The organism is Huijunlia imazamoxiresistens (genome assembly GCF_037132455.1).
Taxonomy (GTDB): domain Bacteria; phylum Bacteroidota; class Bacteroidia; order Chitinophagales; family Chitinophagaceae; genus Flavisolibacter; species Flavisolibacter imazamoxiresistens.
This window is the reverse complement of sequence record NZ_JBBBEI010000033.1, coordinates 1-53586: the sequence shown is the minus strand read 5'-3', so window position 1 is coordinate 53586 and position 53586 is coordinate 1. Positions and strand designations below refer to the sequence as shown.

Annotated in this window: 45 protein-coding genes and 1 tRNA gene; 22 read left to right on the top strand and 24 right to left on the bottom strand. The window is 50.7% G+C overall.

Annotation, left to right across the window (positions count from 1 at the left end):
• Positions 1–513: 513 nt before the first annotated feature.
• A complete protein-coding gene (locus tag V9K67_RS24095; protein WP_336727136.1) occupies positions 514–4521 on the bottom strand; it encodes a SpoIID/LytB domain-containing protein in 4008 nt (1335 codons plus the stop codon).
• Between the two features lie 754 nt (positions 4522–5275).
• Between V9K67_RS24095 and rpsT the strand changes: the two genes are divergently transcribed.
• The 4 genes from rpsT to V9K67_RS24075 all read left to right on the top strand — a co-directional run bounded on the left by rpsT (position 5276) and on the right by V9K67_RS24075 (position 11072).
• Positions 5276–5530, top strand: a complete 255-nt coding sequence (rpsT, locus tag V9K67_RS24090; protein ID WP_336727134.1) for a 30S ribosomal protein S20 — start codon at positions 5276–5278, stop codon at positions 5528–5530.
• Positions 5531–5744: 214 nt separating this feature from the next.
• Entirely contained in the window at positions 5745–8492 is a 2748-nt protein-coding gene (locus V9K67_RS24085) for a 2-oxoglutarate dehydrogenase E1 component (RefSeq protein WP_336727133.1), read from the top strand.
• 115 nt (positions 8493–8607) lie between these two features.
• Positions 8608–9840 (top strand): 2-oxoglutarate dehydrogenase complex dihydrolipoyllysine-residue succinyltransferase, encoded by a 1233-nt coding sequence (gene odhB / locus V9K67_RS24080; RefSeq protein WP_336727132.1) that lies wholly within the window; start codon positions 8608–8610, stop codon positions 9838–9840.
• Positions 9841–9905: 65 nt separating this feature from the next.
• Positions 9906–11072 carry an RsmB/NOP family class I SAM-dependent RNA methyltransferase gene (locus tag V9K67_RS24075; protein WP_336727138.1) on the top strand — a complete coding sequence of 389 codons (1167 nt, stop codon included), beginning with the start codon at positions 9906–9908 and terminating at the stop codon, positions 11070–11072.
• Here V9K67_RS24075 and V9K67_RS24070 read toward each other — a convergent pair.
• The 3 genes from V9K67_RS24070 to mnmA all read right to left on the bottom strand — a co-directional run bounded on the left by V9K67_RS24070 (position 11067) and on the right by mnmA (position 15095).
• Positions 11067–13043 carry a S8 family serine peptidase gene (locus V9K67_RS24070; RefSeq protein ID WP_336727130.1) on the bottom strand — a complete coding sequence of 659 codons (1977 nt, stop codon included), beginning with the start codon at positions 13041–13043 and terminating at the stop codon, positions 11067–11069. The genes V9K67_RS24075 and V9K67_RS24070 overlap by 6 nt on opposite strands.
• Before the next feature lie 11 nt (positions 13044–13054).
• Positions 13055–13831: a hypothetical protein gene (locus V9K67_RS24065; RefSeq protein ID WP_336727127.1), complete on the bottom strand. Its 777-nt coding sequence runs from the start codon at positions 13829–13831 to the stop codon at positions 13055–13057.
• 163 nt (positions 13832–13994) lie between these two features.
• Positions 13995–15095, bottom strand: a complete 1101-nt coding sequence (mnmA, locus tag V9K67_RS24060; protein ID WP_336727125.1) for a tRNA 2-thiouridine(34) synthase MnmA — start codon at positions 15093–15095, stop codon at positions 13995–13997.
• 110 nt (positions 15096–15205) lie between these two features.
• Here mnmA and V9K67_RS24055 point away from each other — a divergent pair, with 110 nt between their 5' ends.
• The 4 genes from V9K67_RS24055 to V9K67_RS24040 all read left to right on the top strand — a co-directional run bounded on the left by V9K67_RS24055 (position 15206) and on the right by V9K67_RS24040 (position 18671).
• Positions 15206–15436, top strand: a complete 231-nt coding sequence (locus tag V9K67_RS24055) for a hypothetical protein (RefSeq protein ID WP_336727123.1) — start codon at positions 15206–15208, stop codon at positions 15434–15436.
• Positions 15437–15721: 285 nt separating this feature from the next.
• Positions 15722–16114, top strand: coding sequence for a single-stranded DNA-binding protein (locus V9K67_RS24050; protein ID WP_414696806.1), 393 nt, complete (start codon positions 15722–15724; stop codon positions 16112–16114).
• Positions 16115–16190: 76 nt separating this feature from the next.
• Complete coding sequence (locus V9K67_RS24045; RefSeq protein ID WP_336727120.1) at positions 16191–17276, top strand: Ldh family oxidoreductase; 1086 nt, start codon at positions 16191–16193, stop codon at positions 17274–17276.
• Between the two features lie 75 nt (positions 17277–17351).
• Positions 17352–18671: an aspartate kinase gene (locus tag V9K67_RS24040; protein ID WP_336727118.1), complete on the top strand. Its 1320-nt coding sequence runs from the start codon at positions 17352–17354 to the stop codon at positions 18669–18671.
• A gap of 72 nt (positions 18672–18743) precedes the next feature.
• On the opposite strand, the gene V9K67_RS24035 is transcribed toward V9K67_RS24040, so the two are convergent.
• Both V9K67_RS24035 and mutS read right to left on the bottom strand, forming a co-directional pair.
• A complete protein-coding gene (locus V9K67_RS24035) occupies positions 18744–21113 on the bottom strand; it encodes a hypothetical protein (protein ID WP_336727115.1) in 2370 nt (789 codons plus the stop codon).
• Positions 21114–21259: 146 nt separating this feature from the next.
• Positions 21260–23830, bottom strand: a complete 2571-nt coding sequence (gene mutS, locus V9K67_RS24030; protein ID WP_336727112.1) for a DNA mismatch repair protein MutS — start codon at positions 23828–23830, stop codon at positions 21260–21262.
• Between the two features lie 169 nt (positions 23831–23999).
• On the opposite strand from mutS, the gene V9K67_RS24025 reads away from it, so the two are divergent.
• Positions 24000–25148, top strand: a complete 1149-nt coding sequence (locus V9K67_RS24025) for an MFS transporter (RefSeq protein WP_336727109.1) — start codon at positions 24000–24002, stop codon at positions 25146–25148.
• A gap of 152 nt (positions 25149–25300) precedes the next feature.
• Here the strand turns inward: V9K67_RS24025 and V9K67_RS24020 are convergent, their stop codons facing one another.
• A complete protein-coding gene (locus tag V9K67_RS24020; RefSeq protein WP_336727108.1) occupies positions 25301–25906 on the bottom strand; it encodes a Crp/Fnr family transcriptional regulator in 606 nt (201 codons plus the stop codon).
• Positions 25907–26019: 113 nt separating this feature from the next.
• Here V9K67_RS24020 and V9K67_RS24015 point away from each other — a divergent pair, with 113 nt between their 5' ends.
• The 9 genes from V9K67_RS24015 to V9K67_RS23980 all read left to right on the top strand — a co-directional run bounded on the left by V9K67_RS24015 (position 26020) and on the right by V9K67_RS23980 (position 35703).
• The gene (locus V9K67_RS24015; RefSeq protein WP_336727105.1) at positions 26020–27255 is read left to right on the top strand and encodes an isocitrate dehydrogenase (NADP(+)); all 1236 of its coding nucleotides are present in this window, start codon (positions 26020–26022) and stop codon (positions 27253–27255) included.
• Between the two features lie 250 nt (positions 27256–27505).
• Positions 27506–27578: transfer RNA gene (locus V9K67_RS24010), tRNA-Lys, on the top strand.
• Positions 27579–28016: 438 nt separating this feature from the next.
• Entirely contained in the window at positions 28017–28217 is a 201-nt protein-coding gene (locus tag V9K67_RS27225; RefSeq protein WP_414696805.1) for a DUF1016 N-terminal domain-containing protein, read from the top strand.
• Positions 28218–28469: 252 nt separating this feature from the next.
• Positions 28470–30776, top strand: a complete 2307-nt coding sequence (gene hsdR / locus V9K67_RS24005) for an EcoAI/FtnUII family type I restriction enzme subunit R (protein ID WP_336727103.1) — start codon at positions 28470–28472, stop codon at positions 30774–30776.
• Between the two features lie 4 nt (positions 30777–30780).
• The gene (locus tag V9K67_RS24000) at positions 30781–31263 is read left to right on the top strand and encodes a group I intron-associated PD-(D/E)XK endonuclease (protein WP_336727100.1); all 483 of its coding nucleotides are present in this window, start codon (positions 30781–30783) and stop codon (positions 31261–31263) included.
• Entirely contained in the window at positions 31247–31708 is a 462-nt protein-coding gene (locus V9K67_RS23995) for a hypothetical protein (RefSeq protein WP_336727097.1), read from the top strand. The genes V9K67_RS24000 and V9K67_RS23995 overlap by 17 nt, the downstream gene beginning before the upstream one ends.
• Before the next feature lie 4 nt (positions 31709–31712).
• Complete coding sequence (locus V9K67_RS23990; protein ID WP_336727094.1) at positions 31713–33203, top strand: class I SAM-dependent DNA methyltransferase; 1491 nt, start codon at positions 31713–31715, stop codon at positions 33201–33203.
• On the top strand, positions 33200–34453 hold the full coding sequence (locus V9K67_RS23985) for a restriction endonuclease subunit S (protein WP_336727092.1): 1254 nt from the start codon (positions 33200–33202) through the stop codon (positions 34451–34453). Before V9K67_RS23990 ends, V9K67_RS23985 begins: the two co-directional genes overlap by 4 nt.
• 281 nt (positions 34454–34734) lie before the next feature.
• The gene (locus V9K67_RS23980) at positions 34735–35703 is read left to right on the top strand and encodes a 5'-nucleotidase (protein ID WP_336727090.1); all 969 of its coding nucleotides are present in this window, start codon (positions 34735–34737) and stop codon (positions 35701–35703) included.
• A 223-nt stretch (positions 35704–35926) separates the two neighbouring features.
• On the opposite strand, the gene V9K67_RS23975 is transcribed toward V9K67_RS23980, so the two are convergent.
• The 3 genes from V9K67_RS23975 to V9K67_RS23965 form a co-directional block, all read right to left on the bottom strand.
• Entirely contained in the window at positions 35927–38842 is a 2916-nt protein-coding gene (locus V9K67_RS23975) for a COR domain-containing protein (protein ID WP_336727088.1), read from the bottom strand.
• A 155-nt stretch (positions 38843–38997) separates the two neighbouring features.
• Positions 38998–39420, bottom strand: coding sequence for a S1/P1 nuclease (locus V9K67_RS23970; protein ID WP_336727086.1), 423 nt, complete (start codon positions 39418–39420; stop codon positions 38998–39000).
• A 306-nt stretch (positions 39421–39726) separates the two neighbouring features.
• Positions 39727–40056, bottom strand: a complete 330-nt coding sequence (locus V9K67_RS23965) for a hypothetical protein (protein ID WP_336727083.1) — start codon at positions 40054–40056, stop codon at positions 39727–39729.
• Positions 40057–40341: 285 nt separating this feature from the next.
• On the opposite strand from V9K67_RS23965, the gene V9K67_RS23960 reads away from it, so the two are divergent.
• From V9K67_RS23960 to V9K67_RS23950, 3 genes are all read left to right on the top strand, one after another.
• Positions 40342–41334 carry a DUF4365 domain-containing protein gene (locus V9K67_RS23960; RefSeq protein WP_336727081.1) on the top strand — a complete coding sequence of 331 codons (993 nt, stop codon included), beginning with the start codon at positions 40342–40344 and terminating at the stop codon, positions 41332–41334.
• Positions 41335–41527: 193 nt separating this feature from the next.
• Positions 41528–41779 carry a hypothetical protein gene (locus V9K67_RS23955; protein WP_336727079.1) on the top strand — a complete coding sequence of 84 codons (252 nt, stop codon included), beginning with the start codon at positions 41528–41530 and terminating at the stop codon, positions 41777–41779.
• Between the two features lie 75 nt (positions 41780–41854).
• Entirely contained in the window at positions 41855–42847 is a 993-nt protein-coding gene (locus tag V9K67_RS23950; RefSeq protein WP_336727078.1) for a hypothetical protein, read from the top strand.
• Between the two features lie 41 nt (positions 42848–42888).
• On the opposite strand, the gene V9K67_RS23945 is transcribed toward V9K67_RS23950, so the two are convergent.
• The 5 genes from V9K67_RS23945 to V9K67_RS23925 all read right to left on the bottom strand — a co-directional run bounded on the left by V9K67_RS23945 (position 42889) and on the right by V9K67_RS23925 (position 45852).
• Positions 42889–43236 carry a nuclear transport factor 2 family protein gene (locus tag V9K67_RS23945; protein WP_336727077.1) on the bottom strand — a complete coding sequence of 116 codons (348 nt, stop codon included), beginning with the start codon at positions 43234–43236 and terminating at the stop codon, positions 42889–42891.
• 62 nt (positions 43237–43298) lie between these two features.
• Positions 43299–43718 (bottom strand): hypothetical protein, encoded by a 420-nt coding sequence (locus V9K67_RS23940; RefSeq protein ID WP_336727076.1) that lies wholly within the window; start codon positions 43716–43718, stop codon positions 43299–43301.
• A gap of 27 nt (positions 43719–43745) precedes the next feature.
• The gene (locus V9K67_RS23935; protein ID WP_336727073.1) at positions 43746–44216 is read right to left on the bottom strand and encodes a PH domain-containing protein; all 471 of its coding nucleotides are present in this window, start codon (positions 44214–44216) and stop codon (positions 43746–43748) included.
• Positions 44185–45096 (bottom strand): hypothetical protein, encoded by a 912-nt coding sequence (locus V9K67_RS23930; RefSeq protein WP_336727071.1) that lies wholly within the window; start codon positions 45094–45096, stop codon positions 44185–44187. Before V9K67_RS23930 ends, V9K67_RS23935 begins: the two co-directional genes overlap by 32 nt.
• Before the next feature lie 45 nt (positions 45097–45141).
• Entirely contained in the window at positions 45142–45852 is a 711-nt protein-coding gene (locus V9K67_RS23925; RefSeq protein ID WP_336727070.1) for a DUF4099 domain-containing protein, read from the bottom strand.
• Positions 45853–45896: 44 nt separating this feature from the next.
• On the opposite strand from V9K67_RS23925, the gene V9K67_RS27220 reads away from it, so the two are divergent.
• Entirely contained in the window at positions 45897–46565 is a 669-nt protein-coding gene (locus V9K67_RS27220; RefSeq protein WP_414696804.1) for a M23 family metallopeptidase, read from the top strand.
• On the opposite strand, the gene V9K67_RS23920 is transcribed toward V9K67_RS27220, so the two are convergent.
• The 9 genes from V9K67_RS23920 to V9K67_RS23880 are packed head-to-tail and all read right to left on the bottom strand — an operon-like array spanning position 46552 to position 53482.
• Positions 46552–46926 (bottom strand): helix-turn-helix domain-containing protein, encoded by a 375-nt coding sequence (locus V9K67_RS23920; RefSeq protein WP_336727068.1) that lies wholly within the window; start codon positions 46924–46926, stop codon positions 46552–46554. The genes V9K67_RS27220 and V9K67_RS23920 overlap by 14 nt on opposite strands.
• 2 nt (positions 46927–46928) lie before the next feature.
• Positions 46929–48914, bottom strand: coding sequence for a type IV secretory system conjugative DNA transfer family protein (locus V9K67_RS23915; RefSeq protein ID WP_336727066.1), 1986 nt, complete (start codon positions 48912–48914; stop codon positions 46929–46931).
• An 11-nt stretch (positions 48915–48925) separates the two neighbouring features.
• Complete coding sequence (locus tag V9K67_RS23910; protein ID WP_336727063.1) at positions 48926–49174, bottom strand: hypothetical protein; 249 nt, start codon at positions 49172–49174, stop codon at positions 48926–48928.
• Between the two features lie 33 nt (positions 49175–49207).
• Positions 49208–49720, bottom strand: coding sequence for a hypothetical protein (locus V9K67_RS23905; RefSeq protein WP_336727062.1), 513 nt, complete (start codon positions 49718–49720; stop codon positions 49208–49210).
• A complete protein-coding gene (traN, locus tag V9K67_RS23900) occupies positions 49717–50661 on the bottom strand; it encodes a conjugative transposon protein TraN (protein ID WP_336727060.1) in 945 nt (314 codons plus the stop codon). The genes V9K67_RS23905 and traN overlap by 4 nt, the downstream gene beginning before the upstream one ends.
• Positions 50658–51881 (bottom strand): conjugative transposon protein TraM, encoded by a 1224-nt coding sequence (gene traM / locus V9K67_RS23895; RefSeq protein ID WP_336727058.1) that lies wholly within the window; start codon positions 51879–51881, stop codon positions 50658–50660. The genes traN and traM overlap by 4 nt, the downstream gene beginning before the upstream one ends.
• Positions 51862–52299 carry a hypothetical protein gene (locus V9K67_RS23890; protein WP_336727056.1) on the bottom strand — a complete coding sequence of 146 codons (438 nt, stop codon included), beginning with the start codon at positions 52297–52299 and terminating at the stop codon, positions 51862–51864. Before V9K67_RS23890 ends, traM begins: the two co-directional genes overlap by 20 nt.
• Positions 52277–52888: a conjugative transposon protein TraK gene (gene traK / locus V9K67_RS23885; protein ID WP_336727055.1), complete on the bottom strand. Its 612-nt coding sequence runs from the start codon at positions 52886–52888 to the stop codon at positions 52277–52279. The genes V9K67_RS23890 and traK overlap by 23 nt, the downstream gene beginning before the upstream one ends.
• A gap of 18 nt (positions 52889–52906) precedes the next feature.
• Entirely contained in the window at positions 52907–53482 is a 576-nt protein-coding gene (locus V9K67_RS23880; protein ID WP_489753314.1) for a TraJ family protein, read from the bottom strand.
• Between the last annotated feature and the right edge of the window lie 104 nt (positions 53483–53586).

The window sequence follows — 53586 nt, the reverse complement described above, 5'->3', positions numbered from 1 at the left end:
ACAGAGAAGTTAAGCCCCTTCTGGCCGATGGTACTGCATTTAGTTGCGGGAGAGTAGGTAGCTGCCATATTTATTCACACAAAAGCCTTTTCTTCGGAAGAGGCTTTTGTCGTTTATAGCCCTTCTTGTATAGCCTTCGGCTTTGCCTTACTTGGGCAGCGCCCATGCCTGTGCATGTAGGAGAGCTACTGATGGGAAGACCATTCACGGATGGTTTCAAACCTTAGGGGAGAGGGGAAGCTTTATCGGTTCGAACGGTCCTGACTGCACTGGGTTGGGCTATGCCCAACTTTTTCACTGTCTGGCCATGTGCTACCAATATCGCCTTTAGCGAGAGGCGGTGCCCATTGTTTCCTATAGAACCGATGCGGTTCTTTTTTGCTTGAACACCCATTATTTGGTAGTGCTTAAGCCTATTGGTAGAGCTGCCATATTATTGTTACAAAAGCCTCTCATAGAGAGGCTTTTGCTGTTTTGAGAATAATACATTCCTTCTCAAAATCGAGGTCTGCCTTATCTCTTCACAACTTTCAAAACTTCTTTCCTGCTATTTTGTACTGCCACAATAAAATAGAAGCCGGGTTGTAAAAGATGCCCCATCCGAATTGACTGTCCCGGTACAAAACCTTCCTGTCTTTCTACCATTCTTCCTGTCGCATCCAGCACTTGAACCTGTGCCTTTGTTCCCATATCTTCACTGACCAGGGTAACCAGGAAATAGTGGGTACCCGTAATTTGAAACGCAGTCAGCTTTAAGTCGGATGGTATTTTTGTATTTCCGGTATTGTCGACAACTGAAACAGCTTCAGCAGTGGAAGTTCCTGATTTAAGGCCATTGCCTGTCTTTACCTTTTGAGGATCCGGAGAAGGAGTAGAACCATTCGAATCGGTTTTCCTGGTTGAATCGCATTGTACCCAAATGCTGAAAGTGCAGGTGTCTTTTTGCCGGGTCGCAAGACTTATCCGCTCATACCGGACAACATATGTTCCGGGCTTTTGAAGACTGCCGTTAGGCGGTCCCGAAATCTGTTTAAACCTGAGCAATGGGTGCTCAAATTCGGACAGGAAAGGCAGGCTATCGTTTCGACGGTCATTCCATTTTCCGTTACTGTCCAACATCTGTACAAAAGGCTCCTGCACTCTTCCCTTGCTTGCACCCTTGTTGTCTGGCTGTCCGTCAGCCCAGTTTTTATAGTTTACCTTCTTCCCTGATATCCAGCGGAACTTACCCGGCTTTCCGGTATTATACAATCCAAGCCAGGGCGAAATTCCCTTTCCTTTAATTCTTTGGAAAACAAAATTGTTTTCTTCCCTGCTGGTTAACGTAGCCAAGTGGCCCTGCGCCTTTTTTCCGCCAAGCTTGCCGGAAATATTCCGGGCCATGGGCCAGGAATAATCTTTATCGGATAAATAGTAGCCGTCTCCTTTCAGGGATCCGAGGTAAGTAAGTGTTCCTTTACTGCTGTCCAGGAAATCCGGTAAACGGATGGTGCCGGGATAAAAATTAATGGGCTCTCTCCATTTAATTTTGGTGCGGGTGCTGCAAGAAGTGGCTGCCACCACCAGGTTGCTGGGACACCGGCTCACAAAAACAGTGACTGTATCGCTGAAGGTACAACCGCCCCTTGCGGCGACAACGGAATAAGAAGTGGTAATTTCAGGGCATACCCAGATAACAGGCGTGGTATCGCCTGTATTCCACCCGAAGGTATATCCAGCTGTATTTGTGCTGTCTTGTATACTCGCGGAAAGGTAGGTACAGGCAGAATCGGCGTAAAACAGGTTGACCCCTTTATCCGGGCCCAGATCTGCGAGCAGGAAGGAACAAGTGTCGGTAGCCGCGGTAACGAGGAATGGTCCCGGCACGTTTTCGACTGCCTGTTCGGCGCCCGTCGTTACGGTAACATTCCGGAAGCCCGGAAGGGCCGAGGAAGCAATACGGATATCGGCCTGCAGTTCCTCCCGGCTTAACGCTGTTGCATGCAATACAGTAATGCCGGATCCCAGGTTTAATACGGACGTGCTGTCAAAGTGGGTATGAATACCTGTGACATTTATGGTAAGATCCTGGCCTGCAGTTGCCGAAGCCGGAGCCACACTTAAGATTGATGGCCCGGAGGGTGCGTTGATTACCTGGAACAGCCCTTTGGCCCTTGCCGTGTCCGTAACCAATTCCGTTAGGGTGGAATCGGAAGTCCCCGAAGTATCAATAACCAATTTAGGAACTGATGTAATCGTTTGTGCGTCCTTAAAACCTGGCAGCACCGAAGGGCCGATGCTGATGATTGCCTGCAGTTTATCGTTCGACAGAACGGTTAGTTCCTTTACGGTAATTCCTGTATCTGAAAACGATAGCCGGGTCGTAGCATTGAAGTTTGTCTGCATACCTTTAACCGTAAGGCCCAAGATCCCTCCTATAGGTCCTTTTGAAGGCTCAATATTGGTAAGGCTGGGTTTTACAGAACTGAAAATTAGGTTGAAGGCCATGTTTTCGTAACGCGCTATATCATTGGGATTCCTGCTGTTTATCTCGGGAATAAACGCAAACACACCTCCAGTTTCTAAGGCCATGAAAGAAAAGGCCTCGATTGCTCCAGGTAAAGGGGAGAGGCTGGCAGTAGTCTGGGGAGCGCCATCCCGGTTATCCGCATAAGGAATAGAGTCTGGCAACCAGGAAGCTATGGCTTGACCGGAAGCACGGGGCAAACTTTTCCCTGAATAGCTGGGCAGGTCATTGCAATCGCCGGAGAGTTGAACCGAAAGCTTTATGCCTAGGAAGTCCAGCTCCTCGGTTAATACCTCAATGTCCTGCCCGGAGTGAGGCGAAGCATCCGTAAACAACATGATTGCCCCGTTGTTCCAGCCGCGCACCTTGTCTTTTACTGCTTTTATGGCTTCTACCGACCCTTCAGGACAGTCATCTCCCCCTTCCGCAACCAGTACCTCCACCTGGCTTTTAATTACATTGAGGTCCTGGGTGGGCGCCAGCGCATTTACGTTGTCTTTGAAAGTCACCAGTTGAAATACAGTTCCATTTCCAGCTTTAACGAATTGGGGATCATTCAATACTTTGATAATGGAGTTTTTAACGCCTTGGATTTCTTCTCCCATGCTGCCCGTATTGTCTACCAAAAATACAAGGTCCACCTGACGGGTATCATTACACCTTTTAATGGAACCGGGATTATAATAATGATCCAGGATCTGGGTATAGCTTTTTCCCTTATTGCCCCACCGGTGCGATCCGTTCTGGCACATTCCTCTTCCATGCCCCGAAGAAGTGGTGCCTTTGCAAACAACATCCTTTATACAGGGCCATGCGCCGGCGGTGCCGGACTTGCCGTCTCCACAACCTGTATTATTGGTTTCTGCGCTGTATTCCGCCTTTAATAAAAGGTTCGATTTGTTCACCAGCAGTTCGCCGGTGGTAGCCGTAGCAGCAGCCTTGGTTTTTGCAGAGGCATCGGCCCCTTCCCAATTCTGGTCGCAGGGATAAGCGCTAATGTCATAATTGGCGGATCGCGGATGCTGCACCCGCCAGGCGGCATAGGTGCGGTAGGCGACTGCCCCGGCTTTTAAGGATTCCTGGCTCCAACTGGCCAGCCATTCGTCATCCAAGCCCGTCTCTACATAAGTTTCCAGGGAGAGTTGGGTGATAGAGGTGCAGTTGTTACAGCCCTTGCATTCCTTTTGGTCGTCGCCGTGGTAAACGCGTATGGTGGCCGGGGCCGTGCAGGCAGAATCCGATGTGGCTGCCGGATAAGGAATGGGGGAAACCGCTGCCACTTCGGCTCTTTCAGTTATGCCCGAAGAATAGGGCGGCCGTTCGGGGTCCAATACAGGATGTTGATATTCCCAAACCGTAATGCCTGTTCCCTTTCTGAGGTTGATCTTGCATTTGAAAAGGTCCTCAAATAATGGAATTTCCTTGTAGGAAAGGGTTTTATATCCGCTTTTTTCAATGACAAGGCTGGTTCTAATCACGTGCTTATCCGTGCCATTGCTTGGGGTATAGGTAGGGGATTCCAATTTGAAGAAGCCGTCTGCGTCCGTTTTGCTTTCCTTGCCATTGATAGCCATTTTTACCAAGGCACCCGCCACAGGTTCCGAAGTCTTTTCATCCAATACATATCCGCAAACCACAGCCTTGTTGGTAATGGGACCCGAGGCTTCCTGAGGGGCGAGGCCGCGTTTTGCAACCGGGTCGAGCAGGACCGAGATGCTCAGTTTCTTCAACGCTTCCGGCGTATAACTCGTGGTTTGCGGCTTGTATTGCGGCGCGGAAATGGAGACAAGATGCTTCTTAGACGGTACTTTCCAATTGATGGTGCCGCCTTTATCGGTAAGGGCCTTCCGTGCGAAAGAGGAAGCGAAAACCTGTACAGTTGCCTGAACCGGTCTTCCGGTTTGCGCATCCCGGATGGAGAAGGAAAGGGTCGCAGAATCGTTTGGGGACTGCTGGCTAAAGGCAGAAAAACACAGAAGGAAAGCGCAGCAGGCAAGTAAGATAACATTTCTCATAATTCAAGCTGGTTTTGGGTTTAAAAATGGAGTCAGTTTCACGGGAGACACAGGGGGGAAGGCTTTTCGCTGTTGCATCGGGTATGGATTGATAGGCAACCGGAAAGTCGTTCCTTGGGACTGAATCCGGAAACGATTAGGCTTGATCCGGACACTCCCGGGTAAAAGGCAACAGCCTTTAAGGCTGCAATAAGGTGAAAGCCCCGGGGTGGTGGCATCAGAGAAAAAAAAGGTCCGGTAAACTAGTGAAGGGAAGCAGGTTCTTTAACTGTAATGATGTTTTTTTAAGCAGTTAATAAATGAAAGGCTACAAAGCTGCCGTATTTCAACAAAGGGCAATTACTCCATGTATCCGGGTGTTCCTTTGACGGAGAGAGCTGCAACCTTTTTTTGGTGGTGGTTTTCCGTTTTCACGAAGCGGCAGGGCCGCTGTCATAGGATGATTTTAGAAAATTTTATAGGGCGAGGGGTTATTAAAGAGGGGAAGGAGCGTCCGATATTTAACAAAGTTTATTAAAAAGTTTTAATATTTCAAATTCTGGTCCATTAAATTTTATCCCTCATCGCTATCAAACAGCGCAACCGGCTATAGATTCGGGCTGCAGAGGAGAAGGGAGGGGGCTTTCCTGCACCCTGTGCTCAACTGGATAAAGAGTTGTTTATCAGTGCATCAGGGGAACAAAGGAGATTTTATTTATTTTGTTTCTTTTTTTTATCGGATTCTCTTACCTTTGCCGTCCAAATTCAAGTATACATGGCTAATCATAAGGCAACAAAGAAGGACGTGCGTCAATCCGCAACACGCCGCGAAAGAAATCGTTATTATGGTAAAACTACCCGTAACGCTATTCGTGATTTTAAAGCGGTGACCGAAAAAACAGCCGCCGGTGAGCAACTGCCTGACGTTATCTCTATGATCGATAAACTGGCAAAACGTGGTGTAATTCATAAAAATAAAGCCAACAACCTGAAAAGCAAACTGGCTAAAAAACAGAATACCTTAGCTTAATTCCGCCTTCGTAAATTTTTTTAAAGCACCCCCAAAGGGTGCTTTTTATTTTTCTGTACCTTCCCCTGCACCCCCAGAGTTATCTATATATTAATATTGATACTCATGTCCTAATTAAAAAAAAGCTATATGAATCATTTTCCCTGAAATAATCTTGTTTGTCAGATTTTACACGATATTTGCAATCCTCAATTAACCTTGTAAACCTCCTTTCATGAAGGACTTTTCGTATATTACTCATTCTCATCCGGCGTTTATTGAAAATCTGTACAGGGACTTCGTTCAAAATCCTGAAAGTGTTGACCCCGACTACCGCAAATTTTTCGAAGGTTTTGATTTTGCTGTCAGCAACGAACTGAATGGCAACGCCCCTGCAGCACCCGCCGCAGGCGCCTCCGTCGATGCTGGCCAGCTGGCTAAAGAATTTTCCGTTTTCAACCTGATCCAGGCCTACCGCAAAAAAGGCCACCTGATCGCGAAAACAAACCCCATCCGCGAACGCAAAAACCGCGGCGCCAACCTCGAATTAAAATACTTCGGTTTAAGTGAGAGCGACCTGCAGCAGTCCTTCGCTGCCGGCCAGTTCATCGGCCTGGGCACCACCACCCTGCAGAACATCATCGACCGCCTGCAGGTCATCTACGCCAGCAACGTGGGAGTGGAGTACCAATATGTAATGAAGCAAAACCGCGTGGAATGGTTGGAAAAGGAAGTTGAGTCCACCCTGCAGCAACCCCTGCCCCTCGAGAAAAGAAGAATCATCCTCGAGAAGCTGAACCAGGGCGTTATTTTCGAACGTTTCCTGCATACCAAATATATCGGCCAAAAGCGATTCTCCCTGGAAGGTGGTGAAACCACGATTGCGGCCCTCGATACCATCATCAACACCGGCGCCGAAGGCGGCGTACAGGAAGTGGTGATCGGCATGGCCCACCGCGGCCGCCTGAACGTGCTGGCCAATACCCTGGGTAAAACCTACGAACAGATTTTTAGCGAATTCGAAGGCACCGCCATCCCCGACCAAACCATGGGCAGCGGTGACGTGAAATACCACCTCGGCTTCAGCAGCGATATCCAAACCGCCAGCGGCAAGACCGTGAACGTGAAGCTGACCCCCAACCCCTCGCACCTCGAGGCCGTGGACCCCGTAGTCCTGGGCTTCTGCCGTGCAAAAGCCGACGTGATGTACGGCTCCGAATTTGACTCCGTACTGCCCATCCTGATCCACGGCGACGCCGCCGTTGCCGGCCAGGGCCTGGTGTACGAGATCCTCCAAATGAGCAACCTGAAAGGTTATTATACCGGCGGTACCATCCACTTCGTGATCAACAACCAGATCGGCTTTACCACCGATTTCGACGATGCGCGCAGCTCCGATTACAGCACCTCCGTTGCCGCCACCGTACAGGCCCCCGTCCTGCACGTGAACGGCGACGATGCCGAAGCCGTGGTGAAATGCGTAGAGATCGCCACCCGCTACCGCCAGGAGTTCAACTCCGATATTTTCGTGGATATGGTGTGCTACCGCCGCCACGGCCACAACGAAGGCGATGATCCGAAGTTCACCCAGCCCCAGCTGTACTCCCTCATCGAGAAGCACGCCAACCCCCGCGAAACCTACGTGCAGTACCTGCTGAAAAATGGCGATCCCGGGGCCCAGGAACTGGCCAAGGAAATGGAACAAAAGTTCTGGAACGACCTGCAGGAACGCCTGGATGAGATCAAACAAAACCCCCTGCCGTATAAATACCAGCAACCCGAACAGTGGTGGCGCAGCCTCCGCCGTTCTACGGAAGAGGATTTCGACCAGTCGCCCGCTACCGCTATTTCTGCCGACCAGCTGAAGCAACTGTTCGATTCGCTGATGAAGTGGCCCGAGGAGTTCAAGCCCCTGCGTAAGGTGGAAAAGCTGCTGCAGGACAAGGTGAAGCTGTACGATGCCGAGCAAAAGATCGACTGGGCAACCGCCGAACTGCTGGCCTACTCCAGCCTCCTGACCGAAGGTAAGGATGTGCGCATGAGCGGCCAGGACGTCAAGCGCGGCACCTTCTCGCACCGCCATGCCGTTATGTTTGACGAAACCAACAACAAGGAATACAACCGCCTGAGCAGGCTGTCGGATAACCAGGGAACCTTCCGTATCTACAACTCCCTGCTGAGCGAATACGCCGTGCTCGGCTTTGAATACGGCTATGCCCTGGCCAACCCGAACGCCCTGGTGCTTTGGGAAGCCCAGTTCGGCGACTTTGCCAACAGCGCACAAATCATTATCGACCAGTTCCTTTCCTCCGCCGAAACCAAGTGGCAGCGCATGAACGGCCTGGTGATGCTGCTGCCCCACGGCTACGAAGGACAGGGACCCGAGCACTCCAGCGCCCGCCTGGAACGCTTCCTGCAGCTCTGCGCCGAAAACAACATCATTATTACCAATATCACCACCGCCGCCAACTTCTTCCATGCCCTGCGCCGCCAGCTGGCATGGCCGTTCCGCAAGCCGCTGGTGAATTTCTCTCCCAAAGCCAACCTGCGTCTGACCAGTGCCTACTCGCACATCGACCAGTTCACCAAGGGCGGATTCAGCGAAGTGATCGACGATACCTTCGTGAAAGATGCCTCCGAAGTGAAGAAGGTGCTGTTCTGCAGCGGCAAGGTGTATTACGACCTGGCCGACCGCCAGCAGAAGGAGGCCCGCCGCGACGTGGCCATCATCCGCCTGGAGCAGCTCTATCCCCTGCCCGCGAAGCAACTGGAAGCCCTGTACCAGAAGTACAGCAACGCTACCTGGTTCTGGGTACAGGAAGAGCCCCTGAACATGGGCGCCGCTTCCTTCCTGCAAATGCACCTGAAGTCGATCAATTACGGCATCATCAGCCGTCAGCCGAGCGCAGCTACCGCTTCCGGCTACTCGAAAGTGCACGCACAGGAGCAGGCCGAGATCGTAGAAACCGCTTTCACCGTATAAGGGGCAAAAGCAGTTTCGAACCGCTTCCGGAAACAAACAATTGTGAAATAACATTCGCCGTTTTTGTCCGCCCCGGACGAAAAGGAGAGCAGTCAAAAAACAGAAACAAGTAATTATGATTGATATTAAAGTTCCTACAGTTGGAGAATCTATTAACGAAGTAACCCTGGTTAAATGGTTGAAGAAGGATGGTGATTATGTGCAGCGTGATGAAGTAATTGCCGAACTCGAAAGCGAAAAAGCCACTTTCGAAGTGAATGCCGAGCAGGCAGGCATTTTAAAGACTGTAGGAAAAGAAGGCGATACCCTCAACATCGGCGATGTGGTGGCCCAGATCGACGAAACCGCCCAGAAACCGGAAGGCGCTGCCGCCGCCCCGGCCAAAGAGGAAGCAAAGGCCGCCGCTCCCCAGGCGGAAGCCAAACCGCAGGCTGCCGCCGCACCGGTTGCTGTTCCTGCCGCCGAGATCAAGGCTACCCCGGTAGCTTCGGCCATTATCGCTGATAAGAAAATCAATCCCTCCACCATCGCTCCCTCGGGCTTTGGCGGAAAGATTTTAAAGGACGATGTCCTGGGCGCCCTGGCACAACCCGCCGGCAAAGCCGGTCCGGCCGCTTTCTCCCGCGAAGACCGCCGCGAGAAAATGAGCCCCCTGCGCCGCACGGTTTCCCGCCGCCTGGTAGAGGCCAAGAACACTACCGCCATGCTCACCACGTTCAACGAGGTGGACATGAGCCGCATCATGGCCATCCGCGCCGCCAACAAGGACAAGTTCAAGGAAAAGCACGGCGTGAACCTGGGCTTCATGAGCTTTTTCACCAAGGCCGTAACCATCGCCCTGCGTGAGTGGCCCGCCGTAAACGCCTACATCGACGGCGACGCGCTGGTATACCACGAGTACTGCGATATTTCCATCGCCGTATCGGCTCCGAAAGGCCTGGTGGTTCCCGTGATCCGCAACGCCGAAAGCCTGAGCATGGCCCAGATCGAGCAGAAAGTGGTGGAGCTGGCGACCAAAGCCCGCGACAACAAGCTTTCCATGGACGAAATGCAGGGCGGTACCTTCACCATCACCAACGGTGGTGTGTTCGGTTCGCTGCTGTCCACCCCCATCATCAACATCCCCCAATCCGCTATCCTGGGCATGCACAAGATCCAGGAACGCCCGATGGTGGTGAAAGGTGAAGTGGTGGTGCGCCCCATGATGTACCTGGCCCTGAGCTACGACCACCGCATCATCGACGGCCGTGAGTCGGTAAGCTTCCTGGTACGCGTGAAAGAACTGCTGGAAAACCCCGAGCTGCTGCTGGTAGGCCGGGATCCCCTGCAGGCCCTGCTGCAACTCTGATAGCACCTTTTTACTTCGATACAAAAAAGCGATTGTAGTTTTACAATCGCTTTTTTTATTTGAACATGTTTATCCAGGCTTACCTCCAGACCGCACAAACCATTCTTCAGGCGTATGCCGGCGAAGAACCCTTTCCTTCTTTTTTAAAAAAATTCTTTTCGCTGCACAAAAAGTTCGGCTCCCGCGACCGCCGGCAGATCACCCACCTGTGCTATTGCTATTTCCGGCTGGGCCACGCCTTGCGCAAAATGCCGGTGGCGGAACGCCTGCTCCTTGCCCTGTTCCTGTGCAGCCGGGAAGAGCAGCCCGTATTGAAAGCCCTGCGTCCCGAATGGAACGAGGCGGTAACGGCCCCCCTGGCCGAAAAAATCCACCTGGCAGCGCCGCATGACTTCCGTGCGGAGGCGATCTTTCCCTGGAAGGCGGAGGTGTCGGAGCAGCTGGCCTTCGACGCGTTTTCCCATTCGTTCCTGGTGCAGCCGGATACCTTTCTGCGCCTGCGGCCGGGAAAGGAACAGGTAGTGAAGAAAAAGCTGGAGCAGGCAGGCATTCCTTTTCGCCCGGTGAATGACCATTGCCTGGCCGTGGCGCCGGCTACCAAGATCGATGAGGTGCTGCAGCTGAACGCCGAGGCGGTGGTGCAGGATGCGAGCTCGCAACAGGTGCTCGACGGGTTGTGGACGCTGCCCGAGAAGGAAAGGAAGATCCGGTCGGCCTGGGATTGCTGCGCCGCTAGCGGCGGCAAATCCATCCTGCTGAAGGACCGCCTGCCCGGCTTGCGGCTAACGGTATCGGACGTCCGCGAATCGATCCTTATCAACCTGAAAAAGCGGTTCGCAGAAGCCGGCATCCGCGATTTCCAGGCCTTTGTGGCCGATGTGGCGGCGCCCGGCTTTTCCCAGCCCCGCCACTTCGACCTGGTGCTGTGCGACGTGCCCTGCACCGGCTCCGGCACCTGGGGCCGCACCCCCGAGCAATTGTATTTTTTTGAAAAAGAGAAAATAGGGCAGTATGCCGCCCTGCAGCGGCGGATCGTGCAACATGCGGTCCGCAGCCTTCCTGCCGGCGGTATCCTGGTGTATTGCACCTGTTCGGTCTTCCGGCAGGAGAACGAGGAAGCGGTGGCCTTTTTCCAAAACGAGCTGTCGCTGCAGCTGCTGCACCAGCAGTACTGGACCGGGTACCGGCAGCGGGCTGATACCCTGTTTTCCGCGGTTTTGCTTAAATCATAGCTTGATCAGCTCCCGGGTCGCCAGCAACTGTTTGTCCTTGTACACGCTGACAAAATACTTCCCTGCGGGCAGGGTCGGGATATTCAGCGGGATATTCACCAGCCCTGCGGGCTTGCTCGTTTTGTGGTGCAGCATCGTTTGCCCCAGGGCGTTGACGATGCGAATGGTGAAATTGTCGATGGCCTCGTCCATGGTGGCCTGCACGTAAAAGCTGCCGGTGGTGGGGTTGGAGAGCAGCGAAACGGTTTCCGGGCCCTTCTGCGTGCAGGAGGAGGGCAGCGTAGCGGCCACCGTATCGATATAATCGGCCAGGAAACTGCCTGCTGCGGTATCCACCACCTGCCGGATGCGGTACGAAACCTCCCCGGTCGCAGGGCCGGCCAGCGGATCTTCGAACCGGTAGGTGCGGGAGCCGAACTCGGTACCCGTGCCGGCTACCTGCCCGATCTTGCTGAAAGCGGTTTCCCCGGGGTATTTCCGTTCGATCTCGTAGCGCATGGCGCTCACATCCTTGCTGGTCCAGCTCAGGGTGGCTTTGCAGTTGACCTCGGTAGCGGTGGCCGCAGCGGTTTCTTTCAGTAACTGCAACAGGGCCTTGCGTATATCGGGGATGCCGTAACCCGTCTGGTTATTGGGGTTGGCCGTAGCGCTGCCCGCCTGGCGCAGCACCTGGATGATCTTCATGTTGTTGACCTCCGGGAAGCCCTGCCACAGGCAGGTGGCCAGGCCCGCCATGATGGGGGTGGAGTAGGAAGTGCCGTTCCCGGTAATGGTGGCATTGGCCGTTCCCCACAGAACTGCCGGGGCGCCCAACGCCACCACGTCCGGTTTGATCTGCCCGTCGGAGGTGGGACCCTGGCTGGTAAAATTTGCCGCTGCACCGCTGGGGGTTACCGCACCCACTACCAGGATGCTGTCGGCATCGGCAGGCGTCAGGATGGTATTGGCGCCACCGGCGCCGTCATTGCCGGCAGACTGCACCACCAGCAGGCCCTTTTTGGCGGCCAGGTCGGCCCCGATCGCCGCTATGGTGGTATTGCCGTTGAGGTCGGAATACGGGTGGGTCAGGGTCGCATCGGAAAAGTAGCGGTAGCCCAGGGAGGAAGAAAGCACCTGGCCCCCGGAACTGTCGAGCCGTTCGGCCCCGCACACCCAGTTGTGCTCTTCGATGGGATATTCGGAGGCGTTATCCTCCGTACGGAACAGGTAATACCGGGCTTTGGGAGCGGTACCCACCATCGTGCCGGGTACATGGGCGGCTATGGTGGAAAACACGTACAGGCCGTGGGTGCCGTCTTCGGAAACGCTGGCTTCCCGGGCCACGAAGTCCCAGGTGCCCAGCAGCTGCCCGTTGGTGCGGGCGCTGTCAAACGCCTTCAGGACATCAAAATTTCTAAAGCCGACGTCCAGGACGCCCAGGGTCATGTTCTGGCCCCGCAGGCCGATGTTGTGCAGGAATTCGCCGTTATGCAGGCGGATCTGGTTGAGGGCGTTGCCGTAATCGAAGTGGTTGGCGGTGACGGCCTGCTGGCGCTGGGCCGCGGAAGGAGCGGGGGAGGAACTGCCCGGTACCTCCTGAGCGGAGGTTTCCCCCGACTGCAGGCGGCTGGCAATGCGGGAGGCGGCCAGCACAAAAGGAAAGCTGTTGATCTTTGCCAGGGCTGCAGTGGCATTGGCGGCGGGTACCTGGATGGAGACCTGGTTGAGCCAGCGCGAAACGTTGAGCACCGTCACCCCGGTAACGGTCCTTAAACTGTCGAGGTAACGGGCCGTCACCGGCAGGTCGGTACTGTCCACCGCAATGCCGTGCCGCTGGCGCCGCTCGAGCGCTGCCGGCGACAGGTAGGCGGAGGGGTTCTCGATGGTAAACGTAGAAAATCCTTTGTTTTTAAAGCGAACGAGATAGCGCTGTGCTTGCAGTTGCTCTGCCAGGCAGAGCAGCGGCCAAAACAAGAGTAGTATTTTCTTCATATGTAAAGGGGTCAGTTGTGATCGATCATCGTCTTTTTGACGCCGAAGCCCACCCGGAAGGCCGTACTGTTGGGGTTGGGGTTGGGCTGGTACTCCCACATTTCAAACTCCTGGTACACCAGTCCGATATTTTTCGCATAACGTTCCAGCAGGTAGGTGCGGGACGCAAACGAGTTGGGATCGGTTACCGGCACGTTGACGGCGATATCCGGTCCTTCCACGGTCAGCACGTCCGCCAGGGTTTTGCCATTGACCTCCATCGTTTCCCCCGTGCCTGTATACTGTACATCCCAGAGCGTAGACAGCTTGATGTGGTTGTCGTCGTTAAACTCGTAGGCATACGCGAAAGGGTTATCGGCCACCTGGCTGTAGGCTTTCCAGCTGTTGCCGGTGCGGAAGGGGAGCACCAGCTTCGTAACCCGGCGGTTGTTTTCCACTTCCTCCGCCTGGTTGCGCTGAAGGATCAGGTAGTAGGTGCCTGCGGTGGTCCAGGGGGTGGTGCCGTCCACATCCCGCAGGTAGCGGAAGATGCGGTAACCGCTGCGGCCGGCATTGTCGGTGAAGGGCGAATCCACCACGTGCTTTTCCTGGTAGGAGTGGACTTCCTGGGTGCGGCCCAGCTGCGGGTAAAAGACCGTGGAATCCAGCCGGTAGGTGATGTATTTACCCGGTTGCGACAACAGGTAGTCGGACAGGGCATCCGTTTTGAACTCTTCCTCTTTCGTACAACCTGCAACGGCCGCCAGCAGCAGGAATAAAGCGAGTATGTAAGCGGGTTGAATCCTCATAAGATGCATAATAAAATTCGTAGGGTAAAACGAGGGTCCGGAGGTTATATTATGAACTAAGCTAACAATAAAAGCCGAAAGCGGTAAATTTCATCCCTGTTGGATGAAATTTACCGCTTTCGGCTTATTGCCTATTGCTTATTGTCTATTGTGCTTATCGCCGCTACAGGCGGGCTCTCTGGATAATGCCGCCGCCGATCACGTCGTTGCCTTCGTAGAAAACGGCGCTTTGCCCGGGGGCAATGCCCTTGGCTTTTTCATAGAACCGCACCACGGCATTCGTGCCGTCGACCCGCAGGGTGGACAGGCTGCCCTTGTCCTTGTAGCGGATCTTGGTAATGGCTTCCAGCTCGCCTTCGAGGCCATCGTATTTGATCCAGTTGATGCGGGCCACCTGCATGTCTTCCTTTTCCAGGTCTTCTTCATCGCCCAGCACGACCGTATTGGTTTCGGGATCGATATGGGTGACATAGGCCGGTTTGCCCAAAGCGATGTCGAGGCCCTTGCGCTGCCCGATGGTGTAAAAGGGATAGCCTTTATGGATGCCCAGCACCTTACCGGACTTGTCCACAAAGTTGCCGCCGGCCACTTTGTCTTCCAGGCCTTCCACCTTGCGCTTCAGGAAGCCGCGGTAGTCGTTGTCGGGCACAAAGCAGATCTCGTAGCTCTCGCTTTTCTTGGCCAGCTCGGGGTAGCCGAAGTCGTGGGCCATCTGGCGGATCTCCGTTTTGCGGTAGCCGCCCAGGGGCAGCAGGGTGCGGCTCAGGAGGTCCTGTTCCAGGCCCCACAGCACATAGCTCTGGTCCTTGGTTTCGTCCACGCCTTTGGTGATCACGAAGCGGCCGTTCTGGTGCTGGTACACCGAGGCGTAGTGCCCGGTGGCGATAAAATCGCAACCGAGGGCGTCGGCCCGTTTCAGCAGGGCGCGCCACTTGATGTGCGTATTGCAGAGCACGCAGGGGTTGGGCGTACGGCCCGAGAGGTATTCGTCTACGAAGTTTTCCACCACAAAGGAGCCGAACTCGTCGCGGATATCGAGAATATAATGGGGAAAGCCATGTTCCACCGCGGCCTGGCGGGCGTCGTTAAAACTGTCCAGGTTGCAACACCCGGTTTCTTTCTTGCTGCCGCCGCTCGCAGTGTAATCCCATGTTTTCATGGTGATGCCGACCACTTCATAGCCTTGCTCATGAAGCATCAGGGCCGTGACGGTACTGTCGATACCGCCGCTCATGGCTACCAGAACTTTTCCTTTTTTGCTCATAACGAAGCCGCAAAGATAGGATACTAATCCGGCCCGCTGTTGCCCTGATTGTTAAAAGCCTGCCCGGTGCTCTGGACCGCTTTTTGTACCCCCTACCGAAAACAGTTCATATGAAAGAGAATAAAAACGAAGGAAGGGACCGGAGCAATGCCGGACTGAATTACCAGGACGGCGGGCACCATGAAGGACAAATGAACAATACCGTCCCGGCATCGGGGCAGCCCAGCCCGCACAACACAAGCAGCGGCATCAGCGAAATGGGCGGCAAGGGCGACCACCGGCAATCCGGAAAAGATCAGAGAGGGCAGGAGGAAAGCTGGGAACAGCAGGATAAGCCCTGACAGCGTTCCTGAGTTCCTAAGTTGTTTTCCTGAGCGTAGAGTTTTCTTGTTCTTCCGGATGGATATTAACTCAGGAACTGCTCAGGCTTGTTGCTAAAATGTGCATAATTCCGCAAAGGCGCTCCAGGTGGCGCCTTTGCCCGTTTTAAGGTCAGCCATATGCTAGAAAAAACTAAAATTTTTAGGAAAAAGGGGGCGATTGATTGGGGAAAAATGTAACTTGGATGCCTAATATTGAGCACTATGATTAAAATGCAAGTAATTGGAAACTTAGGAAAAGACTGTGTGGTCAACACAGTTAATGGTAAAAGCGTAATCAACTTTACGGTAGCCCATACCGAGAAGTACAAGGACAGCCAGGGAATGAGCCAGGAAAAAACCACCTGGGTGGATTGTGCTTACTGGACCGACCGTACAGCCATTGCCCCCTATCTTACCAAAGGGAAGCAAATATTTGTGGAGGGTGCTCCCGAGGTAAGAAGTTTTACCCGTGGCGACGGTACTTCCGGCGCTTCCCTGTCGCTGCGCGTACGCGAAGTGCAGCTGCTGGGTGGCCGCGAAAATGCGCTGGGCGGAGAGCCCCAGCAGTACCAACAGCCCATGGCCGCCCCGAGCCGCCAACAGGCTGCAGCCCCTGCCACTACCGGACCCGACGTAGCGGACGATCTGCCGTTCTAAGCGATCGTTCTCATCGATATTTCAACCGACCAATGCCCCCTCCGCGGGGCATTTTTCGTTTCCGTACTTTTGGCCCATGCAGGAACATATCATTTCTTATCCCGAACTCGTCCGGTTTACCCGATCCATCTTCCAACAAATCGGCTGCAGCGAAGCCGATGCCGAACTGGCCACCCAGGTGCTCGTCTCCGCCGACCTGCGGGGGATCGACTCCCATGGCGTGGCCCGCCTCAGCGGCTACGTGCGGCTCTACGAAGCCGGCCGGGTGAATCCTACCCCCGCCATCAAAACCGTTCATGAAACCCCCTCTACCGCCACCGTCGACGGCGACAAAGGCCTGGGCCTGGTAGTAGCGCCGCATGCCATGAAGCTGGCCATTGAAAAAGCCAAAAATGTCGGCAGCGGCTGGGTAAGCGTGAAAAACAGCAACCATTACGGCATTGCCGCCGCCCATGCCATGCTGGCCCTGGAGCACGGCATGATCGGCATCTCCATGACCAATGCCTCCGCCCTGGTGGCTCCTACCTTTTCCACCGAGCGGATGCTGGGCACCAACCCCATTTGCGTGGCCATCCCCGCCGGCAAGCAGCCGCCCTTCGTGGCCGACCTGGCCACCACCACGGCCGCCAACGGCAAGCTGGAGATCCTGCAGCGCAAAAACCTGGAAGCCCCGACCGGCTGGATCCAGGACAAGGAAGGCGGCAGCAGTACCGACGCCCACGCCCTCAAAACCGGCGGTGCCCTGCTGCCTCTGGGCAGCGACCGTGAACGCGGCAGCCATAAAGGCTATGCCCTCGGCGCCGTGGTGGACATCTTTTCGGCCGTGCTCAGCGGCGCCAACTACGGCCCCTGGGTGCCGCCCTTCCCGGCCTACGTGCCCATGCCGCAGAACATGCCCGGCGAAGGCGTCGGCCACTTCTTCGGCGCCATGCGCATCGACGGCTTCCGCCCGGCAGACGACTTCCTGCAGCATATGGACCAGTGGATCGAACGCTTCCGCGAAGCCAAACCCATCGACGAACGGCAGAAAGTGCTCATCCCCGGCGATCCCGAGCGGGAAATGGAGGTGGAGCGCCGCCAGGGCGGTATTCCCCTGCATGCCGCCGTGGTCACCGATCTGCACCAGCTGGCCGGGAAGTACAATATTCCTTCGCCGTTTTGATTGGTGATGCAGTTCTACACTTAATTTTGCGGCTCATAAAAAAAACGTCCTGCAGGTGCAGGACAGGGGGTACTTATGAAAGTAATGAAATTCGGCGGCACCAGCGTAGGCTTGCCGCAACGCATGCATGAAGTAGCAAGACTGGTCACTGCAGATAACGACAAGAAAATTGTTGTGCTGAGTGCGGTTTCGGGCACCACCAATGCGCTGGTGGAAATTTCCTCTTTAATGGCCAAAGGCGACCGCGACGCCGCCGGGGAGAAGATCGCTGCCCTGGAAGCTCATTACAAGCAATTCGTGACCGGGCTGGTACAGAGCGAAGCCGCGCTGGCCCAGGCCAACGAAATCATCAAAGAGCATTTCGAGTTTCTGAACATTACCCGTAAAATATCGTTCAGCGAAGCCCTGAACAAGGACATCCTGGCCCAGGGCGAGCTGCTGTCGACCAAGCTGTTCTCGGTTTACCTGACCGAAGCCGGCATCAACCATGCCCTGCTTCCGGCCCTGAACTTCATGAGCATCGACGAGAACGACGAGCCCCAGGTGCCCGCGATCAAGGAAAAGCTGGCCCACCTGGTGGACGCCCAGGGCGACAAAACCCTGTTCGTAACCCAGGGATACATCTGCCGCAATGCCCGTGGCGAGGTGGACAACCTCAAGCGTGGTGGCAGCGACTACAGCGCTTCGCTGATCGCCGCCGCTGCCGGCGCCTCCGTTTGCGAGATCTGGACCGACATCAGCGGGATGCACAACAACGATCCCCGTGTCGTGAACCGGACCGTTCCCATCGAGCAACTGAGCTTCGACGAAGCCGCCGAGCTGGCTTACTTCGGCGCCAAGATCCTGCACCCGGCTTCCATCTGGCCGGCCCAGCAGTACAACGTGCCCGTAAAACTGCTCAACACCATGGAGCCCGAAGCCAAAGGAACGACCATCTCTTCCGAAGCCGGTTCCAACGGTGTCAAGGCCGTAGCCGCCAAGGACGGCATCACCGCCATCAAGATCAAGAGCAGCCGCATGCTGCTGGCCTACGGCTTCCTGCGCAAGGTGTTCGAGATCTTTGAAAAGTACAAGACCTCCATCGACATGATCACCACTTCGGAAGTAGCGGTTTCCGTAACCGTGGATTCCGACACTTACCTGTCGTCCATCAAACGCGAACTGGAAGCGCTGGGCTCCGTAGAAGTGGATAAGGACCAGACCATCATTTCCATCGTCGGCAACGAGATCGCTTCCGATCCCGACCTGCTGGAGAAAGTATTTACCAGCCTGAAGAATATGGGTATCCGCATGGTGTCCTACGGCGGCAGCGCCCACAACATCTCGCTGTTGGTGCCTTCCGGCGAAAAGAAACAAGTGCTGCAACAACTCAATTCCGGCGTGTTCGGTCTGTAATTCGTTGCTGGTACACCACAAAAGCAAAAAACCTCCGGAAGGAGGTTTTTTGCTTTTAGGGGCTGCCGGTGCTTAAAGCGTGATTTCCTTGTTCAGGTAAACCGGCCTGCCGTCGCCGGTAAACCCGAGGATGATCATACGCACCCGGTTGGAAATGTCGTTGTTGTAAAATTTGATGGTCTCGGTGCCGTTCTCGGGTTTCACCCTGGTATTCCAATACAGCACGCTGCGGGTATCCACGCGGCTTTTATCATAAAGTTCTGAGGGGTTAAGCTCCTGGAACTTGTCCACCTTCGGGTAGCCGGCCAGGGTATTGCTTGGCAGGGAGGCCACCGTAGTTCGGGGCGTAATGCCGGCCCGCAGGGTATAAATGGCAATGGAGGGGCCGCCGGTGGAAAAGCCGTTCTTCAGCACTTTCACCATGGCGATCTCGCTGGTGGGAATGGTGCCCACCTCGGAGGGGGCGATCTCAAACTCATCGCGGAAGATGCGGGCCCGGGCGTTGCGGATGTAGGGAACCAGGTCGCCCTCCATGCTCTGGAAGGTCAGGCCCGCCACCCGTCCCTGCAGCCAGTCGAAGATGCTGCCGTAACCGATGGCGTCGTTTTCGTTGTTCACGAAGTCGAACAGCGTTTCGTCGATGCTCTGGAACATGCCGGTGCTCAGTTGCCGGTTCAGCCGTTCCGTGGCATCCCTGCGGGTGCCCTTGACCGATACCGCTTCCAGCATCTTGTAGCGCTCGTCCGCCGTTTCCTTGTTTTTCTGGTTGTTGTGGTATTCTTTCACCCAGGCAGGAATGCTGTCGCCTGCGCTGCGCTTCACCGAAGCGAAGCGTGCCGGCGGCAGGGAGCCCGCTAACGGAACGATGGTTTCCAGGCGGCGGAAGTCGATATCGATATTGGTGGCGTTGGCTTTCTGCGTATTGGCCTGGAAATATACTTTGGCCGTATCGCGGAAGATCAGGTTGCGCAGGCGGAAGCGGCCGATGCTGTCGGTTTTGACGTTGATGAGGATTTTGGAGGAATCCTTCAGCTGGAACAGCATGTTCACTTCCTTGTTGACCAGGGGCTTTTTGTTGCGTTTGGCCACGCCTTCGTAGCTCAGGAAATAGTCCGGCAGGTAGGTGGGTTTGGGGGTGGGGTCTTTCAGCAATTCGTCCCAGCGGAAGCGGGCCCATTTTTCAGTGATCAGCAGGTCGTCCAGGGCCTTGAAGGCATAGGGATCGCTGCTGTGGAAGTACCAGTCGCCTTTGTAGGGGACGGTGGCCAGGTCGCCCAGCCAGAGGGTGGTGAACAGGCTGCGTCCTTCCTCCGCCACCGGCGTGGAGGCGTTGAGCACCTCCAGGGAGTAGGAGTCCAGGTTGGCGGTATCGAGCGCCACCTTCCATTCGTTCAGCCCGCGTTTAGCCCCGCTGGTCTGTTGCAGCTGCAGGGAGGGGACGGCGTTGGGCAGGGCCTCGATAAAGCACAGCCGCTCGCAGGCGGCCTTGCCGGACGCATCGAACAGGGTCAGGTGCACCAGTCCGCGGGTGGCGGAGTCCAGGGGGATTATCCCGTTCACTTCTTCCTTGGGGCTTTTGATCAGGGCGCTGTACAGCACCTGGCCTTCCTGCTGCGCTACCAGTTTGCAGTTGCTCAAATTGCCGCCGATGCCTTTTGCCGCCAGGCGAAAGGCGATGCCTTCGCGCAGCTTACCGGCCTGGAGGGCAAAGCCCTGGGCCGCCACGGGGGGCAGGGCCACCACCCGGGTGGTATGGTTTTCGTCGGTCAGCCGCACGCTGTACTGTTTGCCAGGGAGAGGCTGGAACCGGAAGGAGGCGATCTCCTCGTTCAGCGAGGTAAATTCGGACAGCCTGGTTGCCGAATCAGCGCCCTCGAACAGGTAGCCGCTCCACTTCTGGGGCAGCAGGCCGGTGGCATGCAGGCGCACCGCCACTTCGCATTCGGTGTTGGCCAGCAGCGTGCCGCCTTCGGGATGCGCGCTGGCTTCCCAGGCCACAGGGCTTTGTACCAGCCGGGTGAGGGAGGCAGGGTTATAAATATTCAGGGGCTGTACAAAATGAAAGGTTTCCGAAAAATTGAGCATCCAGGAGGTGTAGGCGCGGACGTAGTACACATCCTCGGGAAATGTTTTGGGAAAAGCCAGCGATCCTTCGGCGATGCCGGAAGCTACCGGCAGCAGGTTGTTGTACAGCAGGCGCTTGTTGCGGTCCAGGCATTCGATGTACAGGTTCGTGGAAATACGGGAGAGGGTTCCCCCGGAAAAGATGTAGGCCTTGAAGCGGGCCGTTTCGCCCGCCAGGTAGTTGCCCTTGTCAAAATGCAAATAGATCTTTTCCTGCGGGTATTTGGAAAATTTCTCCAACGCCTCCTCGGGCGTAGGTCCCTGCGCCAGTACACATACGGGCAGGAGGAGGAGCAGGCCGGCAATCAGTTTTCTCATGTTCTTTTATAAGCAGTTTACGAGTGTACAAGTTTACGGGTTTACGAGTTCCCTTGTACAATTAGGCCGTTAATTATGGTTGTTATTTCAAAAACCACTCAACCCGTACACAACCCGTAAACCCGTAAACGTGTTAACGTGTAAACTTACTTCAGCAGCCCCTTGATCTCATTCAATTTTAAAAGCGCTTCCACCGGCGTGAGGCGGTTGATGTCGATAGTGTTCAGCAGCGTGCGGATCTCGTCGAAGGTTTCGCTGTGGGCGTCGAAAATGCTCAATTGCACGCGGGGGGCGGACAGCTGCTTGACCGTTTCCGCCATGTTGTCCGACACGTGCTGCTTTTCCAGTTGCTTCAGCACCTCCTGCGCCCGCTGAATGAGCTCGGGCGGCATGCCGGCCATCTTGGCCACGTGGATACCGAAGCTGTGGGTGCTGCCGCCCGGCGCCAGCTTGCGCAGGAAGATCACCTTGTTGCCGATCTCCTTGTTGGTGATATGGTAGTTCTTCACCCGGGGCAGCTTGTTTTCCAGCTCGTTCAGCTCGTGGTAGTGCGTGGCGAAAAAGGTCTTGGGCGCATGCGGCGAGTTGTGCAGGTGTTCGGCTATGCTCCAGGCAATGGAGATCCCGTCGTAGGTAGAGGTGCCGCGGCCGATCTCGTCGAGCAGGATCAGGCAGCGGGGCGAGATGTTGTTGATGATGGAGGCCGTTTCGTTCATCTCCACCATGAAGGTGGATTCGCCGGCACTGAGGTTGTCCGAGGCGCCCACGCGGGTAAAGATCTTGTCGGTCAGCGGCACCAGCGCTTCGGCGGCGGGCACGAAGGAGCCCATGTGTGCCATCAGGGTGATGAGGGCCGTCTGCCGCAGCAGGGCCGACTTACCGCTCATGTTCGGTCCCGTCAGGATGATGATCTGCTGGTCGTTTTTGTCCAGCAGCAGGTCGTTGGCCACGTAGGTTTCCGAAGGCGGCAGGTTGCGTTCGATCACCGGGTGGCGGCCGTCGCGTACCGACAGCTCGTCGCCCTCGTGCAGGCGCGGCTTTTTGTAGTTGTACTGGAGGGCGTTCTGCGCAAAGGCCGCCAGGCAGTCGAGGGTGGCCACGATCTGGGCGTTGCTCTGGATGCAGGAGAGGAAGTCGTGCAGCTCGTTCAGCAGGCTGTCGAACAGCTGCGCCTCGATGGCCAGGATTTTTTCTTCTGCCCCCGTGATCTTTTCTTCGTAGTCCTTCAGTTCGGGGGTGATGTAGCGTTCCGCGTTGGCGAGGGTTTGCTTGCGGATCCATTCCGGCGGCACCTTGCTTTTGTGGGAGTTGGTCACTTCCAGGTAGTAGCCAAACACGTTGTTGAAGCCCACTTTCAGCGACGAGATGCCGGTACGGTCAGCCTCGTCCTGCTGGATCTTTTGCAGGTATTCCTTGCCATGGTGGGCGATGCCGCGCAGCTCGTCGAGCTGTTCGTGCATGCCGCTGTTGATGAAGCCTCCTTTAGCCGCCACTGCCGGCGGGTTGTCGATGATGGTGGCCACCACCTTATCGGTAATATAATGACAGGGGTTGAGGGCGTCGGACAGGCGCTGCAGGTAGGGGCTTTCGCTCTCGTGGCAAAGGCCTTTGAGCACGTCGATCTGGCGCAGGGCGCGGGCCAGCTGCAGCAGCTCGCGGGGGTTAATTTTTTTCAGCGGCACCTTGCTCACCAGCCGCTCCATGTCGCCGCACTGCCGCATGGAATGTACGAGCTTCTGGCGCAGCTCCGACTGCAGGATCAGGTGTTCCACCACGTCGAGGCGCTCGTTGATCTTGGCCAGGTCTTTCAGCGGGAATACCACCCAGCGTTTCAGCTGGCGGGCGCCCATGGGCGTACAGGTGGAGTCGAGCACTTTGAGCAGGGAGTTGCCGCTTTCCACGGCGCTGCCGAGCAGCTCGAGGTTGCGGATGGTAAAGCGGTCCATCCACAAATAATCCTTTTGGTCGATGCGCTGCAGCGAGGTGATGTGCTGCAGGTTGGGGTGCTCGGTATCTTTCAAATAATGCAGTACTGCCGCGGCGGCGATGAGGGCGTCGGTCATGCCTTCCACGCCAAAGCCTTTGAGCGAGTGGGTATCGAAATGTTTCAGCAGGGTATCTTCGGCATAGTGCTGCTGGAAGATCCATTCGTCGAGCGTATAGGAGTAGTATTTGGAGCCGAACTCTTCCTTGAATTTTTTCTGGTGCTGGCGCTGGAAGATCACTTCGGCCGGCTTGAAGCCGCTGAGCAGCTTGTCGGCGTATTCGCGGTCGCCTTCGGCCACGAAGAACTCACCGGTGGAGATGTCCAAAAATGCCAGGCCGTAGCGCTCCTTGGGCGTGATGTGGAGGGCCGCCAGAAAGTTGTTGGTGCCGTGCTCCAGCAGCTTGTCGTTGGTGGCCGTGCCGGGGGTGACCATTTCGGTGACGCCTCTTTTGACGATGCCCTTGGCGGCCTTGGGGTCTTCGAGCTGGTCGCAGATGGCCACGCGGTAGCCGGCCTTTACCAGCTTGTGCAGGTAGGTGTCGAGGGCATGGTGGGGAAAGCCGGCCAGCTCGGAGGAGGAGGCCGAGCCATTGTTGCGCTTGGTGAGGGTGATGCCCAGCACCTGGGCGGCAATGACGGCGTCGGAGCCAAAGGTTTCGTAAAAGTCGCCCACGCGGAACAGCAGCACGGCATCGGGGTACCTGGCCTTGATGGCATTATGCTGCTGCATTAACGGGGTTTCAGTCGTTTTTCCTTTGCTGGTATTTGTACTCATGGTGAAGCGGCAAAGATAAAGTTTACGGGTTTACGAGTTTACAAGTTTACGAGTTGCTGGCGCCCGTAGGGAACTCGTAAACCCGTAAACTTGTAAACTCGTAAACTCTCTTACTTTTGCCCGCATGTTCAACCTAGAGGCTCGGCGCAAGGCGAGATGGATTACGGCGGTTTTTTATTTTGTTTCCGGGGTCGTTACCGCTTCGTGGGCGTCGCGGATCCCCGAGATCCAGCAGGGGCTGGGACTGGATGATGCGCGCTGGGGCGGGGTGCTTTTTGCCATTCCCGTGGGGCAGGTGTGCGGCTTGCCGCTGTCGAGCTGGATGGTGTCCAGGTATGGAACGCGGGGGATCATCGGGTGGAGCATGGTGTTGTTTGCCCTGAACCTGTGGCTGCTGGCGCTGGCCCCTTCGGTCTGGGTGCTGGTGCCCCTGCTGGTGCTTTTCGGCTTGTGCCGCAACCTGGTCAATATTTCCATCAATACCAATTCGCTGGAGGTGCAGAAGCTGTACGACCGGCCCATTGTCACCACCTTCCATGGGCTGTGGAGCCTGGCCTGCCTGGTGGCGGCGGCTGCCGGCACGCTGATGATCGCCCGGGGCGTGGCGCCTGCGGGGCATTTTGCCCTTTCTGCCGCTTTGGTGACCGGGGCCTCGTTCCTGTTCAAGGGAAAAATTCACGGCACGGGGCCGGGCGCCGTGGAGCGCCGTCCTTTTTTCATTGCCCCCGATCGCTATCTTTTTTTGCTGGGACTCATTGCTTTTTGCGCCATGATCTGCGAGGGCACCATGTTCGACTGGAGCGTCAACTATTTCCGCCAGGTGATCAAGGTGGACAAAGAGCAGGTGACCTTTGGCTATACATCTTTTATCATGGCCATGACCGCCGGCCGCCTGGTAGGGGATAAGATGATCGCCCGTTTCGGTCCCGTGGCCGTGCTGGTTGCCAACGGCATCCTGATGGCGATAGGCTATTCCCTGGCGATTTTCTTTCCTTATTTATGGAGCGCCTGCGCCGGCTTTCTGGTGGTGGGGCTGGGCGATTCCATCGTGATCCCTCTGGTGTATATGCTGGCCACCAAAACCAAAAAGATGCCGCCCGCCTACGCCATTGCCTCCGTAACGATTATCGGTTATGCCGGCTTCCTCAGCGGCCCGCTGCTGGTCGGCTCCATTTCCAAAGCTTTCGGCATGCAATGGTCCTTCGCCCTGGTAGCCGTGCTGGCTTTATCTATTTCGGTGCTGGTATTGCGGGTCCGGAAAGTACAGGTTTAGGGATTGGTTAATTCGTTAATTGGTTAATTGGGGTCAGGAGGAACAGAAAAACCGGTATTCACCGGTTTCTATCCAAAAAGTTTTACAGCTCCGTTGCCGCCATCAGGTCCTAATATCCAATTAACTAATGAACTAATTAACCAATTAACGAATTAACCAATATCCTGTTCCGTGCTTTTCGCCCGTAATAGATGTTTAAAGCGGCTGAACGTTTCCGGTTGAATGTTGAGGAAAGAGGCGAGGTGCTTTTGGGGGACCCGCTGGATGAGGTCGGGGTGACGGCTCACGAAGCGGATAAAGCGTTCGCGGGGGTCGAGCCGGCTGATGAGCAGTTGGCGGCGTTCTTTGAGCGTGAGGGAACTGGTGATGATGCGGCGGCCGAGGCGTTCCATTTTCTGGCTTTGTACAAAAACTTTTTCCAGGTCGTCGAAGGTGATGGAAATGAGGGTGGAGGGTTCGAGGGCTTCGAGGAAGGATTCCGAGGGTGTGCGGCTGTAGAAGGATTCCAAAACATTGACCAGTTGGCCCTCGCTGGAGATCTGGGTATTCACCTGCATGCCCTTGCAAATGTAGTATTCGCGCACCAGGCCAATGGCAATGAAATTCAGGAAATTTTCCACTTCGCCCGCCCGGGTGATGACGTCCTTTTTCCGGAACCGGCGGATGGAAATGTGCGGAAGTATATGATTTTCAAACTCTTCATCTGTCAGGGACACAAACTGGTTAAGGTATTGGTGGAATGACAAGGCGAGCTTCATAACGAGAAGTTAGTGCAATTTTCCGGCTTTGTCAAACGGAATAATTTTTATATGTGTAGGGGGCTTTGGATAATACCTTAGATTTGCGCACCTATTTCAAAAAGCGAGAAAAAATGAGCCAAAAAATCAAGGTTGCCAATCCGGTGGTAGAACTGGATGGTGATGAAATGACCCGCATTATTTGGAAGTTCATCAAAGACAAACTGATCCTTCCTTATATCGAAGTTGACATCAAGTATTATGATCTCGGTATCGAGTACCGCGACCAGACCAACGACCAGGTAACGATCGACGCCGCCAATGCCATCAAGCAGTACGGTGTAGGGATCAAGTGCGCGACCATCACTCCCGATGAAGCCCGCGTAGAGGAGTTTGGCCTGAAGCAGATGTGGAAGAGCCCTAATGGCACGATCCGTAACATCCTGGACGGCACTGTGTTCCGCGAGCCGATCGTGATCAACAACATCCCCCGCCTGGTAAGTACCTGGGACCGCCCGATCATTGTAGGCCGTCACGCCTTCGGCGACCAGTACCGCGCAACCGATTTTGTGGTAAAAGGAAAAGGCAAGCTGAAGATCACCTTCGAAGGTGAGAACGGCGAAAAGCAGGAGTACGAAGTGTACAACTATTCCGGTGAAGGTGGCGTGGCCCTGGCCATGTACAACACCGACGAGAGCATCCGCGGTTTTGCCCGTTCCTGCATGAACATGGCCCTGCAAAAAGGCTGGCCCCTGTACATGAGCACCAAGAACACCATTCTGAAAAAATACGACGGCCGCTTCAAGGACCTGTTCCAGGAAGTATTCGAAGCTGAATTCAAGCAGAAATACGCTGATGCCGGCATCACTTATGAGCACCGCCTGATCGACGACATGGTAGCATCTGCCATGAAGTGGAACGGTGGTTTCGTATGGGCTTGTAAGAACTATGATGGCGACGTGCAGAGCGACTCTGTTGCCCAGGGCTTTGGCTCGCTGGGTCTGATGACCTCTGTGCTGGTGACTCCTGACGGAAAGACCATGGAAGCTGAAGCTGCCCACGGTACCGTTACCCGTCACTTCCGCGAGCACCAGAAAGGCAACCCGACTTCTACCAACCCCATCGCGTCCATCTTTGCATGGACCCGTGGCCTGGCCTTCCGCGGCAAGCTGGACGGCAACCAAGAGCTGATCGACTTCTGTCAGGCCCTGGAGCAGGTATGTATCGAGACCGTAGAGAGCGGCAAGATGACCAAGGACCTGGCGCTGACCATCAAGCCGGGTAAAGTACAGCACGGCACCGACTTCCTGTACACCGAGGAGTTCCTGGACGCTATCGACCAGAACCTGAAGAAGAAGATGTCCGCCTAAGTTCTTGAGATCGTTTAAGGTTCACCGTTGAGTGGAGATAGAATGGGAGAGGAGCCTGTAGCGGTCCGGGCCAGGACTCAATAGTATACGGGACCCGTGATCTGGATTTGAAATGTTTCGTCAGGCAGGCTGTAGTTTTAGAAAGGTTTAGCTGCTGTTTCAAATTTCAGATCCCGGGTCCTATTTTTTTATGAGAGTATTTTGGAAATGAGCCAAAAATCTTTAATTTGTACTCCTCGTAAAGAAAAATGACTCTGTAGCTCAGTTGGTAGAGCAGCTGACTCTTAATCAGCGGGTCTAGGGTTCGAGTCCCTACAGGGTCACTTGATAATCAAGTACTTATGGGCTTCAGTCCTGTAGGTGCTTTTTTATTTGCAAACAATTTGCAAACAAAATCGGGCTAAAATTGAGTAAACCTGTGAAAAGGAATGGATGAGGTGTTTGCCTTGCCTGAAGGGTATGTAATGTCAGCTAACTTTTGATATTAATTTGGAAATGGAACGACATAAAATGGGCCGGGCTGCAGTTTAATGGAAGTTGACTTTCTACTTCCCTGCCTCTTAATTTCGGTTGACAAATTTTTGGGAACAAATGCCTAACCCATAATGAATTCCATAGGGTACAGGTAATCTTCTCTTCCTACGTTTTCTCTATCAAAACCTGCATCATGAATCGAGACCAATCCTTGGACTTTACCACATTGCTTACGCACCTGAAGCAGGAGATGCAGACTGCTTGGATGAAAGCGGCGTTAAGTACGAATGCTTATACTGTTGGCCTTGTATAGGAAGGTCGGCAGGGCCATTTTCGAGCAGCAGCAAGCTAAAAGGTGGGGCACCAAAGTCATTGACCGGCTGGCAGCGGATCTGCAAAAAGCTTATCCCAAGATGAAAGGCATTTCGGCCCGGAACCTGAAACACATGAGGACGTTTGGGGTTGCCTACATGCAATTCGTACAGTAGGTACCCGTGGAAGTGGGTAACGCTTCCGCAGAAGGCAAAGCCCTGAAAATGGTGCCGTTGGGTGAAAATGAATTTGTGCAAACGCCCCTTGCACAAATTCCGTAGTATCATCATATTACTTTCCAGGATAAGGTAAAGAAGGAGTTGAGCGGGCTGGGAGAAGCGACCTGAAAATTTTAACTTTCTCCGTATATCGTCCAAATTTTCAGTTAGCAATTTTTCATATTTTGTGCTAGAAATCAAAACTATCTGATGCCTTATTCAGAAGCCGATACCCGTGCCAATTATATTGATCCCGCTCTGAAAGCTAAAAATTGGCAACCCCACAACATCCGTCGGGAATATTACTTTACGGATGGCCGTAAACTATTTGGTGGCAAAAGAGGCGGAAGGTGCTTTGTGGATTACCTCCTCATTTATAATAATACCTTTATCGGGCTTATAGAAGCAAAAAGCGAAGACAAGGAGTGCACTGAGGGCCTCCAGCAGGCTAACAGCTATGCCCAAAAATTAAAAGTCCGCTTTTTGTATGCCACCAATGGCAAACGTATATATGAATTTGACGTCCAAGAAGGGAGGGGCGCATTCATTGACCATTACCCCACACCGGAAGAATTATTTGAGAAAGCTATACCCCGACAAACCCCTTTAACGGAAAAGCTGCTCCAGGAGCCTTTGTACCTTTCTGGCGACAAGCCTCCCCGCTATTACCAGGAAATAGCGGTTCAGAAGGTGATGGAGGGGATCGCTGCCGGTAAAAGGAGGCTACTGCTGACGTTGGCTACCGGCACGGGCAAAACAGTAATTGCATTTCAGATCGTACATAAGCTGCTCCAGTCCAAATGGAACCTCGATGGCGCTGACAGAAGACCCCGAATCCTGTTCCTAGCTGACCGCAACGTGCTGGTTGACCAAGCCATGAATACCTTCAATCCTTATGAAAAGGATATTATTAAAATCAATGGTGAGGAAATCCGGAAGCGTAATGGCATAGTACCTACTAATGCCTATATCTTCTTTGCCATTTACCAGGCCATAGCCGAAAAAGAAGATATTGGTGGGTATTATAAGAATTATCCAAAAGATTTTTTTGATGCGGTAATCATTGACGAGTGCCACCGAGGAAGCGCTCATGAAGAGGGAAGTTGGAGGGATATCCTGAACCATTTCAACGGGGCGGTACACATCGGGCTAACGGCCACACCGAAGCGGGAAGCCAACGTGGATACTTATGATTATTTTGGCCAACCCCTGTATGAATATTCTCTTAAGGAAGGCATCAGCGACGGCTTTCTTACGCCTTACAAGGTAAAGCGCATCCAAACCAACATTGATCAATACATTTATACCCAAGATGACCAGGTGGTAAAGGGAGAGGTGTCGAAAAGCCTTTACGGTCTGGGTGATTTTGACCGATGCATCATTATTCCAGACCGAACGGCCCTGATTGCCAGGACCATTCTGGAGAATATCAGGCCATTGGATAAGACCATCGTGTTTTGCGTGGACCAAGATCATGCCCTAAACATGCGGGATACCCTAAACCAATACAAAACGGTGAAGGACCCGGATTACTGCGTACGGGTAACGAGTGATGAGGGTATTTTTGGCCGGCGGTTGCTGGAGCGCTTCCAGGATAACGACAGGTACATTCCCATCATCCTCACTTCTTCGCAAATGCTGACCACCGGTGTCGATGCCCGAAACGTGCGGAATATTGTACTTTGTCGTACCATTAATTCCATCGTGGAGTTTAAGCAGATCATCGGTCGGGGAACAAGAGTGTTCGAGGGGAAAGACTTTTTCACCATTATTGATTTTACTGGAGCTTCGGAGTTATTTTACGATCCTGAATGGGATGGTCCTGCCGAGCCGATAGGTTCAGGAAGCGGGGGGCCTAAAGGTCCTAAAACACCGCCCAAAAGCGGTGATGAGGGCGGTAATGAGGAAGACCCGCCTCCCCAGCCGTACGAAAGGCTGGAAGTAAGACTGTCCAATGGCCGCAGGCTGAAAGTGACCAATATTGAAACTCGTTTTATTGGCGCAGATGGCCGTCCGCTAACAGCCAGGCAATTCCTAGAAGAACTGGTAAAGGTGCTGCCGGGCCTGTTTGAACGAGAAGAAGACCTTAGAGCAATGTGGGCCAACCCCGACCTTCGCGAAAAGCTTTTAAAAGATCTTAGCGCGAAAGGCTTCGACAGCGAGCACATGGAATCGCTGACCCAGATGCTCCATGCCGAGGAAAGCGATTATTTTGATCTACTGGCCTACTTGGCGTTTAATAGGGGGATTATTACCCGCCGGCAGAGGGCTTCGAAGGTCAAGGAGGATAAAGCCTATTTTGACGGCTATGATCAGGCGAGGGCCAAGCAGTTCCTGCAGTTTGTCTTGGACCGGTATGAAAAGGATGGGGTTAAAGAATTAAGCCGGGAAAAACTACCACAGTTGATCCGGTTAAACCAAATGGGCACGCCAAAAGAAGCGGCGAATTATTTTGGCGGCATTCAGAATATGATATCCGCTTATTACGAATTGCAGAGTCGTTTATACCAATTTTAAGCTAATGGCTGAATTAAAACTTGAAAAAACGCAAACCGGAATTGCCAGCGAGCTTTATGCTGCCGGTGAATTGTGCCGGCGAGGTTATAATGTTACCTTAACCTTTGGAAATACCAAGGCAATCGATTTATTGGTGCAAAAGGATCAATTGGTTCTGAAAGTGCAGGTAAAGGGCATTCAGCGTAAAAAGTCAATTTGCTGGACCTTGGATAAAACAAAAGTAACCGATGATATTTATTTTGTGCTGGTAAACCTGCATGTGGACCAACCGACGGCGAAACCTGAATTCTTTGTTTTTAATGGAAAAGAGGTCAAAGAATTATTCTTAAACACGATAAAAGGGGGTGAGAAGCGGGCTTATCTGGATTATAACAGGGTGAAGGCGTTGGGGAAATACCAAGACCGCTGGGGAATATTCGGCCAGCCGGAATCGATAGAACTTTTTGAAGAACCTTTAAAAGAGGAAGATTATGTGCCAGCCAACTGATATCAAATGGGTAAAAAACATTAAGCGGGAGGGAGGAACCGCATGGGCTTATATGGAGGATGAAGCCCTTCCGGAGTTCGACCTGCATTTCTCCATTAGAAAGAAAGGTGCGGCAAAAACTGCCCGGGCGGGCGATGTAATTCTTCTTTTTCAGCGGGTGGACAAAATTCCGGGTATTCCCGCACAAACTTATCTAACGCATTTAGTAGCCGCCGTGGACGAAGTCATTCAGCCTTCGGGCCGGCCCGATTTTCCCGTTTCAAGAAGGGTCAGAGTAATTGCCCGGGGAAACAAGGAATTTTCTCCTGCTGTTTCGCCTGCAGAACTAAGTTTTTTCAAACCAAATAGAGGTGCTGTTCATGATATTGGGCAACTAAACGAAAGCTTAGCCGTACAAGAAATCCAAAATAAGATTTGGTCACTTTTCAACGGACTTTTTATTTAAATCTATGTCGCTCCAACCTAAAATAGATCGCATAACCGATATCCTCCGCCGCGATGACGGAATCAGTGGCGCCATGCATTATACCGAACAAATCAGCTGGATCCTGTTTCTGAAGTTCCTGCATGATTATGAACGTAACAAGGCCGACGATGCCCTGCTTGAAGGGAAGACCTATAACTATGTTATTCATGAAGATTACCAGTGGGAACAGTGGGCCTGCTCCAAAGATGAGCAAGGGAGGCTGGATGTTAAAAGGCAGCTTACCGGCGATGATCTCACCCGGTTTGTAAACAGCACCCTCTTTCCTTATTTAAAAGGCTTTAAAGCCAACGTGCAGGATGTTAAATCTATGCAATACAAGATCGGGAGCATCTTCGAATTCATTGACAATCGAATAGCCAGCGGGCATACCCTGCGGGAAGTGCTTGATATAGTGGATACGCTCAATTTCCAAAGCAGCCAAGATCTTTTCGAACTTGGCGTGGTTTACGAAAATTTGTTGAAAGGCATGGGCTCGGACGGTGGCAACAGCGGTGAATTTTATACTCCCCGCCCAGTTATCAAGGCGATGGTGAAAGCCCTGAATCCTAAGTCCGGCCAAACAGTTTTTGACGGGGCCGTTGGCAGTGCAGGGTTTCTCATTGAAGCCTACGGACACATGAAACAACAACCCCAGTTGAGTACCGGTGACTGGAAAAAGCTGCAAGAGGATACGTTTTTCGGCAACGAAAAAACTCCATTGGCTTATGTAATGGGCGTGATGAATATGATCCTGCATGGTATTGAAAGTCCCAACATATATAAGCAGAATAGCCTTACCCAGAACATCCGCGACATACAGGAAAAGGACCGCTACGATGTGATCCTGGCAAACCCGCCCTTTGGCGGTAAGGAAAAGCCCCAAGTGCAGCAAAACTTCCCGGTGCAAAGCAATGCCACCGAATTGCTGTTCCTGCAGTACTTTATGAAAAGTCTGAAACTGCAGGGGCAGGCTGCTATTGTGTTCCCTGAAGGCATCCTGTTTCAAACGGGCAATGCCTTTGCTAAGGTAAAACAAGATCTGCTGGAGAGCTTTAACGTCCATACCATCGTAAGTCTTCCGGCCGGCGTGTTCCTGCCCTACAGCGGTGTAAAGACAAATATTGTTTTTTTTAGTCGCAACGGTCGTACGCAAAACATTTGGTATTACGAGGTAACACCTCCCTACAAGCTGACAAAGAACAAACCTATACAGGAGGAGCATTTCAACGAATTTCTGGAACTGTACCATTATTCTGAAAAGCGAGGAAAAGGCAGTCTCAATGAATGGACGGTAGCTGTAAATGATATAAAAGACTGCGACCTCAGTGCCAAAAATCCGAATAAGGTGGTGGATGAAGACCACCTACCGCCCATGGAATTGCTGGAACAGATTCGCAGCAACGAAGGAAGCATACTAGCATTGATGGAGGAAATAGAGGAATTGTTAATAGAACAAAAGGCGGAGGACGAATGAATAAGGAAATAAGTAAGAAAAGTATTGGATTGCCTGAAGGTTGGCAGTGGAGAAGGTTTAGTGAATTTGCTGTTTTGAAGCACGGATATCAATTCAGGAATTTTGATTTTGTTGAAACAGGAATCCCAGTTGTTAAAATTGGTCAGTGTAAAAGCGATGGTAAACTTGATTTATCAGGGTGCGATTACATTTCGGATGCAAGGGAAAAAGAATTTGAGGATATAAGAATTTATAAGGGAGATTTATTAATGGCTCTAACAGGAGGCACACTTGGAAAGGTAACATGGGTTGACAAAGACTATGGAGTTATAGTTCAGAATTATCGCGTTGGAAACTTTTATCCTAAAGAAGGAAAGTCTATAAAAAGATTTTTGATGTATGTGCTAACGTCTGATTTTTTTCAAAATCTAATCAAGGATAAAGTTAATCAGGGCGCTCAGCCAAATATAGGAAAGGAACATATTGAAAACATGCTTGTTCCGCTTCCTCCATTACCAGAGCAGCAAGTCATCGTTCAAAAGCTAGATGTACTTTTTTCCCGTATTGATAAAGCCATATGCCTTATCGAAGAAAACTTAGAACATTTGCAGCATTTGCTACCGACAGCATTAAATGAAGTGTTTGGTGAAGGGAGACGGAATGGATGGGTAACTAAAAAGTTAGGTGAGGTTGCTAAAGTTATAGGAGGGGGAACGCCAACAAAACAAAATAAGTCATATTATGACAACGGTAATATTCTTTGGGCTTCTGTAAGAGACATGAATGTTGAAAGTCTCGAGGATACTGAATTGAAAATTACACCGACTGCGATTAGAGAAAGTGCTACAAATATTATTCCGGCAGGAAATCTTGTGATTGCTACCAGGGTTGGATTGGGAAAAGTTTGCAAATTGAAATATGATACAGCAATTAACCAAGACCTTAAAGGCATAGTACCAAGCGAGGAAGTTATTGTAAATTTTTTATTTTATTGGTTTAAATCTATTTCAAAGTACATTGAAGAGAAGGGAACCGGAGCTACAGTAAAAGGTGTTAAGGTTGATTTTGTAAACAATTTAAATTTTTCATTTCCGGACCGCTTTACCCAGCAAGGAATTGCTAGGTATCTCAATGCACTTACCAGAAAGCAACAGGTACTTCAGGATAGATATACTAACCAATTGCACAAGCTAAAGGCGTTGAAGAAAAGCTTGCTTAATGCGGCATTTAAGGGTGAGCTAATACAGCAAAATATAATGGCTTCATATTAAGAATGCAGCCGAAGCTCATAGCTCGATAGAATGGGCTAGATTTTTCCGGCTGGATGAAGACTGCGATTATTCGATTCGTTATCCTAATGATAAAATTTGATAAAACAATTCAAATTTGACAAAGTTATTACCTCAAATGGCGCCTGACAGATTTCTGCTAGTTTATGTAACATGGAACAGTAATGATTGGCCATGGTATTCGCCTGATTTGCTACTTGTTATTGGCGCATGGGGTCATAGTTCAAATGAAATCTTTTTAGTCTAGTTTATGCTTTTTATTTATGCCAGTTGATTTTTCTAAAATCTTAGTTGTAGGAGTATCTAGTAGAGCACTTTTTGATTTAGAAAAGGAGAATGAGATATTCAAAGATGAAGGTATATCGGGGTACAGTGCTTTTCAGCTTCAACATGAGAATGAGCCTTTAAAGCCAGGTACAGCCTTTCATTTAGTCAAAAGCCTGCTACACTTAAATGCTGATGCGAAAAAGCGAATTGTCGAGGTGATTGTGATGTCAAGAAATAGCCCCGAGACTGGCATTCGTGTAATGAATTCTGTCCGGAAATATGGACTGGATATCACGAGAATGGCCTTTAGTGGTGGAGAACCTTTAGCACCATACATTGATGCATTTGATATTGACTTGTTTTTGAGTAGGGATCTCGGCGACGTACAGGCTGTCATTGACTCTAAAAGTTCCGCCGCTGCCTTAATTTATGATCCTCCAACGGAATTTAATCCAACAGATAATAGGGTAAAAATTGCTTTTGACGCCGATGCTGTCCTCTTTTCGGATGAGTCGGAGCATCGTTACAAAACTCAAGGCATTGATGCGTTTCACCGATATGAGCAAGAAAATGAAGATTTGCCTTTAGGAGAAGGACCTTTTGCCAAGTTGTTAGTCAAACTATCCAGAATACAAGAAGAATTACCAACAACTGTTGCACTTTCTCCATTGAGGATTGCTATAGTTACGGCGAGGAATGCGCCATCCCATATGCGTGTAATTAAAACGCTAAGGAAATGGGGTGTTTATGTTGATGAAGCCTACTTTTTGGGTGGGTTGTCCAAGGATAAAGTCCTTAAAGCCTTTGGCGCCCACATTTTTTTTGACGATCAGGAGGCTCACTTAACCGAATCATCTAAGGTTGTTCCTTCGGGAAGAGTACCTTATGCTTTTGATTCTCCGCTTTTTAAGAAATTGGTACAGGAAACAAGGTGTAAAATTGAAGAGGAAAGGAGGGTAGATTAGAATATAAAAGCTAACCGTATACCAGAGCAAAATAATGGAGAGCTTACGCGTAAATAATAAAGCGGTTGATTAGAACCAACCGCTTTTTCTATAAATCATTATTTTCGTTTCTTCCTTAACAAAACAGTCAGATTAAGTACTGGCGATCAACAATTATTATTTTAATTTTTCTCAAAAGTTCAGAGTTGTCATTTTAGCTATTGGTAATTTCAGATAAATAAAATCAGCTGTTACCTACTTCATTTGCTCTTTTCTGGATAGATTCTTTTATTTTTTCAAAGTTATTATTTGAGAGATCCTCCGTTGTTTTAGTATTAATGTCATTTAGGAGAAGTAACAAGTCTCTTATGGCATTCTTTATTGCCTCTATTCGCCGATGCTTACTTTGATCCTCTCCATATTTATTTACTAATTCCTTGGTTTTTGCCTCTAAGATTTCCCAATATTCATAATATTCTCTACGGGCATCAGGATCGTTTAAATTAAGGCTTTCTACACGTATTGGGAAAATTTTTTGCACCAGCTCTTCTTTATTTAACTTGGAGTTCCTAAAAAGTTCATATAGCTCGTACATGCAATTATCAGACTTTAGGTATTTATCACTTATCGCTACTACGACAAAGTCTCCCTTACCAATGCCTTGCATGAACTCAGAGATTAAGCCTTTGTATTCTATATCTTCCTTATCTCTAATAACAAAATAACCATCCTTCTTTAGGCTATTGTATAATTCATCTACAATTTTTTCCCTGTCTTTTCCCCACGCGTAGGAAAAATAAATTTTAGGAATGTAAGGTTCATTAATTTTCATTACTTCTGTTTGGTTATGCTGTTCAAATTTTATACTTTCTTCTTGAGTTAAAAATTGTCTGTAATTTTGAAAATGTACCCAGTTGCCATCCTCTGCTTGTATCATTTCATTTTGAACCGGATGATTTCTTAAGTTTTCTAATAAAATAAAGCTTCTTCCATCTAGAGATACACTTTCCTTTATTTCATTTTCGTCGTGATTGATTCCTGTCAGAAAATATTTGAATTTTGACAATAATCCCATGGGATTCGAGCTTTTAATTCTTATTAATAATTGATGCTCGTTAGGGAAAGTTTCTATCAAAGAGATGCCTTCATTAGTTTTTACTAATACTCCATGTTTCCACATCTCATTTATATTTGACAAATAGCCAATCTTAACAATTAAGCTTTGAATTACGGCTGCGTTTAAAAAGCTGTGCTTATATTTGAAGTAGATGCCTTCCTTGCCATCAAAAGCAAAGGATACAGACTTAGGCTTTTCCTCTGGAAGAAGTTGGGGAGCAATAAACTCCCTTTCATGAAATGCTGTTAAATTAAATTTGTCTTTTTCCTTAAATATTTCAAAGCAAATTTCACACTGTTTCATAAAACTTAAAAATAGTTCCTGCTCTTCTAAATTATATTCTTTCCATGCTTCCTGCAAATCTCCTCCATTAAACATACCATTGCTATGTATTCTTACAAAATTACCTTTGGGGTCAAAAAGGGTATAAACTGCATTAATTGCCCATTTTTGGTCTATTATAATGTGATCGTAAAATAATCCTTTTCTATAGAAAACAACACCAATATTATGTAGGTATTTCAATAAAGTTTCTGTAGAACTTTCATTCAAATTTTGTTTCTTACAGATCTCACTAAACTGCTTTAATGATATTTGCTTTGTATGCTGTTGTTGCATTATTTCAATTTCCTCTCTAACATCATACCACTGCGCAGGCATCTCTATACAGCTTTTTTGAGCTTGTTCTGCTAAAATTTCTTCTATACTTCCCTGGAAATCCCTAAAGCCATTGGCTATACTTTTGCTAGATTCAACAGAGAGTGTTCTCCAAATATTATATTGTTTCTTTTCTTCGTTTGACAGTTGAGGGTACTGTTTTCCAGCTATATCCCTTTTGCTTTGCACTACAATTACTGGACTGTTTTCGCTTTGTGCTTTGATATAGCTGAGCCAATACAGTAATGAGTGGTTTTTGTAAGTTATTGATCTTATGTTGTTTAGTATTTCTTTTTGTTCTGGCTCTTGTTCTATTTTGGCGTCCCATACTAGGATGAACAATGCTGTTGTTTTCAAAAATAGTCTATGCGTGGCATGATATATATCTTGACCCCCAAAGTCCCAAATGTTAATTTGGATTTTTTTAAGTTTGGTTTCTATTGCCAATTCCGGTAATTCCCATTGTCTCAATTGAATGGCATGTGTAGAAGGCTCATTTGGATCAAAAGAATTGTCTAAAAGTCTTTTTACCAGACTGGTTTTTCCTACTCTTCCATTGCCAACTAATATTACTTTAGCTTCATAAATAGGTGTCGTCCCATTATTTAGGTCTTGGAAGTAACTTTTAATATCTGTTAAGCAGTTATATTCACTAAATATTTCTTCAGGTATATTGCGAATAGGATTATTGATTAATGTCAATTCTTCAAGGTGCGTCAAGTTGTTTAGTAAGTTATTATTGAAAACAACAATTTTATTATAGCCTAAATCTAACTGCTTCAACCTTATGAGTTTTACCAAGGGCGAAATGTCATTTATTAGATTATTGTATAAGTTTAATATCTCTAAATTTATAAGTTTTTCTAAAGCAGTGATAACGTTAATTTGATTATTGTATAGATTTAAATTTTGGAGTTTAATTAATTTTTCTAAAGCTGAAATCTCTGTGATTTTATTGTAACTAATGTTTAATGCTTTCAGATTGGCCAAATCTTTTAAAGGAGTAATATCAATAATTTGGTTATAAGCAACTGATAGTACTTGTAGGTTAATTAGTTTCTCTAAAGGAGTAAGATTAGTAAATCCTATTCCAGAGATGTGCAAGGCTTTTAGGCTTTGTAAATTTTCAAAGCTTTTAAAATTACCATTTTCGAAATTGTTAAAGTTACCCGGGCCTCTATGGTGGCTGTGACCAACAACTCTATTTTTTGAAGGTACTGACTCTCCGTTGCTATTAATGTATTCTGAAGATAAATTCAGTTCTTCCAGCCATGTGCATTCAAAAAGCTCATCGGGTATCTCAGTAAGCCAACAATTTCCTAAGTCCAAGAACCTATCTTTGGTCTCTTTGTTTTCTTTTATTAATTGAAGAGCTAATTCATTCATAAAATATAAGCGGTTTCCAAAAACCAAGTTGAAAGGTTATATCAGTTAAATTCTATTATGTTTTATTGTTTGTTTACAGCTCATGAGACCTTTAGAGAGGTTGTAGGCTCCCCCTTATTTAGGTCCACTATTGGGTAGAGGTCAATTTGCAATCTCTACTTCCAAGTGGCCGAAGTTTGGCGAAGCCGACACAGCCACTTCAGGGCGATGACCTTTTCCTCCGTGGTGGCCATGGGATCGCGGAGCGGCTGCTGCATCCGGTTTAAGGCTTCGTATACATTTGCTCCATTCATTCCTTTCACGGCGGCTTCAAAGGCCTTTCGGTCTAAGCCTGACGGCAAGTTTATGTAGTGCCAGGGGCCGGTGCTTTTATACTGTGCTTCTCCACGCACCTCGTCTACCCATGTACTGACTTCAGCAAGGCTGCTGCCGGGAAGCAGGCTTTGCACTGCATATTTTGCCTTGGGGCTCAGGTGGCGATCTGCAATGAGGCCAATGGTGCGGTGGCCCAGACTGCTCCAGGAAAGCATTGTTAGGGAAAACAATACGATAAGGGAGAAACGAACAAGTTTAATCATAAATTCAGGTGTGTAACTATAGCCTAAATAGCTTTGAATTGGTCCCTGCAAGATAAGTCAGAAAAGGGAACGGTTACCGAATGAGCGGGATAGGGTGCCGGGTATTCCTTGGATAGGCGTGCCGGCTCCGGTATGACTTTTTGGGTTCCTGGCACCGGGCTTGGAAGGGTGATGGATGTTTCGAACTTCCGTGGTGCGGATTTTTTCTTTTCACACGTCCTTTTTTCACCGGCCAGGCCTTTCGTTCCACGGGGAGTATGTCGTGACCTTTGACCTATGGGCGGATAAATATATGGTAGTCAAGGTTTAGCATTTAAAGACGTAGTGCATACCATAGACGGCGGACTTGAAGAAGGGGACGGGGCGCCTGGATTTTACCAACTGCAGCTTGTAAAGCACCTGGTCTTTGTCCAGTTCGGTGGGCAAGTGGTTGTGATGTAGGGCAGGATGGGTCAGTTGACGCTCATAATTGGTGAGAGTGCTTAGGCTTTTGCCGGCAACGGAAATCGGGCGCTCCATCTCCTTGTCAAGCTCCTGGAAACTGGCTATCTTAGCACATGCCTGCTGTTCAGCTGTTACATAATCATGGGCTGCTGTGTGCAAGCGGTAGTTTGTTTCGTTTGCGTGAAAAAGCATTGGGTCATGTAAAACAAAGCCTCTTTATTCTTGATAGGAGGCTTCTTCCAGCTACCCTTGGTTTAGGAAAACATGCGGCTTGCCGCTATGCCGGCAGTCACAATGCAGCATCAGCTTGTATATCGCTGTTCGGCTATAGTTACGGCTGACCGATTGCAGATGAACAATAGAATAAATTTTGTACTTTGATTTTCTTTTTGGCTTCGGTTGCCTGGCTGAAGATTATAAATAAAGGCACAGCAGCAAGCCGTTAACCGTTGGGCGTCACTTTAAACAAATTCCTTTATGGCAAATATAAAGCGAAGAGTTTTTCAGCACATAATGGAAGATGACTCTTATCAATTGATCAAGAAGTTGCTTCCTAAAGAATGGGTAATTCGTGAATTCAACAGGCCTGACTACGGGATTGACTTAGTAATTGAGTTGTTTGATAAAGTAGATGAGCAGTATTCCGAGACACTTGGAGAATTCATTTATGTCCAAGTCAAATCGGTAAAAAGCATTGAGATAGCAAAAGAGAAAATATTCAATGTTGGGAATGTTGCTAAGGGTTCCTGGAGAGAAGACAAATCTGAATATGCTGAAATTGATGTAGTAAAATATGTTTTCGACACGAATTCGCTTTATACGATACAATCCTTAGGCGCAAGTGTATCTGTATTGTTGTTTGTTGCCGACTTAAATACAGAGAACGTATATTTTATCTGCATCAATGATTACATTGATAAGATTCTCTTGCCGAAAAATCCGAATTACTCAAACCAAGAATCCATTACTTTGACTATCCCCGCTTTAAATAACTTACAAAATAAACCAATCTCAAATACCGCATTAAAATTTTACGGGAAACGGGCAAAGCTGCTTTCCGCATTTTCAAAATTTGCCTATCAAAAAAATGAAATTGCATACGTATTTGGGTATAAGCTTTATCCCATATGGACATACCGAGATGAACTTGAAAAGAATAAATCTTATGAAAGTGAGGAAGTTAGAACTATGCTGCTATATTTTATAAGCCAGATAGAAGATTTGGACATTTGGGAACATACAGAATGGGCCATTTTACCGGAGGCAAGAAGAGATCTTTTGAAAATAAAAACATTATTAAATGACAATCATGATTTGAACTTAATAAGGGATAAGGTAATTGTACTATGGCATCAGTTGACAAACCTTGGGACAATGTATGAAGAGCTATGCAGAGAGCGGTTTTTACCCAAAATGATTAGCTTAATGACTTCTTACCCAACAACACCAGATAGAATAAAAGCAAAATAACAAAGCGAATGTACAACATTTGCTTGCCAAAACAACTGCTGAAAATTAACTATGAGGCTAACGAACAATTTGTTTACTTTAGAGCTTACTTCAAAGCCTGTGCTGCCAATGCCGCTACTTCGGCAAGCAGTATGACGTTAGGCGTCAAATCCTGTCTTGGTGAATTGCTATTGTTGTTAAAATATTAAAATGAATGGATCCGATTGAGGTTTTAAAGAAAAGGTTTGAAGCACAAGGGTGTGTAGTCGAGCTTTTAGAACGAATTTCCCAAACGTTGGGGACGGATAGTCAAATTTATAAGAATACGCATAAAAGTATCAAAGTTGCAATTCCCCAAGAAAGGGAGTTTAAAACCATCTTTATTTCTGATAACGATAATCTTTCTGAGATAGAATTAGCTGGGATAGAGAAATTTAGATTCTTAAATGGCTATGAGGGAATATGATCTAAGGAGCTTGCTATAATAGAATGTGAGTTAGACAATGAGCAAGCAAGCATCTTTTTTCAGGAGGAAATTAGAATGTTTGAAGCTTCGAATGTATTTAAAGCATTTACAGTTCATAACCTTCCGGATAAACGAAAGGAAAGGAAAGTCATTGAGTATCCTCCCCTAAAGAATGGATTAAAAATTTCATTGGGTGATTGTAGCTATCAATATGAATTATTGGAGTATCTCCAAAGGAAGCTGTATAACCAAATGAATAATAGAACTTTCACAATTCGATTGGAAGGAACGTCAGCTGTAACCCATAAGGAAGCAGTGGAACTATTGTTAAGGTTTTCGAATTCGATCTTTTTTCATTTTGATTTATTAACTAGTGTCCCTTTGAAGTTAGCATTACCGAGGCGGTTTCAAAGGAAAATGGACATTCAATCCCTTACTTATGGTGATAAAGTGACCTTTTCTAGCCCTAAGTTTGAGTATGATGCGGCGCCACTTTCTTTATACATGTATGCCAGGACTTCATCAGAAATGCCATTATTGCAATATTTAGGCTTTTACCAAATTTTAGAATTTTATTTTCCTGTGTATTCTTTGGATGAGGCTAGGAGAAAAATTAAAAATTTTATAAAGAATCCATTGTTTGATGTTAATAAGGAGGCCGATGTAGCTCATATTGTAAACCTTATTAAATTTTCTAGTAAAGGGCGAACTATAGGTGATGAACGTTCTCAGCTTAAAGCTACAATTCAAGGGATAGTTGATCAGCAAGCGCTGCTTGACTTTTTTAATGAAGATTCCTCTCGTAGAGATTTTTTCGATCAACAAAAAAAGAATAGGGGAATAGCTAAGCAAATGATAAATTTTAATTCTCCGGATAATGACATACGAATGGATGTTGCCCTTCGTATTTATGAGATTCGCTGTAGAGTAGTACACTCGAAGGATGATGAAAACTTTGATCTATTATTGCCATTTTCAAAAGAAGTAATGGAAATGGATTTTGATCTTAGGCTTATTGAATTTTTAGCGCAAAAAGCACTTATTGCCGCCAGTAGACCTTTGATTTGATTAGTTAATTGCAAAGCAGAAACTGCAAGCTAAATTTATGATTAGTTTAATCCCGCAACAAGCCATTTCCCATTGCTTTTTATCATTTTCACCTTGATAAACTTATCAGGTTTTCCTTTTACTATCATTTTAACTTTGACCATAGACAGGTCCCCGACGGTATGTTCTTCTACTACTTCATGTTCAAAGTATTCGTTCATATTTCGGGTGGTATATGAGGCAAACAGGTTAGTGACAGCAGTTTTCATTTCCGGTGTACAAACTTTGAGAGCGCTTTCAAGCTTTTTATAATTAAGGTCATCAAAAAATTTGTCAGCGATTTTTTGAGGGGCAGGAGAGCAGGCGGTAAGAAAGAAAAGCAAGCTGTATAATAAAACCTTTATTTTCATCTTCCTCAATTTATACACCCAATTTAAATTATTTAATATTATTCATCTTAAGCAGTTAACCTTTACGGCTTGAAAGTCCACTCTTTGGAAATCAACTGCCCTTCATTTACCGGCATAAGGTTCACTAATGAGGAATCGATAAGCGTATTATTTCGGTAAAACTTAAATTGGACTTGTGCTGACTGATTGTAGTTGCCAGTCCATCCGTAATGAAAAGAGCATTCAAGATGAACTAAAGGTTCCGGAGAAACAAAAGTGTATGCCGTATCTGAAATATCTTCATCGATAAGAAGGGTGGCTGATTTTCCCGAATTCTGGTAAACCATAGACGGCGCCAAAGTGAGCTCACGCACATAATCTTTATAGTTTCCTCGCTGAATTACCTCGACCTTGAAGGAGGCGGTTTTTTCCCCATCGGTTGATTTTTTACAGCCTGTGGCCCACAAGAGGGAAAAAAGGCAGAGTTGAATCATCCGTTTCATAAAAGAAGAGTTTAGAGTGAGGTAATGTTATTGATCGTCAAGCGTGTAGACCCGGTTGTTCCGTCTGCAATTCAGCACCATTTGGCGAACCCTGTCAGGAAGATCTGAAAAAGGAATGCCTGTCATGGAAAAGAAGGGTGAGGTGAGGTCGGTAGTGATCATGGTGAAATTCATGATCCGGAATACCCGCATCAGCAGGCTTTGCTTCACTACAAAATCCCGGACCCGGTACAGCTCCAGGTAATCGGTACGCCGGGAGAAAATTCCTTTTTGGGATTTGATCTGGTCGGCGGTGATATAAAACACCTGGGCCCGGGTGCAGGCATATTGGTAGGCGAAAGCCAGCAGGAATACAAAAGAAAAGCCCAGCAGGGGGAGCATGTGCAAGTAAGCATGGGCTATGCTGCTGAATAAGAAAAGAAGCAGGGTTGGAGTTGCCTGTATTAAGGCATAGGCCGGGGTGGGTCTAATGATCAGTGTATCCTGTTTTTGGCTCATAACGGGCTGTTTTTCGGTTAACGTGCATCTGGTTGAAGCTCCGGGCTTGCACCGGCTTCAGGGCCTTTAAAATGGGCCTAAGGCCGGTTTTCCTGCGGAAGGCAGCCAGGGAGCAGGTGGCCGGATCGAGCGGGTATTCCCTGCCATCCAGGGTGATGGTAAGGTGGCCGTCATTTTTTAAAACGGAGTACTCTTTATTCATTAGGATACATGCGACTTCAATATCGTAGAGATTGCCCTGGAAATCATTGGTGAACCCGGTGGTAAAACGGGCGCCGGGGAAAGCGGCTGCCAGGCGGAGGAGCTGGCCCTGCGCAGGGGAACCACCCAAGGAAACAAAGGCGCAATTCTCCACCAGCAGCTTTTGGTGGTAAAGTTCAAAAAAACTAAGGGCGTCGACAGCGGCCTCAAAAAGAAAAATATCCGAAATATTGGAAGGGCAGGAGAAACGGGCGCACCAGCAGCCTTCCTGCCGGTCCGTTCCTGGGGCGTTGCCCCGGAATTGGTAGTGCTCCAGCTCCAGGCCAACAATCTCCGCCTCGCTGCCCGGCAGGGTAAAGGGAAACGCCAGGCTTTGGTTCCCGGACCACCAGCGAGTATAGGAAACGGTCCGTATAAAAGGAAGGAAAAGCCGGAGGGTTTCGGGAGTGATTTTCCGCTCCTCCCTAAGGTAGCCCAGCCCGGGCAGGGAAGGAGGGTGGCAGCTCCAGTCCCCCAGGGAAAAAACGCAAGGTTGCCCACAGTCAGGTTCCTCGCTGGGTACAGTCCTTTTGGTGACAACCTCCCTGTTCCTGCCCGTGGCCGCTGCCGGCGGAGTAGAATGCCCTGAAGACCCGGAGGTATGGGCATTGGTTTCCTTTTGGGAAAAACTGTTGTCCATGAACTCCTTTTTGAAGGTATGCGAAAGGAGGTGGGGGGCCAGAAGTTAGCGGTGAGGACCCCTGTTTTGCTGGGAGTGCTTGGGTGCGGAAGGCTTTTCCCCACGCCCGGGCGCCTGTTTCTGGTATTTTTCTACCTCCTGGAGCAGTCCCGCCACCGAAATTTTGAGGCCATTGTCCAAGACAAAGGTTGAAGCCTTGCCAGAAAAGCCCAGTACGTTTCTCAAGTCCAGGCGAATCTTTTCGCCCCCTACTTCCACGGTGCGCCCGTGGCACCAGTCCTCCCGCTGCCCTTCGGTAAGGGTGATGTTGTTGATCTGCCGGGGAAGGACGATGTCGGAAATGGGTTTGCCTACGAATTCCCGGGTTTCCGGGTCATACTGGACCAGGAAGTTTTCCCTTCGCCCGTTGGACCAGGTGAATTCTTTTTCAAGGGTGTCCCTGCGGTTTTGCACCAGGTCCTCCATTTCTTCGGCCGAGAGGTTAAAGACATTGGGTGGTTCGTTCAGGACGGGATGGTAACGCAGGACAGCGGCGCCGTCCGGGTTGCGCCCCAGGCTTAGCTTTACGTCCAGGTCCGGGATGACTCCGCCGCCCTCCACCTGGATTTCCTTGATATGGATCAGGCTCGTCCTGCGTCCTGACAACAGGGCAGACAGCTCCACGCTGGGAAGTTTAAGGACCCGGTCCCGGTCGAAGCCGATCTGTTTAAATTGGTCGAAAGGCAGTTCTTGTGCTTCGAATTTCATCTTAAACATATTTGACCTAAATTTAATAATTTTACAAATGACTTGAATGAAAAATGCCTTTCGCGAAAATAATTATACTAACGTCCTGTTTGGTTTTTTCTAGCTTGCCAGCATTTACCCAACTATTCAATACGATTCGCGGGGAGATGCCCCTGCAGCCTGCACCGGATACGTCGTTGATTCTTGCCGATCCTTTACCCGTATTGGCGAAAAAGGATAGTGCTGCCAGGAAAATGGAGAAAAGGAATATACCTTCTCCCGGACAGCAGCTTTTCCCGTCCGGGGCCGTTCTTTCCCTACCCCTCCGGGAGCTGAAACTGACCAGTCGCTTTGGTTACCGGAAGCACCCCCTGGAAGGAAATCGGAAGTTTCATTCCGGTATTGACCTAGCCGCCCAAAGGGACTCGGTCTACAGCATCCTGCCCGGCCTGGTTCAGGAAAGGGGTTATGATCCCCGCCTAGGTAACTTTGTCCGGGTGAGGCACGGCGAACTCACCAGCGTGTATGGGCATTTGTCTCAACTACTGGTACAGGAAGCCGATTTGGTAGCCGGGGGCCAGGCAATTGGCATAACTGGTGCTACCGGCAGAGTCACGGGAGAACACCTTCATTTTACCCTCCGTATCCAAAACCGCTGCGTGGACCCGGTTCCCTACCTGCTGGCGCTTTGCCGGGCGCAGCTGGCCCAAAAAGGGTCTCCCAAAAAGCTTATACTACGCTGACTGTTTCCAACAGGTGCAGCAGGTCCTTTAGGTCCCGAAGCTCCTGCTCGTCCGCCCGTTCCTTTCGTTCCAATAGTGAACGGAGTCGCTCCTGGGCGATGCTGCGGTACGTGTTGGAGCTGCCGCTCTCCAGGATGGTATCTGGGGAAAAGTGGTCGGAAAGGAAGCCGTCCATGTTGAATTTGGACTTGTAAAAGTTGATCATCGTCAGCAGCATCTTCAAACTGCCGCCTTCCCCCAGTTCCATGCGGGAAATAATGTTCTGGCTCGTTTCGCATTGTTCCGCCAGCTCCTCCTGCGACAACCCCGCTTTCTGGCGGAGGGCCTTCAGCCTGTTTCCTATTTCCTGGATCGACAGCATCTTTAATGGGTATTAGTGGTTTGTTTGCAATGGTAGATGATTTGACCAATCTCCCGGGTAATCCTCAGGAAGTTTTCGGTCAGCAGCCTGCTTTTTTGCTCATCTGTCCCGAAATTATAGAAAATAGGGGTTGTCCTGTAGTGCGCCCGCTCTCTTTTTATCTCTTCCATGTTTATGTTGATCCGGCCGTTGAAAGCCGAGGTGCAGAACCGGCCGTTAAAGGAGTCGTCGGCTTCCTGGGCGATCAGCCCCACCAGCTCCCCGGAGCGGAGGTGGGCGATCTTGCTGCCCGGAATGAGCGGGTCCATCCGTTCGCTGCGGTTCAGGGAGGTTTTGCTGCGGTCGATGGACAGGCCGGCGGAGACCTGCTTGCTTTTGCCAAACAGTTTTTCCAGCCAGTCCAGGGTTTCGCGGTCCCGGGCCGATCCTGACAGGATGTTGCCCACCACCGAGACGATGGTCTGGGCGGCTTCCTTGCCGTATTGCAGGCGGAACTGGGGTAGTTCCTGCAGGCCCATCAGCACTGCCACCCGGTTGCTGCGGGCTGTGGCCATCAGGTTTTCCACCCGGTGGAGGTAGAGGGTCGGCACCTCGTCAAGTACCAGGGCGCAGGGCAGGTTGCCCCGGGAGTTTACCAGTCGCGCCAGGCGGTTCAGGACCACCGAATAGCAGGCGCTGTTGATGTTCTGGTTGTTGGGGTCATTGGCCAGCACTAGTACGGAGGGATGTTCCGGATTGCTAATCCTTAGGTCCACGTCATCACCGGAGAACACCCAGAAGGTTTCTTTCGTGGCCAGGCGGGAGATGTTGATTTTCAGGGTACCGACCTGTCCCTCCAGCTGGTCGAACGCCCGGTTCTGAAATGCGGACTGGAAAGGGGAAAGGAGACTTTGGAGTTCCGGTTCGGAAAACAGGACCGCGAATATGTCCTCGTAGGGCCGGTTTACGAAGGCCAGCACATGGGCCAGGCTGGAAAAGCGGCCGCCCTTGTAGCGGCTCAGAAAGAAGATCACTGACGCCAGGAAGTTGATGGCCGACTGGTGGAAGAACTGGTCGTTGCCGCCTCCTTTTTCACCTTTGCGCAGGGCTTCCACCAGGGATTCGGCGGTTTCGGCCGCATCGGCCAGGGAGGTAATGTAGTCGGCTTTGAGGGGGTTGACCCGCCGGCTTTTTTCCAGCTCGCCCAGGTTAATGACATGGAAGCGGTAGTCCTTCAGGGCGCCGCCCTTTTTGCCCCACAGGTAGTGCAGGTAGGCGATCTCGGCCAGGTCCGGGAACTTGTAGTCGTAGACCAGCATGGAAAAGCCCTTGGCCAGCAGTTGCCGGATAAAGGGATGGACGACGGAAAAGGATTTTCCCGATCCCGGTGTGCCGATGACTAGGCTGCCGCGGAAGGGATTGAGGATATTAACCCAGCCCCGCCGCACCCGCCCCTTGAAATAAAACTGAAGGGGCAGGTTAATGGAGTAAGGGGTGTCTATTCTTCGCAGGGGCTGCTCGAAGGATTCGTTTTCCACGTTCCAGCGGTCGGTCCCGATGCGGGCTTTCACCAGGCAGGAAATATTGGCCATGCCGATGTGCACCAGTACTGCGCCGGTAAAGGAAGAAAGGATATAGCCGGCCTCGAACCAGGTTACAAAGCTGAAGAAAAAGGGAGGCCGGTTGAAAAAGAAAAATAGCGTGCTGCCAAAGAACAGCAAAAGGCCAGAGAACAGGGGCAGGGCAATCCTGGTTTTGGGGTCCAGGTCCGGGTTCTTCCGCCACAAGGATCCCATGCCTGCCAAGGTAAGGAGCAGCAGGATAAACAGCTTGCTATAGAAAACGGAGCGGTAAATGGGCAGCTTCGCGAGCTTTTCCAGCAGGAAGGTCCCGTGCCCCCACCAAGGCGCCCCGCTGTAAAAAAGAATAGCGATTTCCAGGGTGATCATCCCATAGGCGGCTCCCTGCAGCAGCAGGTGCAGCTTTTGCCGTGCTCTGGAGTCTTCCATAGCGGTTTCATTTAGTCTTGGGTCAATGGAGCGGCGGGAGCTGCTTCGAGCTGCCTGCGCAGCTCTTCGATCACTTCCTTTTGTTGGCGGATCAGGTCATGGGAATTTTGTACTTCTTCTCCCAGTTCTTTGACCAGGTTTTTCTTTTCCAGCCATTTGAGGCGCAGGCGGGCATAGGCCACAAAGCAAAGGTTGTTCAGCAGGGACACCAGGACGATGACCACCAGGCTGGACAAAAGTGTGGGCAGGTATACATTCATGGCGCAGGAATTTAAGGGTGTAAGAAAAGGGTGTTAGTTTACGGGCAGCCGGATGCCGGCGCCCAGGCCCGCGTACCCGTTTTTTCCCGGAGCGCGGAAGAGGTAGCCGCCCCTGGGCTGCAGCAGCAGTTCCCAGCCGCCGGCAAAGCTGTGGGTAAACTCCAGGCCTGCCTGCGGGCCGACAACAAAAGTGCCGGCGGTGGTGCCTGCCGTGGCTGCCAGCAGGAAGCGAAAGGAGTTGTTTTTTCGGCGCAGCAGGATCTTTTTGTACGCCACACCTCCCAATATAGCATAGTGCTCCTCCCGAACTTCTGTTGTTTCTTTGGACAGCACCGGCAGGGAGCGGTGGTAACGGCGACCTTCCACAAAAAAGCTGTAAGCACCGTGGTCCTCCCGGGCTATGTCCAGGAACAAGCCCCCAAAATAGCTGTGTTGGTAATAGTCCCCGCCGTAGGCGCCTGCATAACGATAGCCTGCCTGGCTGGCTGCCTGCAGGAAAAAGCAACTGAAAAAGGCACTGATCCAAAGGCGGCTAAGCGGTTTCATAACTGGTCAGCGTTTAAAATGTCGGAATAATCAATCGAAAGGGTGATCACCCGCCCGGAGATCTGCTTTTCAGACAGCTCTACGGACAGGACCTTGTTGTCCGGAAAAGTGAACTTATGGAACACGAAGACGTTGCGGTACTGATTTTTAAAGTTCTTCGGGTTGTTGAGGAGGTAGACCGGCTTGATCTCCACGTCCTGGGAGTTGGTAGCCTTGACAATTTTCTTGTCCCGGATCTTGAACCGCACCGCGTCCACGTCGTAGCGGATACGGGATTTGTTGCGGAAGGACAGGTCGATAAAGAAGTATTCCCCCACGGTAAAAATATTGTTCAGGCGGGCTTCCATCCGGTAGGCCTTGGCCGCCACGTTGTGGTAAGAGGGCTTCTTTTTCAGCACGTTGATGCTGAAACGGTAGAAATCTTCCGTGGACAGGGAATATTCCGGCAGCGTGATGGGCGTGATCTTCAGGGGCTCGATGGTCACCTGGGTGCTGGCCCTGTCCGCCGGGGCGTACACCAGTTTGTACTGCATAAAGTACTTCTGGCCAACGATGGTCACCGTGGAGGTTTCCGCGGGTATGTTTTCCGCCACGGGTTTCAGGCGCAGGATGGTCTTTACCGGCAGGTCCCCCTGCACCTTGTTAGTCGAGATGTCCACGTACTGGATGGGCTCGGGGGAGATGAAATGCGTGGTCACGTCCTTGTTGATATAAACCACTGCCAACCGCATTTGTTTGGCCGTATCGGCAACCGGCCCCGCCGCCGCCGATGTGCTGGTCGAAGAAAGGTTTTTTGCCGGCGGGCTTTTTTTTGCTGTGGCGGCTGGGGAGGCGGTACGCTTTTGTGTCGGCGTTCCCCCTTTGCGTACCGACGTTTGGGCGGAAGAAACCAAAAAGCATAGGGCCAGGGTAGCCGTCAGAATTTTGTGTATTGTTGTCATGGTGTATCTTTTTTGGGGACGAGATAAACAATGGTGCTGTATTTCAGGCGGGCCTTGTTCTTCCGGATCAGGCTGGAAGCGGCCGTGGTAGTAGACTGAAAGACGCGGTTAACCACCCCGGTAACCACCTCGTTGCCGTTTTCGCCGGTATTGGGAATGCCTTCAATGGCGCCGCTGCCCAGGTCCTTGGTGAATTCCCGGTAGGAAGAGCCCGGCACGTACAGGCCCAGCAGGGCATCTTTATCGTACACGTAAAGCTCCACCGGGACGATCTCCTCCTCCAGCATAACCGAGGTAACAGTGATGTTGACCCGTTGGGACTGGAAGCCCGATACGAGGCCGTACAGGTAGGTGCCCTTGGGAATGAGGTTTTCCCCTGCCTGGATATCATCCAACAGGCGGATACGTACCCGGCTGCCCGGTGTGGCGGTGATGTTTTCGTCCAGCATTGCTTTGATGTAGGGGTCGGTTTTGTTGGGCGTCACGGTATTGAACGTGCTGATGTTCGGCCCGCCTACCTTTTTTACGGGCAAAGGCTTGGTGCGCTCTTTCTTTTGTGGCGCTGGTTTTATTTGTCCAGCAGGCGGCGCGGGGCTGCGTTGCAGCTCCAGGGAATCCAGGTAAGCCATTTGGGCGCGGAACAGGGACATTTTGCCCTCCACTTCGTCCTGTGGGTAGGAGGCGTTCGTTTGCCGTCGAGGGGCCGGCCCTGTTGGCGACGGACCGTTTGAATACCTATTCAGTTCGGCGATGGCCCGCTGCAGTTCCTCTTCGCTGTTCTGTGAGCCTTCCTGCCTTGCCGGGGCTTCAGGGCCGGTAGGATTGGTGGGATAGCCCGCCCCAAACTGGCTTTGCCGGCTCAGGATAGAAGATTTCAGCGAGTCCATGGTCTTCAGCTCCTGGGAAGTATAACTCCCGGCTGTAGTGTCCCCTCCTTGATCATTGGCCCCGAGGTGCTGGAGGTCCGTACTGGCCCCTTGCTTGAACCGGTCCTTATAGGCTTCGAACTTGTCTTTCAGCTCCCCCGAAGAGATCTTGTCAGAGGGCTCTGGGAAGCGGGTGTTGAAGCGGGACGTATCCTCTACGCCAGCCCCTGTTTGCTTGCCTTCTTTTGGCTGCTCGAAGCTTTTGAAGGCGTAAAACAGCAGGCATAGGAACGGCAGGGCAATCAGCGGGATCACGTATTTGGGCTGGTTGAATTTAATCGGTCGGGATTTCATGTTGCAGGTTTTTGATTTGTTCCCCTGTTTGGATGATAAAAATGCTGTCCTCCCGGCTCAGGCTGGGCTTTGCCAGGACACGCTCCATGGCAGCCCGCAGCCGCATCAGCTCTTCCAGCTGGCGGATAGCCCTGGCAGGGTCGCGGCTTTGTTGCCGGATGGTGTCGAAGGCTTCTTCGAGGGTAGGGCCGGGGATATCGTGTCGTGTCGCCGGTCCCCGCAGCAGGGTAAAGCGCAGGACGATGCTTCCAAGAATAATGGCGATCATCAGGAGAAAAATCCCTTTGGGATAGCGGGACAGGAAAGAAGAAAACTTCCGCCTGCTTCCGTTCATCACCCAGCCGAACTCGTTTCGGAGGTCATCCCGGATGGCCCGAAAGGTGACTTTCTTTTCGCTAAAAGTTATTTTTTTCAACATGGTCGAGGTCTTTATTTTTTAAAGTCTTCCAGTTGCGGATCAGCACCCCGTGGGGATTGTTTTCCGTGCGTGGCACGTCTTCCAAAAAACCTTCGGTGACCAGGGCGCGGATAACTAGGTTGGAGGGGCGCTCGATCCGTTGTTTGCCGTAATAGGTAAAATGGTGGCCGCCCCCATCCAGCACAATGGAATCAGTGGAGAGGGTCAGGACCGCAGAAGAAGATATGATGTTGTTGAGGTAACCGCTCTCCTTCAGGTTGTTGTACTGCGCAACGCCACTTTCGTCCACGAGGTACATGGCCTTTTTCATCTGGTTCTGGATGAACTCGTTGTCTGCGGCCAGGGTAAAGAACAGGGAGTGGAAGCGCTCGACGTTGGCCCGGTATTCCACGGGCCGGTTTTCCATCACATCGGTCTGCCGGGCCAGCAGGGGTACGCCGTTGTCAATCACGTAGATCTTTTTGCGTTCCTGGCGGATCAGGCTGAAGAAAAACAGGTAGCTGACAATCACCAGGATGATGGCCGAGGCAAAGCTGCCCAGGGAAACCAGTTTGGCCAGTTGGACCTTTTGCTCAATGTCGCGTATCATATTGTTGCTTTTGCTTGATTAAATGCCGGCCATGGATTTGCCGGCTTTGACAACCGTGGTGGTGCCTGCCGTTACCGTGCGGCCGGCGGTACTGGCGGCCGAGCTGATTCCAGCGGTGGTCACGATCCAGGTAGAGATGGCGGGAACGGTCAGCATGGCGGCAGAACCCACCAGCAAGGCTACCAGGAAATACCCCAGCGTGCCCGGAGAATAGTAAGCGGCCCATGCCTGGAAGGTGATTTCCTGGTTAGAATCCAGCAGGTATTTGAACTTATTGTTTTCCAGTTGAAGGCAGAATAGCACCAGTGACATGGTGACGTTCAGCACCAGGTAGGCGATCCCCGAATAAAACGAGACAGAAATAAAGCGGCTGATCCAGGTGACGTAGGCATCACGGAAGGCCGGTAGAATAGAAATGGCAAAGGAGATCGGCCCCAGGATGATCAGGATGGCCGAGAACACAATCTGCAGGAACATGACGAGGTAGACGCAGGCCCGGAACAGGCAAAGCACCAGGTATTCGATGATCTTGCCGATGCTGAAAGTTAGTTCCGCACGCATGAAGGCAAAGGTGGAAATCACGCTGTTCCACATTTTCTTCAAAGAGTCCCATAATTCCTTTATAATACTCCCGGTTTTTTGGACAGGCAATTAAAGTAGATATTTGTAAACTTTTAAACCTGTCAAATGAGTAAAAC

Bases quoted from the DNA above. Each gene is read 5' to 3' on its own strand.
- V9K67_RS24095 (WP_336727136.1), bottom strand. From the start codon at position 4,521: ATGAGAAATGTTATCTTACTTGCCTGCTGCGCTTTCCTTCTGTGTTTT.
- rpsT (WP_336727134.1), top strand. From the start codon at position 5,276: ATGGCTAATCATAAGGCAACAAAGAAGGACGTGCGTCAATCCGCAACA.
- V9K67_RS24085 (WP_336727133.1), top strand. From the start codon at position 5,745: ATGAAGGACTTTTCGTATATTACTCATTCTCATCCGGCGTTTATTGAA.
- odhB (WP_336727132.1), top strand. From the start codon at position 8,608: ATGATTGATATTAAAGTTCCTACAGTTGGAGAATCTATTAACGAAGTA.
- V9K67_RS24075 (WP_336727138.1), top strand. From the start codon at position 9,906: ATGTTTATCCAGGCTTACCTCCAGACCGCACAAACCATTCTTCAGGCG.
- V9K67_RS24070 (WP_336727130.1), bottom strand. From the start codon at position 13,043: ATGAAGAAAATACTACTCTTGTTTTGGCCGCTGCTCTGCCTGGCAGAG.
- V9K67_RS24065 (WP_336727127.1), bottom strand. From the start codon at position 13,831: ATGAGGATTCAACCCGCTTACATACTCGCTTTATTCCTGCTGCTGGCG.
- mnmA (WP_336727125.1), bottom strand. From the start codon at position 15,095: ATGAGCAAAAAAGGAAAAGTTCTGGTAGCCATGAGCGGCGGTATCGAC.
- V9K67_RS24055 (WP_336727123.1), top strand. From the start codon at position 15,206: ATGAAAGAGAATAAAAACGAAGGAAGGGACCGGAGCAATGCCGGACTG.
- V9K67_RS24045 (WP_336727120.1), top strand. From the start codon at position 16,191: ATGCAGGAACATATCATTTCTTATCCCGAACTCGTCCGGTTTACCCGA.
- V9K67_RS24040 (WP_336727118.1), top strand. From the start codon at position 17,352: ATGAAAGTAATGAAATTCGGCGGCACCAGCGTAGGCTTGCCGCAACGC.
- V9K67_RS24035 (WP_336727115.1), bottom strand. From the start codon at position 21,113: ATGAGAAAACTGATTGCCGGCCTGCTCCTCCTCCTGCCCGTATGTGTA.
- mutS (WP_336727112.1), bottom strand. From the start codon at position 23,830: ATGCAGCAGCATAATGCCATCAAGGCCAGGTACCCCGATGCCGTGCTG.
- V9K67_RS24025 (WP_336727109.1), top strand. From the start codon at position 24,000: ATGTTCAACCTAGAGGCTCGGCGCAAGGCGAGATGGATTACGGCGGTT.
- V9K67_RS24020 (WP_336727108.1), bottom strand. From the start codon at position 25,906: ATGAAGCTCGCCTTGTCATTCCACCAATACCTTAACCAGTTTGTGTCC.
- V9K67_RS24015 (WP_336727105.1), top strand. From the start codon at position 26,020: ATGAGCCAAAAAATCAAGGTTGCCAATCCGGTGGTAGAACTGGATGGT.
- V9K67_RS27225 (WP_414696805.1), top strand. From the start codon at position 28,017: ATGCTTATACTGTTGGCCTTGTATAGGAAGGTCGGCAGGGCCATTTTC.
- hsdR (WP_336727103.1), top strand. From the start codon at position 28,470: ATGCCTTATTCAGAAGCCGATACCCGTGCCAATTATATTGATCCCGCT.
- V9K67_RS24000 (WP_336727100.1), top strand. From the start codon at position 30,781: ATGGCTGAATTAAAACTTGAAAAAACGCAAACCGGAATTGCCAGCGAG.
- V9K67_RS23995 (WP_336727097.1), top strand. From the start codon at position 31,247: ATGTGCCAGCCAACTGATATCAAATGGGTAAAAAACATTAAGCGGGAG.
- V9K67_RS23990 (WP_336727094.1), top strand. From the start codon at position 31,713: ATGTCGCTCCAACCTAAAATAGATCGCATAACCGATATCCTCCGCCGC.
- V9K67_RS23985 (WP_336727092.1), top strand. From the start codon at position 33,200: ATGAATAAGGAAATAAGTAAGAAAAGTATTGGATTGCCTGAAGGTTGG.
- V9K67_RS23980 (WP_336727090.1), top strand. From the start codon at position 34,735: ATGCCAGTTGATTTTTCTAAAATCTTAGTTGTAGGAGTATCTAGTAGA.
- V9K67_RS23975 (WP_336727088.1), bottom strand. From the start codon at position 38,842: ATGAATGAATTAGCTCTTCAATTAATAAAAGAAAACAAAGAGACCAAA.
- V9K67_RS23970 (WP_336727086.1), bottom strand. From the start codon at position 39,420: ATGATTAAACTTGTTCGTTTCTCCCTTATCGTATTGTTTTCCCTAACA.
- V9K67_RS23965 (WP_336727083.1), bottom strand. From the start codon at position 40,056: ATGCTTTTTCACGCAAACGAAACAAACTACCGCTTGCACACAGCAGCC.
- V9K67_RS23960 (WP_336727081.1), top strand. From the start codon at position 40,342: ATGGCAAATATAAAGCGAAGAGTTTTTCAGCACATAATGGAAGATGAC.
- V9K67_RS23955 (WP_336727079.1), top strand. From the start codon at position 41,528: ATGGATCCGATTGAGGTTTTAAAGAAAAGGTTTGAAGCACAAGGGTGT.
- V9K67_RS23950 (WP_336727078.1), top strand. From the start codon at position 41,855: ATGTTTGAAGCTTCGAATGTATTTAAAGCATTTACAGTTCATAACCTT.
- V9K67_RS23945 (WP_336727077.1), bottom strand. From the start codon at position 43,236: ATGAAAATAAAGGTTTTATTATACAGCTTGCTTTTCTTTCTTACCGCC.
- V9K67_RS23940 (WP_336727076.1), bottom strand. From the start codon at position 43,718: ATGAAACGGATGATTCAACTCTGCCTTTTTTCCCTCTTGTGGGCCACA.
- V9K67_RS23935 (WP_336727073.1), bottom strand. From the start codon at position 44,216: ATGAGCCAAAAACAGGATACACTGATCATTAGACCCACCCCGGCCTAT.
- V9K67_RS23930 (WP_336727071.1), bottom strand. From the start codon at position 45,096: ATGGACAACAGTTTTTCCCAAAAGGAAACCAATGCCCATACCTCCGGG.
- V9K67_RS23925 (WP_336727070.1), bottom strand. From the start codon at position 45,852: ATGTTTAAGATGAAATTCGAAGCACAAGAACTGCCTTTCGACCAATTT.
- V9K67_RS27220 (WP_414696804.1), top strand. From the start codon at position 45,897: ATGCCTTTCGCGAAAATAATTATACTAACGTCCTGTTTGGTTTTTTCT.
- V9K67_RS23920 (WP_336727068.1), bottom strand. From the start codon at position 46,926: ATGCTGTCGATCCAGGAAATAGGAAACAGGCTGAAGGCCCTCCGCCAG.
- V9K67_RS23915 (WP_336727066.1), bottom strand. From the start codon at position 48,914: ATGGAAGACTCCAGAGCACGGCAAAAGCTGCACCTGCTGCTGCAGGGA.
- V9K67_RS23910 (WP_336727063.1), bottom strand. From the start codon at position 49,174: ATGAATGTATACCTGCCCACACTTTTGTCCAGCCTGGTGGTCATCGTC.
- V9K67_RS23905 (WP_336727062.1), bottom strand. From the start codon at position 49,720: ATGAAACCGCTTAGCCGCCTTTGGATCAGTGCCTTTTTCAGTTGCTTT.
- traN (WP_336727060.1), bottom strand. From the start codon at position 50,661: ATGACAACAATACACAAAATTCTGACGGCTACCCTGGCCCTATGCTTT.
- traM (WP_336727058.1), bottom strand. From the start codon at position 51,881: ATGAAATCCCGACCGATTAAATTCAACCAGCCCAAATACGTGATCCCG.
- V9K67_RS23890 (WP_336727056.1), bottom strand. From the start codon at position 52,299: ATGTTGAAAAAAATAACTTTTAGCGAAAAGAAAGTCACCTTTCGGGCC.
- traK (WP_336727055.1), bottom strand. From the start codon at position 52,888: ATGATACGCGACATTGAGCAAAAGGTCCAACTGGCCAAACTGGTTTCC.
- V9K67_RS23880 (WP_489753314.1), bottom strand. From the start codon at position 53,482: ATGTGGAACAGCGTGATTTCCACCTTTGCCTTCATGCGTGCGGAACTA.